The sequence below is a fragment of the Rheinheimera soli genome (assembly GCF_021290985.1).
GTDB classification, from domain to species: Bacteria; Pseudomonadota; Gammaproteobacteria; order Enterobacterales; family Alteromonadaceae; genus Pararheinheimera; species Pararheinheimera soli.
Window position 1 is genome coordinate 1 of sequence record NZ_JAJOYU010000024.1, and the last position, 55,107, is coordinate 55,107.

66 protein-coding genes and 5 tRNA genes (1 of these 71 only partly in view) are annotated in these 55,107 nt (G+C 47.2%); 61 read left to right on the forward strand and 10 right to left on the reverse strand.

Annotated elements, in window-relative coordinates:
• Positions 1–125 precede the first annotated feature (125 nt).
• Complete coding sequence (locus tag LSG37_RS15280; protein ID WP_233080718.1) at positions 126–386, forward strand: RDD family protein; 261 nt, start codon at positions 126–128, stop codon at positions 384–386.
• 36 nt (positions 387–422) lie between these two features.
• On the forward strand, positions 423–704 hold the full coding sequence (locus tag LSG37_RS15285; RefSeq protein ID WP_233080719.1) for a hypothetical protein: 282 nt from the start codon (positions 423–425) through the stop codon (positions 702–704).
• Here LSG37_RS15285 and xerC read toward each other — a convergent pair.
• The 5 genes from xerC to lptM are packed head-to-tail and all read right to left on the reverse strand — an operon-like array spanning position 696 to position 4,572.
• Positions 696–1,619: a tyrosine recombinase XerC gene (gene xerC / locus LSG37_RS15290; protein ID WP_366515565.1), complete on the reverse strand. Its 924-nt coding sequence runs from the start codon at positions 1,617–1,619 to the stop codon at positions 696–698. The two genes, LSG37_RS15285 and xerC, sit on opposite strands and share 9 nt — an antisense overlap.
• Before the next feature lie 3 nt (positions 1,620–1,622).
• Positions 1,623–2,288 carry a DUF484 family protein gene (locus LSG37_RS15295; RefSeq protein WP_233080720.1) on the reverse strand — a complete coding sequence of 222 codons (666 nt, stop codon included), beginning with the start codon at positions 2,286–2,288 and terminating at the stop codon, positions 1,623–1,625.
• Positions 2,285–3,154, reverse strand: a complete 870-nt coding sequence (gene dapF / locus LSG37_RS15300; RefSeq protein ID WP_269836621.1) for a diaminopimelate epimerase — start codon at positions 3,152–3,154, stop codon at positions 2,285–2,287. The genes LSG37_RS15295 and dapF overlap by 4 nt, the downstream gene beginning before the upstream one ends.
• Positions 3,155–4,405 (reverse strand): diaminopimelate decarboxylase, encoded by a 1,251-nt coding sequence (gene lysA, locus LSG37_RS15305; RefSeq protein WP_233080721.1) that lies wholly within the window; start codon positions 4,403–4,405, stop codon positions 3,155–3,157.
• Positions 4,405–4,572 (reverse strand): LPS translocon maturation chaperone LptM, encoded by a 168-nt coding sequence (gene lptM / locus LSG37_RS21430; RefSeq protein WP_366515566.1) that lies wholly within the window; start codon positions 4,570–4,572, stop codon positions 4,405–4,407. Before lptM ends, lysA begins: the two co-directional genes overlap by 1 nt.
• 72 nt (positions 4,573–4,644) lie before the next feature.
• On the opposite strand from lptM, the gene cyaY reads away from it, so the two are divergent.
• The 8 genes from cyaY (at position 4,645) to LSG37_RS15345 (ending at position 10,972) form a co-directional block, all read left to right on the forward strand.
• Entirely contained in the window at positions 4,645–4,977 is a 333-nt protein-coding gene (cyaY, locus tag LSG37_RS15310) for an iron donor protein CyaY (protein ID WP_233080722.1), read from the forward strand.
• A 30-nt stretch (positions 4,978–5,007) separates the two neighbouring features.
• The gene (locus LSG37_RS15315) at positions 5,008–5,679 is read left to right on the forward strand and encodes an alpha/beta hydrolase (RefSeq protein WP_233080723.1); all 672 of its coding nucleotides are present in this window, start codon (positions 5,008–5,010) and stop codon (positions 5,677–5,679) included.
• Between the two features lie 16 nt (positions 5,680–5,695).
• The gene (locus LSG37_RS15320) at positions 5,696–6,475 is read left to right on the forward strand and encodes a DUF2914 domain-containing protein (RefSeq protein WP_233080724.1); all 780 of its coding nucleotides are present in this window, start codon (positions 5,696–5,698) and stop codon (positions 6,473–6,475) included.
• Between the two features lie 85 nt (positions 6,476–6,560).
• Positions 6,561–7,487, forward strand: coding sequence for a hydroxymethylbilane synthase (gene hemC / locus LSG37_RS15325; RefSeq protein WP_233080725.1), 927 nt, complete (start codon positions 6,561–6,563; stop codon positions 7,485–7,487).
• A 5-nt stretch (positions 7,488–7,492) separates the two neighbouring features.
• Positions 7,493–8,263 (forward strand): uroporphyrinogen-III synthase, encoded by a 771-nt coding sequence (locus tag LSG37_RS15330; RefSeq protein ID WP_233080726.1) that lies wholly within the window; start codon positions 7,493–7,495, stop codon positions 8,261–8,263.
• On the forward strand, positions 8,256–9,380 hold the full coding sequence (locus LSG37_RS15335; RefSeq protein ID WP_233080727.1) for a uroporphyrinogen-III C-methyltransferase: 1,125 nt from the start codon (positions 8,256–8,258) through the stop codon (positions 9,378–9,380). The genes LSG37_RS15330 and LSG37_RS15335 overlap by 8 nt, the downstream gene beginning before the upstream one ends.
• On the forward strand, positions 9,377–10,459 hold the full coding sequence (locus LSG37_RS15340; protein ID WP_233080728.1) for a heme biosynthesis HemY N-terminal domain-containing protein: 1,083 nt from the start codon (positions 9,377–9,379) through the stop codon (positions 10,457–10,459). Before LSG37_RS15335 ends, LSG37_RS15340 begins: the two co-directional genes overlap by 4 nt.
• Positions 10,460–10,462: 3 nt before the next feature.
• Positions 10,463–10,972 carry a DNA-deoxyinosine glycosylase gene (locus tag LSG37_RS15345; protein WP_233080729.1) on the forward strand — a complete coding sequence of 170 codons (510 nt, stop codon included), beginning with the start codon at positions 10,463–10,465 and terminating at the stop codon, positions 10,970–10,972.
• On the opposite strand, the gene LSG37_RS15350 is transcribed toward LSG37_RS15345, so the two are convergent.
• Positions 10,961–12,322 carry a TonB family protein gene (locus LSG37_RS15350; protein ID WP_233080730.1) on the reverse strand — a complete coding sequence of 454 codons (1,362 nt, stop codon included), beginning with the start codon at positions 12,320–12,322 and terminating at the stop codon, positions 10,961–10,963. The two genes, LSG37_RS15345 and LSG37_RS15350, sit on opposite strands and share 12 nt — an antisense overlap.
• Positions 12,323–12,393: 71 nt before the next feature.
• A complete protein-coding gene (locus LSG37_RS15355) occupies positions 12,394–12,732 on the reverse strand; it encodes a tRNA-binding protein (protein WP_233080731.1) in 339 nt (112 codons plus the stop codon).
• Between the two features lie 396 nt (positions 12,733–13,128).
• Here LSG37_RS15355 and LSG37_RS15360 point away from each other — a divergent pair, with 396 nt between their 5' ends.
• Positions 13,129–14,517: a pre-peptidase C-terminal domain-containing protein gene (locus LSG37_RS15360; protein ID WP_233080732.1), complete on the forward strand. Its 1,389-nt coding sequence runs from the start codon at positions 13,129–13,131 to the stop codon at positions 14,515–14,517.
• A 95-nt stretch (positions 14,518–14,612) separates the two neighbouring features.
• Here LSG37_RS15360 and LSG37_RS15365 read toward each other — a convergent pair whose 3' ends face one another.
• Positions 14,613–15,032 carry an acyl-CoA thioesterase gene (locus LSG37_RS15365; RefSeq protein WP_233080733.1) on the reverse strand — a complete coding sequence of 140 codons (420 nt, stop codon included), beginning with the start codon at positions 15,030–15,032 and terminating at the stop codon, positions 14,613–14,615.
• Between the two features lie 147 nt (positions 15,033–15,179).
• On the opposite strand from LSG37_RS15365, the gene murB reads away from it, so the two are divergent.
• The 50 genes from murB to rplQ all read left to right on the forward strand — a co-directional run bounded on the left by murB (position 15,180) and on the right by rplQ (position 52,182).
• On the forward strand, positions 15,180–16,172 hold the full coding sequence (murB, locus tag LSG37_RS15370) for a UDP-N-acetylmuramate dehydrogenase (RefSeq protein WP_233080734.1): 993 nt from the start codon (positions 15,180–15,182) through the stop codon (positions 16,170–16,172).
• Positions 16,162–17,166 carry a bifunctional biotin--[acetyl-CoA-carboxylase] ligase/biotin operon repressor BirA gene (birA, locus tag LSG37_RS15375; protein WP_233080735.1) on the forward strand — a complete coding sequence of 335 codons (1,005 nt, stop codon included), beginning with the start codon at positions 16,162–16,164 and terminating at the stop codon, positions 17,164–17,166. The genes murB and birA overlap by 11 nt, the downstream gene beginning before the upstream one ends.
• The gene (locus LSG37_RS15380; RefSeq protein WP_233080736.1) at positions 17,166–17,861 is read left to right on the forward strand and encodes a type III pantothenate kinase; all 696 of its coding nucleotides are present in this window, start codon (positions 17,166–17,168) and stop codon (positions 17,859–17,861) included. The genes birA and LSG37_RS15380 overlap by 1 nt, the downstream gene beginning before the upstream one ends.
• A gap of 106 nt (positions 17,862–17,967) precedes the next feature.
• Positions 17,968–18,043, forward strand: a tRNA-Thr gene (locus tag LSG37_RS15385).
• Positions 18,044–18,053: 10 nt separating this feature from the next.
• A tRNA-Tyr gene (locus LSG37_RS15390) sits at positions 18,054–18,138 on the forward strand.
• 28 nt (positions 18,139–18,166) lie between these two features.
• Positions 18,167–18,241, forward strand: a tRNA-Gly gene (locus tag LSG37_RS15395).
• A 13-nt stretch (positions 18,242–18,254) separates the two neighbouring features.
• Positions 18,255–18,330: transfer RNA gene (locus LSG37_RS15400), tRNA-Thr, on the forward strand.
• A gap of 77 nt (positions 18,331–18,407) precedes the next feature.
• Positions 18,408–19,592, forward strand: coding sequence for an elongation factor Tu (tuf, locus tag LSG37_RS15405; RefSeq protein WP_233080737.1), 1,185 nt, complete (start codon positions 18,408–18,410; stop codon positions 19,590–19,592).
• Between the two features lie 215 nt (positions 19,593–19,807).
• Positions 19,808–19,884, forward strand: a tRNA-Trp gene (locus tag LSG37_RS15410).
• A gap of 82 nt (positions 19,885–19,966) precedes the next feature.
• Positions 19,967–20,341, forward strand: a complete 375-nt coding sequence (gene secE / locus LSG37_RS15415; RefSeq protein ID WP_008899797.1) for a preprotein translocase subunit SecE — start codon at positions 19,967–19,969, stop codon at positions 20,339–20,341.
• 15 nt (positions 20,342–20,356) lie between these two features.
• Positions 20,357–20,884, forward strand: coding sequence for a transcription termination/antitermination protein NusG (gene nusG, locus LSG37_RS15420; RefSeq protein WP_086003576.1), 528 nt, complete (start codon positions 20,357–20,359; stop codon positions 20,882–20,884).
• A 123-nt stretch (positions 20,885–21,007) separates the two neighbouring features.
• A complete protein-coding gene (rplK, locus tag LSG37_RS15425; protein WP_008899795.1) occupies positions 21,008–21,436 on the forward strand; it encodes a 50S ribosomal protein L11 in 429 nt (142 codons plus the stop codon).
• A 3-nt stretch (positions 21,437–21,439) separates the two neighbouring features.
• Entirely contained in the window at positions 21,440–22,141 is a 702-nt protein-coding gene (rplA, locus tag LSG37_RS15430; protein ID WP_008899794.1) for a 50S ribosomal protein L1, read from the forward strand.
• 308 nt (positions 22,142–22,449) lie between these two features.
• Positions 22,450–22,935, forward strand: coding sequence for a 50S ribosomal protein L10 (gene rplJ / locus LSG37_RS15435; protein WP_233010941.1), 486 nt, complete (start codon positions 22,450–22,452; stop codon positions 22,933–22,935).
• A gap of 75 nt (positions 22,936–23,010) precedes the next feature.
• Positions 23,011–23,376, forward strand: coding sequence for a 50S ribosomal protein L7/L12 (gene rplL / locus LSG37_RS15440; RefSeq protein ID WP_008899792.1), 366 nt, complete (start codon positions 23,011–23,013; stop codon positions 23,374–23,376).
• Positions 23,377–23,552: 176 nt separating this feature from the next.
• Complete coding sequence (gene rpoB / locus LSG37_RS15445) at positions 23,553–27,578, forward strand: DNA-directed RNA polymerase subunit beta (protein ID WP_233080738.1); 4,026 nt, start codon at positions 23,553–23,555, stop codon at positions 27,576–27,578.
• 79 nt (positions 27,579–27,657) lie between these two features.
• The gene (gene rpoC / locus LSG37_RS15450) at positions 27,658–31,839 is read left to right on the forward strand and encodes a DNA-directed RNA polymerase subunit beta' (RefSeq protein WP_233080739.1); all 4,182 of its coding nucleotides are present in this window, start codon (positions 27,658–27,660) and stop codon (positions 31,837–31,839) included.
• 150 nt (positions 31,840–31,989) lie between these two features.
• Complete coding sequence (rpsL, locus tag LSG37_RS15455; RefSeq protein ID WP_008899789.1) at positions 31,990–32,367, forward strand: 30S ribosomal protein S12; 378 nt, start codon at positions 31,990–31,992, stop codon at positions 32,365–32,367.
• Positions 32,368–32,449: 82 nt separating this feature from the next.
• On the forward strand, positions 32,450–32,920 hold the full coding sequence (gene rpsG, locus LSG37_RS15460) for a 30S ribosomal protein S7 (RefSeq protein ID WP_008899788.1): 471 nt from the start codon (positions 32,450–32,452) through the stop codon (positions 32,918–32,920).
• A 27-nt stretch (positions 32,921–32,947) separates the two neighbouring features.
• Positions 32,948–35,062 carry an elongation factor G gene (gene fusA / locus LSG37_RS15465; RefSeq protein WP_233080740.1) on the forward strand — a complete coding sequence of 705 codons (2,115 nt, stop codon included), beginning with the start codon at positions 32,948–32,950 and terminating at the stop codon, positions 35,060–35,062.
• 53 nt (positions 35,063–35,115) lie between these two features.
• Complete coding sequence (gene tuf, locus LSG37_RS15470) at positions 35,116–36,300, forward strand: elongation factor Tu (RefSeq protein ID WP_233080737.1); 1,185 nt, start codon at positions 35,116–35,118, stop codon at positions 36,298–36,300.
• 215 nt (positions 36,301–36,515) lie between these two features.
• Positions 36,516–38,255, forward strand: a complete 1,740-nt coding sequence (locus tag LSG37_RS15475) for an acyl-CoA dehydrogenase family protein (RefSeq protein WP_233080741.1) — start codon at positions 36,516–36,518, stop codon at positions 38,253–38,255.
• A gap of 255 nt (positions 38,256–38,510) precedes the next feature.
• Positions 38,511–38,822 carry a 30S ribosomal protein S10 gene (gene rpsJ, locus LSG37_RS15480; RefSeq protein ID WP_008899121.1) on the forward strand — a complete coding sequence of 104 codons (312 nt, stop codon included), beginning with the start codon at positions 38,511–38,513 and terminating at the stop codon, positions 38,820–38,822.
• Positions 38,823–38,851: 29 nt separating this feature from the next.
• Entirely contained in the window at positions 38,852–39,490 is a 639-nt protein-coding gene (gene rplC, locus LSG37_RS15485) for a 50S ribosomal protein L3 (protein ID WP_008899120.1), read from the forward strand.
• Positions 39,491–39,509: 19 nt separating this feature from the next.
• Entirely contained in the window at positions 39,510–40,115 is a 606-nt protein-coding gene (gene rplD, locus LSG37_RS15490) for a 50S ribosomal protein L4 (protein WP_008899119.1), read from the forward strand.
• Positions 40,112–40,414 (forward strand): 50S ribosomal protein L23, encoded by a 303-nt coding sequence (gene rplW, locus LSG37_RS15495; RefSeq protein WP_008899118.1) that lies wholly within the window; start codon positions 40,112–40,114, stop codon positions 40,412–40,414. Before rplD ends, rplW begins: the two co-directional genes overlap by 4 nt.
• Before the next feature lie 16 nt (positions 40,415–40,430).
• Positions 40,431–41,255: a 50S ribosomal protein L2 gene (gene rplB, locus LSG37_RS15500; RefSeq protein WP_008899117.1), complete on the forward strand. Its 825-nt coding sequence runs from the start codon at positions 40,431–40,433 to the stop codon at positions 41,253–41,255.
• Between the two features lie 19 nt (positions 41,256–41,274).
• Positions 41,275–41,553: a 30S ribosomal protein S19 gene (rpsS, locus tag LSG37_RS15505; RefSeq protein ID WP_008899116.1), complete on the forward strand. Its 279-nt coding sequence runs from the start codon at positions 41,275–41,277 to the stop codon at positions 41,551–41,553.
• Between the two features lie 10 nt (positions 41,554–41,563).
• Positions 41,564–41,896: a 50S ribosomal protein L22 gene (gene rplV / locus LSG37_RS15510; protein WP_008899115.1), complete on the forward strand. Its 333-nt coding sequence runs from the start codon at positions 41,564–41,566 to the stop codon at positions 41,894–41,896.
• A 9-nt stretch (positions 41,897–41,905) separates the two neighbouring features.
• Complete coding sequence (rpsC, locus tag LSG37_RS15515; protein ID WP_008899114.1) at positions 41,906–42,619, forward strand: 30S ribosomal protein S3; 714 nt, start codon at positions 41,906–41,908, stop codon at positions 42,617–42,619.
• A 12-nt stretch (positions 42,620–42,631) separates the two neighbouring features.
• Positions 42,632–43,045: a 50S ribosomal protein L16 gene (gene rplP / locus LSG37_RS15520; RefSeq protein WP_008899113.1), complete on the forward strand. Its 414-nt coding sequence runs from the start codon at positions 42,632–42,634 to the stop codon at positions 43,043–43,045.
• Positions 43,045–43,236, forward strand: a complete 192-nt coding sequence (rpmC, locus tag LSG37_RS15525; protein ID WP_008899112.1) for a 50S ribosomal protein L29 — start codon at positions 43,045–43,047, stop codon at positions 43,234–43,236. Before rplP ends, rpmC begins: the two co-directional genes overlap by 1 nt.
• Positions 43,236–43,490, forward strand: a complete 255-nt coding sequence (gene rpsQ, locus LSG37_RS15530) for a 30S ribosomal protein S17 (RefSeq protein ID WP_125061011.1) — start codon at positions 43,236–43,238, stop codon at positions 43,488–43,490. Before rpmC ends, rpsQ begins: the two co-directional genes overlap by 1 nt.
• A 175-nt stretch (positions 43,491–43,665) precedes the next feature.
• Positions 43,666–44,034 (forward strand): 50S ribosomal protein L14, encoded by a 369-nt coding sequence (rplN, locus tag LSG37_RS15535; RefSeq protein WP_127688204.1) that lies wholly within the window; start codon positions 43,666–43,668, stop codon positions 44,032–44,034.
• A 9-nt stretch (positions 44,035–44,043) separates the two neighbouring features.
• Positions 44,044–44,358 (forward strand): 50S ribosomal protein L24, encoded by a 315-nt coding sequence (rplX, locus tag LSG37_RS15540; protein WP_008899109.1) that lies wholly within the window; start codon positions 44,044–44,046, stop codon positions 44,356–44,358.
• Positions 44,359–44,377: 19 nt separating this feature from the next.
• Positions 44,378–44,917, forward strand: coding sequence for a 50S ribosomal protein L5 (rplE, locus tag LSG37_RS15545; RefSeq protein WP_127688206.1), 540 nt, complete (start codon positions 44,378–44,380; stop codon positions 44,915–44,917).
• Positions 44,918–44,928: 11 nt separating this feature from the next.
• The gene (rpsN, locus tag LSG37_RS15550; protein ID WP_127019513.1) at positions 44,929–45,234 is read left to right on the forward strand and encodes a 30S ribosomal protein S14; all 306 of its coding nucleotides are present in this window, start codon (positions 44,929–44,931) and stop codon (positions 45,232–45,234) included.
• Positions 45,235–45,254: 20 nt separating this feature from the next.
• Positions 45,255–45,647, forward strand: a complete 393-nt coding sequence (gene rpsH, locus LSG37_RS15555; RefSeq protein WP_233010929.1) for a 30S ribosomal protein S8 — start codon at positions 45,255–45,257, stop codon at positions 45,645–45,647.
• Positions 45,648–45,659: 12 nt separating this feature from the next.
• Positions 45,660–46,193 carry a 50S ribosomal protein L6 gene (rplF, locus tag LSG37_RS15560; protein ID WP_233080742.1) on the forward strand — a complete coding sequence of 178 codons (534 nt, stop codon included), beginning with the start codon at positions 45,660–45,662 and terminating at the stop codon, positions 46,191–46,193.
• Between the two features lie 9 nt (positions 46,194–46,202).
• Positions 46,203–46,553 (forward strand): 50S ribosomal protein L18, encoded by a 351-nt coding sequence (gene rplR, locus LSG37_RS15565; RefSeq protein ID WP_127688208.1) that lies wholly within the window; start codon positions 46,203–46,205, stop codon positions 46,551–46,553.
• Positions 46,554–46,562: 9 nt separating this feature from the next.
• Complete coding sequence (gene rpsE, locus LSG37_RS15570) at positions 46,563–47,066, forward strand: 30S ribosomal protein S5 (protein ID WP_008899103.1); 504 nt, start codon at positions 46,563–46,565, stop codon at positions 47,064–47,066.
• A 6-nt stretch (positions 47,067–47,072) separates the two neighbouring features.
• Entirely contained in the window at positions 47,073–47,255 is a 183-nt protein-coding gene (rpmD, locus tag LSG37_RS15575) for a 50S ribosomal protein L30 (protein ID WP_008899102.1), read from the forward strand.
• 3 nt (positions 47,256–47,258) lie between these two features.
• Positions 47,259–47,693, forward strand: coding sequence for a 50S ribosomal protein L15 (gene rplO / locus LSG37_RS15580; protein ID WP_127019518.1), 435 nt, complete (start codon positions 47,259–47,261; stop codon positions 47,691–47,693).
• Positions 47,694–47,708: 15 nt separating this feature from the next.
• On the forward strand, positions 47,709–49,037 hold the full coding sequence (secY, locus tag LSG37_RS15585; RefSeq protein WP_125061014.1) for a preprotein translocase subunit SecY: 1,329 nt from the start codon (positions 47,709–47,711) through the stop codon (positions 49,035–49,037).
• A 22-nt stretch (positions 49,038–49,059) separates the two neighbouring features.
• Positions 49,060–49,173: a 50S ribosomal protein L36 gene (rpmJ, locus tag LSG37_RS15590; RefSeq protein WP_082335860.1), complete on the forward strand. Its 114-nt coding sequence runs from the start codon at positions 49,060–49,062 to the stop codon at positions 49,171–49,173.
• 136 nt (positions 49,174–49,309) lie between these two features.
• Positions 49,310–49,666 (forward strand): 30S ribosomal protein S13, encoded by a 357-nt coding sequence (rpsM, locus tag LSG37_RS15595; protein ID WP_040555062.1) that lies wholly within the window; start codon positions 49,310–49,312, stop codon positions 49,664–49,666.
• Positions 49,667–49,679: 13 nt separating this feature from the next.
• Positions 49,680–50,069, forward strand: coding sequence for a 30S ribosomal protein S11 (gene rpsK, locus LSG37_RS15600; RefSeq protein WP_008899098.1), 390 nt, complete (start codon positions 49,680–49,682; stop codon positions 50,067–50,069).
• Between the two features lie 31 nt (positions 50,070–50,100).
• Positions 50,101–50,721: a 30S ribosomal protein S4 gene (gene rpsD / locus LSG37_RS15605; protein WP_008899097.1), complete on the forward strand. Its 621-nt coding sequence runs from the start codon at positions 50,101–50,103 to the stop codon at positions 50,719–50,721.
• 27 nt (positions 50,722–50,748) lie between these two features.
• The gene (locus tag LSG37_RS15610) at positions 50,749–51,738 is read left to right on the forward strand and encodes a DNA-directed RNA polymerase subunit alpha (protein ID WP_008899096.1); all 990 of its coding nucleotides are present in this window, start codon (positions 50,749–50,751) and stop codon (positions 51,736–51,738) included.
• A gap of 39 nt (positions 51,739–51,777) precedes the next feature.
• Positions 51,778–52,182, forward strand: coding sequence for a 50S ribosomal protein L17 (gene rplQ, locus LSG37_RS15615; protein ID WP_008899095.1), 405 nt, complete (start codon positions 51,778–51,780; stop codon positions 52,180–52,182).
• 322 nt (positions 52,183–52,504) lie between these two features.
• On the opposite strand, the gene LSG37_RS15620 is transcribed toward rplQ, so the two are convergent.
• Both LSG37_RS15620 and LSG37_RS15625 read right to left on the reverse strand, forming a co-directional pair.
• A complete protein-coding gene (locus tag LSG37_RS15620; RefSeq protein ID WP_233080743.1) occupies positions 52,505–54,970 on the reverse strand; it encodes an ABC transporter permease in 2,466 nt (821 codons plus the stop codon).
• Between the two features lie 2 nt (positions 54,971–54,972).
• Positions 54,973–55,107 carry the 3' portion of an ABC transporter permease gene (locus LSG37_RS15625; RefSeq protein ID WP_233080744.1) on the reverse strand. It continues 2,352 nt past the right edge of the window, so the window shows 135 of its 2,487 coding nt (coding positions 2,353–2,487); its start codon lies beyond the right edge, outside the window; the stop codon is at positions 54,973–54,975.

Sequence of the window (55,107 nt, forward strand, 5' to 3'; positions counted from 1 at the left end):
TTAAATTAATATCTAATCTTCTGATTTAAAACATTTTATAGTTGTGGCTGATAAATGGCATTCGCTGGGAATAAGCAAAAGCCGACTTAATAAGCTGGCTTGCAGAGAGCTCTAAGGAGATTGAAATGCAGTACGCAGGATTTTGGCGCAGATTTGGCGCTTTCTGGTTAGATGCCTTATTTATGGTACCAGTCATGGCATTAACTGTATGGGGAAATGAACAAGCCAGATTGTTTCAGTTGTATTGGTTGCTACCCGGACTTGCTTTTGGCTTGTGGTTTAATCTGTATTTGGTCAAAAAGTATGGAGGTACACCTGGCAAGCTGCTGCTTGATATCAAAATAACCAAGATTGATGGCAGCGATCTGGGTTACAAGGAAGCATAGTTACGTTATTCAGTACTTTTCATCTTGTCCTTTTTAATGTCTGTTCTGTTAATACCGCCGCTGTTTGATATGACAGATCAACAGTATTTTTCGATGGACTTTCTTACGCGCTCTGTCTATTTGGCCGAGCATTCTTCAGGTGCATATAACCTGACCAGCAACGCGATCCAGATTTGGATTTGGAGTGAGTTTTTGGTGATGCTGACCAATAAAAAACGCCGTGCATTGCATGATTTTATGGCTGGTACTGTGGTGATACGTAAAGTTCACATTGAAGCTGTTGCGTCAGACCGGCAAGAAACCTCTGTGTCAGTCTGAGGTGTTTTTCTTCTTCGCCCTGGGATGCGCATTGTCATACACCTTGGCAAGCTGCTGGAAATCCAGGTGGGTGTAAACCTGAGTGGTATTGAGGTTAGCGTGGCCCAGCAGTTCTTGCACTGCGCGCAGGTCGGAGCTGGATTCGAGCATATGAGTGGCGAAGGAGTGTCGCAGCATATGCGGATGTAAATGCTGGGCTAAACCCTGACGTTCAGACCAGAGTTTGACGCGTTGTTGCACTTGCCTGTTGCTGATACGGTTTTTTTGTTTGCTTAAAAACAATGCCTCTGGATCTGCACCGACGTAAGCGCTTCGTACTTTCAACCAGTCTTTAATAGCGGCCACAGCCATACGACCTATAGGTAAAACTCTTTGTTTATTGCCTTTGCCGCGCACCCGTATTAAAGCTTCGGACCAGTCGATATCCTGCAGGTTGGCGCTGACCAGTTCGTCCAGTCGTAAACCTGATGAATAAAACAATTCCAGAATGGCTTTGTCGCGACAGGCGAGGGCGTCTTCGCTGGTATTAAAATCCAGCAGGTGATTGACTTGATCGACATCGAGGTTTTTTGGCAAAGGTTTGTCGAATTTGGGCACCTGTAAATAAGACGCCGGGTTTTCTTTCAGTTTGCCTTGTTGCACCAGATAACGATAAAAGCTGCGTAACGACGCCACTCTGAGCGCTAGGCTGCGGGCTTTTAGGCTTTTGCGGCACGAGGAAATATGCAATTGCAGCTGGGTTTCGGTCAGCTCGACCCAATGGCTGGCTTGTTCTGCCACCTGACTGGCCACAGCAGAAAGTTGCAATTGGTAGCTGCTGAGGGTTTTGTCGCTGTAACCCCGTTCATGCTTTAAATAAGCCAGGAAAGCCGACAAGTCGGCTTGCCAATGATCCAGTTCAGCAGGCAGTTTCACGGTTCAAATAGCAGTTGGTAAAACGGCCAACACCAGTTTCGCCAGATGGTCTAAAAATAAGGTATCCATGCCGGGCTGGAAATGCTCGTCTGAGTCGCTGCCAAAGGCCAGCAGGAACTGTTGATCTTCGGATAACTTTAACAGTTGTAGTGATACCGAATGAATATGAGGCTCAAACAAAGCGGCCATTTCGTCGCGGTTCATCCGACCAAAATAATAAGCTTTGCCACTTAAACGGCGCTGCAATATCAGCTGTAACTGCGCGACCTGATCGGTTTTTTGCTGCAAATCAACCAAGGCACAACTTTGCACATGCGGCATTTGGGCGGTAAAAGCCTGAAGCGCTGCTAACAAAGCCGTTTGATCGGCGGCTTTTAATAACTGTAAATGCAGATCGTTCAGCGCATAAAAAATCTGTTCGTTCTGGCGGGCTATACCCATCAGACGAGTGATATCGTCTTCTAAAGATCGTATTTTTTCGCGCTGTAACTCCAGCTGACGTTCCACTAAAGACACCACACCCCGTTGCTGGTGCGGTAAACGCAAGCGGCTTACCAGCTCCGGATGTTCAAGAAAAAATTCAGGGTGATCATACAGATAATCAACAATCAGGCTGGCTTCGGCCAGTTCAGGGTTTACCAGTGCTGTATCGAGAGGAAGGTCGCTCATAAGAATAATTGTCCATCAAAAACATGTTCGGCTGGCCCTGTCATTTTGACGGGTTGGCCAGGTCCTTGCCAGCGGATCTGCAAAGAGCCGCCTGGTAAATCTACCCTTACCTGGGTTTGTAATTTTTTCTGCATCTGACCAATAACTGCAGCAGCGCAAGCACCAGTACCGCAAGCCAGAGTTTCGCCTGCGCCCCGTTCCCATACTCTTAATTTGACATGAGAAGGGGACAGTACCTGCATAAAACCTATATTGGCGCGCTCAGGGAAACGTTCGTGATTCTCAAAAACCGGCCCCCACTGATGCACTGGAGCCGTCTGAATATCATCGACCAGTATCACCGCATGCGGATTGCCCATCGACACCACACCACATAAAGTGGTGGCGTCTTCACTGTGCAAAATATAGTTCAGCTCTTGCTTTTGTGCTTTAAAAGGCACTTTGGCCGGATCAAATTGCGGCACGCCCATATTGACCGTGACCTGACCATCCTGCTCTATATACAAAGTGATTTTGCCGGATTTGGTGCTGACAGAAATTTTGTATTTATTCGTCAGGCCTTTATGCCGGACAAACTTGGCAAAACAGCGCGCGCCATTGCCACATTGTTCAACTTCAGAACCGTCGGCATTAAAAATACGGTAATGAAAATCCAGATCAGGATCGTAAGGCGGTTCCACCATCAGCAACTGGTCAAAACCTACCCCAAAGTTGCGGTCGGCCAGCTTTTTAATTTGTTCTTTGGTCAAAAACACATTTTGGCTGACGGCGTCTATCACCATAAAGTCATTACCCAAACCGTGCATTTTTGAGAAATGCACTAAGGTTTGGTGAGGACGATCTTTAAATTTGTTGTCTGGGATCATTCAGGGTACCAACTGTTCACCGTGCCACAGGTCCTGCCATTGTTCACGCTGGCGGACTAAATAGCTGCGGTCACCATCCACCAGCACTTCTGCGGCTCTGGGTCTGCTGTTGTAGTTGGAACTCATGGTAAAGCCATAAGCGCCTGCTGAGCGCACCACCAGTAAATCACCTGGCTCCACTGCTAAAGCTCGGTCTTTACCAAGGAAATCACCAGTTTCACAGACCGGACCTACCACATCGTAAGTGACGGCCGCAATTTCAGGCTTTTGTTTTACCGGGATAATAGCTTGCCATGCGCTGTACAGTGCCGGGCGAATCAAGTCGTTCATAGCGGCATCAACAATAGCAAAATGCTTTTCCTGCCCCGGTTTTAAGTATTCCACTTTGCTCAGCAGTACACCGGCGTTGGCCATAATGGCGCGGCCTGGTTCAAAAATAATGGAGAGCTGTGGATAAGCCTCCAGCTTTTCTACTACTTTGGCAGCATATTCAGCAGGATGTGGTGGAGTTTCACCATCGTAAGGCACACCTAAACCACCACCTATATCGATATGGCTCAGCTTGATGCCCACAGTGGCTAACTTGTCGATCAGCGCCAGTAATTTATCTAAGGCATCTAAAAACGGCTGAGTTTCAGTCAGCTGTGAGCCGATATGACAATCCACACCACAAACTTTTAAATGCGAAGCGGCATCCGCTTGCTGATACATGGCCACAGCGTCGTTAATATCTATACCAAACTTATTGGCTTTTAAACCGGTAGAAATATAAGGATGGGTTTTGGCGTCAATATCCGGGTTCACCCGAATAGAAATAGGCGCAATAATATTCAGGCGGCTGGCGACTTGCTGAATGCGTTCCAGCTCGGGAATAGATTCCACGTTAAAACACTTGATACCGGTTTGCAGTGCAAACTCAATTTCAGTGACGGATTTACCTACACCAGAGAACACCACTTTTTTCGCATCGCCACCAGCCTGCAATACTCGGCGTAATTCACCTTCAGACACAATATCAAAACCACTGCCAAGGCGGGCCAGCAGGTTTAACAGCGCTATATTGCTGTTGGCTTTAACGGCGTAACAAACCAATAAATCACGGCTTGGCGCTGCTTCAGCAAAAGCTTTGTAATGGCGCTCAATAGTAGCGCGGGAATAGACATAAGTTGGCGTGCCAAATTCTGCGGCAATATCGGCTAATGCAACACCTTCGGCAAATAAGTTCTGATCCTGATAATTAAAGTAATCCACTACTGTTCCTTTGATACTACTGGCTGATCGGCTGGCGCTGGTTGTTCTACTGGCGCCTTATTGGGTTGTGGGGTTTGAGGCAATGTTAAAGGACCTTTTTGGCCACAGGCCAGTAACCATTGGCTGAGCAACAGGATGCACACCAGTCTTTGTCGCTTTGTATTCATGGTTTTTATTTCATTAATTATTTTGCGCTCTATAATCGCATCCTTAACAGCAAAAGCAAACAGGTGAAACCGATGAATGACGTAGAATATGACGAACTGACCGATCAGGTGCTACTTGCGGTGGAAGATGCAATAGAAGCATTGGACCTGGATTTGGATTATGAGTCGAACGGTGGCTTGTTAAGTATCAGCTTTGTCGACGGCAGCAAGGTGATTATTAATAAACAACCTCCACTGCATCAGCTGTGGGTAGCGACTAAATTTAACGGCCACCATTTTGAATTAAAAGACGGTGTCTGGATTGATAACAGAACAGGTTCTGAGTTCTGGGCATTAATTTCCGATGCCTTTAGTAAACAGTCTGGCCAAAACGTAGTACTTGCCGATAACTCCACAATGAGATAGCGGGAAAAAATAAAGGAATAGAGAAATACAATGGCGTTACTTCCTTTTGTAGATGTAAAACCCGCAGCTCAGGCCGATGCCGCTGTGATCTGGTTGCATGGTTTAGGTGATTCGGGTGATGGTTTTGCCCCTATAGTGCCGGAATTACGTTTGCCAAAAAGCTCTGGCATACGGTTTTTATTCCCTCACGCCCCTGTGCGCCCTATTACTATTAACGGCGGCATGCAAATGCGCGGTTGGTACGACATTAAAACCTGGGATTTAAACGACAGAGCAGACGAAACTGGTGTGCGTGAATCTGCTGCTGCGGTAACCGCTTTAATCGACAAACTGATAGAGCAGGGCATTGCGGCGAATCGAATTTTATTGGCAGGTTTTAGTCAGGGTGGTGTTATTGCGCTACATTTATTACCCCGCTTGCCTTATAAACTGGCTGGTGTAATGGCACTTTCTACTTATATGGCCGTACCTGGCAAGTTGAAAGAAGAAATGACCACCGCCAATAAAAGCACAGCTGTGTTGGTCAATCATGGCACTCATGATGAAGTGGTGCCTTATAGCGCAGGTCAAGCGGCTTTTAATGCGCTGAAATTTGCCGGCTTTAATGTCAATTGGGCTGAATACCGAATGGGTCATAGTGTGTGCCCACAACAGATTGCCGATATCAGTCGTTTTATTCAGCAGCAATTGCCAGCACTTTAAAAATGGAACAGTCAAAGTGACAACAGCAAAGGAAAAACTGGTCGTTCGGGTAAGCCTGGGCGCTGCAGCACCGGCATCAGGCGATTTGCCTGAGGCGACCACAGAGCAACAGTGGCACTGGCGTCGTATTATCGGTGCTGCTCTGACGCTTGGTGCTGCAACTCTGTTGTTGTATGGCTGGTTACATTTGGACTCAACCGATGTTGAGCTGACAGCTGCCACAGCTCCTGTTGTTGTTACCTCTGGATCTATTGAAGCTGCGACTCCTGAGCTGGTGCTGGAAGCGGTGCCACAAAACCCTGAACCAGAACCTGTGCCGGTTAAAACTGAAACTGCTGAAACAGTGGTCGCGGATAGTGCAACAAAACCAGCAGAAGTTGCTGCAGTGGAACATATCAATACTGTAGCACAGCCAGTGGTCGCTGAAACTGCTGTGGTCGAACTGGAAACAGATGCGCCCTTATTTATAGCCGATTCTGGTGTGTTAAGGCTGGCTTTGCTGACCAACGAAACCCCTTCAGCTAAGGCACGTAGTTTAGGTGAGCAGATTGACGCCACAGCTGTGCCACAGCTTGCTTTGTATTCTGAAATCAAAGGTTTAAATGGCCAGACTATTGAACATTTATGGTATTACGAAGGCAAACTGATGACCCGGATTAAACTGCCGGTCAAGCTGGATTACTGGCGTACCTACAGCAGAAAAGAATTCGATGCGAGTCAAAAAGGCGAATGGCGGGTTGAAATCCTTGATCCACAACAAAATCTGCTGTTTAGCCATCACTTTCACTACCATTAGCGACTATACTAGGCGGCATTTTCTAGCAGTCCAGCCGTTATCGTCATTTCGCTGCTGCTGTTTTCCGCTGCTTTAAGGAGTACCTATGAACCTTGTCCGCATTGCCACCCGAAAAAGTGCTTTAGCTTTATGGCAAGCCAATTTTGTCAAAGCTGAACTGGAAGCCGCCCACCCGGGTTTACAGGTTGAGCTGGTACCTATGTCGACTCAGGGCGATAAAATTTTGGATACTCCTTTAGCCAAAATTGGTGGTAAAGGTTTGTTTGTTAAAGAGCTGGAAACCGCCATGCTGGAAGGTCGCGCTGATATTGCAGTGCACAGTATGAAAGATGTGCCTGTCGATTTCCCTGAAGGTTTGATGCTGCATACTATTTGCCAGCGTGAAGACCCACGTGATGCTTTTGTCTCCAATACCTATCAGCAACTGGCCGATTTACCCCAAGGGGCTGTGGTGGGGACCTCAAGTTTGCGTCGTCAGTGTCAAATCAAAGCCATCAGGCCGGATTTAAAAATCAAAGACTTACGTGGCAACGTGAACACACGTCTGGCAAAATTGGACGCTGGTGAGTTTGATGCCATTATTCTGGCTTCGGCTGGTTTAATACGTTTAGGTTTTGAAGAACGTATTGCCAGCTTCCTGGACGTTGGTACCAGTTTACCGGCCAATGGTCAGGGCGCTGTAGGTATTGAATGCCGTAGTGATGATTTGGTGGTGCAACAACTGCTGGCGCCGTTGGAACATCAGGAAACCCGCATTTGTGTGTTGGCCGAACGGGCGATGAACCGCAAGCTGCAGGGCGGGTGTCAGGTACCTATTGGTGCTTTTGCTGTACTTCAGCAGAATGAACTTTGGCTGCGTGGTTTGGTCGGACAGCTGGATGGTTCTGAAATTTTACGTTCAGAAATCAAAGGGGACGCTACAAAGGCTGAGCAGTTAGGGACTCAACTGGCTGAACAACTACTGGCATTAGGCGCGGATCGCATTTTAGATGCGGTCTACCGTCAGGCCTGATTGGCGTGACGATTCCACTGCTGGATCCACTAAGCCCGGTACTGATCACCAGACCAGCGGGCAAGGCGGATCAGTTGCTGGCCAGTTTAGATGAACTGGCCATTCCGTATTTATACCAACCCTTGATCACCACTCAGTTAGTGCCGTTAAAACCCAAAGCAGGCACTATGCTGGAGCAAGCTGATCAGGTTATTTTTGTCAGCGTTAGTGCGGTTAGCTGCCTGCAGCAACAATATGATTGTAAGAAAATCACTGCACCTTTAATAGCTGTCGGCACCACCACAGCCACAGTGTTGGAAAAATGCAGTGGGCGCTCTGTTATAGTCCCTGCGGATCAACGCAGTGAAGGCTTGTTGGCTTTACCGCAGTTGCAGGATGTAGCTGGTAAACGTATTGTCATAGTACGGGGGAACGCCGGCCGTGAGCTGATTAAAAAAGGTTTAATGGAACGGGGTGCCCATATTCAGTATGTGCAAAGTTATCGCAGAGTACCTTTGCTGTTGGATGGACAAAGCTTGTCAGACCAGTGGCATCAGCAACATATTCAATGTATTGTGGTCACCAGCAACGAAATTTTACAGCTTATTTTTGAGTTATTGCCCAAAGAGCAACATAGCTGGTTACAGCAACAGTTATGGATAATGGTCAGCCCGCGGATGAAAGAAGCCGCTACAGAACTTGGGATCGATGGATCCCGTATTTATTTGTCAGCCAGTGCCAATGATCAGGCGTTACTGGAGGCTATTTGCCAGTTAAGAGGAACTTGTCATGACTGATACGCCGGTGGCTGTTACCGCCTCTGAATCGCCACTCCCAAATGAAACGGTTAAAAAAGAACCGATAAAAAATGAAATGCCAAAAAGTGAAAGCTCAAGGCCTGCTAAAACGGGCCGGGCTGTCGCCTGGTTTTCTTTATTACTAAATATAGCGCTGGTTGGCGTTATAGCCGCTGCTGTCTGGTGGTTATGGCCACAATGGACAACAGTGCAGCAACAACAGTTGCAACTTCAACAGCAGCAACAGCAACAAACTGAACAAGGTAAGCTGCAGCTTCAGCAATTGACCGATCAGGTACAACAGCAACTGGCTTTGGTCGCGGACCAACAAAAACAACAGCAAAGCCTGGATCTGCAGCAACAACAGGCCCTGCTTCAGTTGCAACTTGAGAGCAAAAAACAATTAAGCAATGGCCGTACCTGGCAGTTGTGGCAAATTCAGCAGCTGTTGCAATTGGCCGGACAAAAAATCTGGTTAGAGCAAGATATGCCGGCAGCATTACGTTTATTGCAAGGTGCCGAACAACAATTGGCCTTACTGCAGGACAGCAGCATGCAGCCGTTGCGTCAGGCAATTCAGACTGATTTAGCTGAACTGCAAAAAAACACAGTGCCGGACTTAGCCAAAATTCAGCTGGCCTTAACCAGCTTACGTAAAACTGTGAACGATTTACCGCTGCGCCAAAGTGAACGGGTATTGGATGAAACACCAGTTGTAGCTATCGCGGCAGAGGCTGACTGGCAATCCACCCTGATCCAACACTGGAATTCGTTCTGGAGTTCATTAGTGCATGTGCGTCCGACTCAGCCAGAAGATTTGTCTGTGTTAACGGCAGGTCAGCAACTGAGTTTACGTAACACCTTACAACAGCAGTTGTTACTGGCAGAGCTGGCCGCTATGAAATATCAGCCAGAGCTGTATCAGGCTGCATTGCAGCAGGCTATGGATACCTTACAGCGTTATTTTGCAGCTGTAGATCCACAAGTCAGTTCTGCATCTGAACAGCTGGTACAACTGGCGGGTTTAGCTGTGGCTTTTCCTGCTCCTGCTGCATTGGAATCAACAGCTGTGCTTGATCAAGTGATGCGTCAAAGCATGGTGGAGAGCAGTCAATGATCCGTTTGCTGATAGTGGTTTTACTGCTGGCCGCTGCCATGTGGGTGGGACCCTGGCTAACGCAGAATCCGGGTTACCTGATGCTGGTGCTGGGTCCATGGACAGTGGAAATGACGCTGATAGGTTTTGCCATTGTTTTGCTGTTGAGCTTGAGTTTGTTGTGGCTGAGTTTACGCATTTTACGGCCCTTGTTAGGTTTTCGTAACTGGACCTTAAACCCCTTTCGTGGTCGTCAGCAACGCAAAGCCCGTTTAGCTTTTGAGCAAGCTGCTTTGGCTTTAGCGGCTGGCCGTTTTCAGGAGGCTGAGCAGTATTTTGATCGCTCTGACGCTATGCCTGAATTCACTATACTGCGCCAGAGTATGGCTTGTTACGCTGCGTTGCAGGCCGGACATGCGACCAAAGCTATGCAACTGGCTGAGCAACTGGATGCAACCCAGGCTCAGAGTTGTTATGTCAAAGCAGATTTATTGCTGCGCCAGAATCAGGCTAAAGCTGCGCTGGAGTTATTGCAGCCTCATATGCTGTTGCCTGCTGATGCACCTTTATTAGCGCCTCTGTATTTTCAGGCGCTGTTAGCTGCAGGCCATAATATTGAAGTCTTCCATACAGTGCTTAAAGCCATAGAACAAAAGTGGTTTACCAAGGTGCAGTGGCAAGCGCAGCGTTATCAGATTTATCCACAGGCCATCCGTAATCTGGCGGCGCAGGGCGTGTTTGACGAAAGCAGTGATTATTGGCTGGCCTTGCCGTCGAAAGAGCGTAAGTCTATGGCCGCTGTAGTGGGCCGCGTTTGGGCTAAAGTTAAAGCGGGTCAGGTAGAGCAGGCTGAAAAGCTGCTGGTTGATAACTTGGCTTATAGTGACTTGCCATTGGTATGGCCTGTGCTGAGACAAATTCCGTTAAAACGTCATGTGGTATTGCTGCGTAAACAGCTGCAGCACTGGTTACGTGATCACAAAGAAGATGCTGTGCTTTATGCAACGCTTGCCTATTGTGCCGAGCAAGACGGCGAACCTATACAAGCCGAAATGGCTTGGCAAAAGGCATTACAGTTTCAGCCTGGTTTGAAAACTTGACGTATGTCATCTGAGCTATTAACAGGCCTTGCACCAGTTCTTGGTGCCAGGCCTCGTATCTTGTTGCTCGGCAGTATGCCAGGCGCAGCTTCTCTTCTTGAACAACGTTATTACGCCCATCCGCGCAATTTATTCTGGCCTTTTATGCAGCAGCTATTTGCTATTCCGGTTGAGCTTGGCTATCAGCAGCGTTGTCAGTTACTTACAGCACAAGGTATTGCCTTGTGGGATGTGATTGCACACTGCGAAAGACAAGGCAGTCTGGATAGTGCCATTAAAAAAAACAGCGTGATTTGTAATGCGATACCGCAATTGCTGGAAACAGAACCTGAAATTTTAAAGATTTGTTTTAATGGTGCCAAAGCAGCAGAAGAGTTTAAACGGCATCTGCTGCCACTGGTGAAGCATCGTACTGATATAGATTATTTTCAGTTGCCGTCCAGCAGCCCCGCTCATGCCAGTCAAGGCAAAGAGCAAAAGCTGGTGGTATGGGCTAAAGCTTTATTGGAATAAGACTTCTAATTCTGGTGTAGCTAAGAAACCAGCGGCTTTAGCTTTGTCAAAAACGGCTTTTGCTTCATCAGTTTTCTTTTCTGTAAGCAGTTCAATGGCTTGCCAGCCTAAAGCAACAGGATCCTTCTGTTCCTGTAAATAGTTCATCCAGCCTTTGTCAAATAGAGCCCTTGCCTGCTGGGCTTCCAGCAGACCATTGCGGGCGGCTTGATCCAACCAGAATTCATCTGTCCATTCTTTAGGATGCTTACGGATAAGCTTGAGATACATTTTATCTTTGGCGTGCAACGGTGCTTTACCCGTAGTGTGGTTCAGATCCCAGGGCGCAATTTTGTAATCGCCCGCTTTGCTGATAAAACTTAGGGTATCGCCTTGGGTAAAAGGTACTTCACCCGAAAGTACAGTCAACTGCTCAAGTTTTTTCTGCTGATTTACCTTGAGCAGTGCAGTGCCGCTAAAAGCTTGCATAGGAACTGCTCTAGCTTTTTCTACTTTGAAATCTGAGAGTTGAGGTAACTCTTGCGTGCTAAGGTTCAGATCCACAGCACCACTGGACGACTGATCTAAATAATTCAGTAAAATTGCATTAGTGTATTGAGAGTAAGCTACACCAGCTCTTGCCGCAGGCCATGAATCCTTGATCAAGGACTGCATTAGCTTTTTGCGCCATTGTTCTTGGCCGTCAACCGCCAGACTGTAATCCAGAGTAATTCTGCGTATGGATTTACCTGATGATGGTTGATAACGCCATTGACGTAATGCTTGCTCAGATACTTCATCAAAAACTCCGGCAGGGAAACTGTGCTGGGTTTTTGCGTAGACCACTTCACCTTGTTCATCGATCAAAAATCGCACTAAGGCGAATCCCTGAGTGCCTTTTCGTGCAGCACTGACTGGATATTTGGGTTCAATCCGTTCAATGACTTCAGGTTGAGTGTTGTGGTCAAACAAAGCTGATGCGGATTTTCGTTGTTCCAGCATTGTGGCATAAGAGGGCACCAGTTTATTTTTCCACAAGGCCAGCTCTTGATGTGCACGCTGTTTTTGTTCTGTATTGAGTTCAGTATCCAGAATGTCTAAGCCACTTTTTGCATTCGGGTGGTCCAATTCAGCAGCAATCAGAAAGTAAAGATAGGCGAGCGATAAATCCTGCTCCATGCCTTGACCTTTCATGGCCATGACCGCGAGATTAAAAGCCGCAAGTTCATTACCTAAAGGCACTAAGCGTTCAAACTCAGCTTTTGCCTGCTGATACTGTTGTTGTTGATACAACTGCCCGGCCTGATAAAAATCGGCCTGAACTAAAAATGATGTCAGCAAGGCTGAGCTGAGTAAAAGTTGTTTTAACATCCGTTGTTCCTGACTACTCTATAAAGCTGTACTAAATGTTATCCACAAAAGGTTGCAAGGTAAACATTTTGTTAAGCCATTTTGCTGCCATTCGATACTGCTTGTTCCGGCACTGCCAAAACCACGGCACCATCAGGCCGATAAAAGCCTGTGATCAGGCATTCAGAGCGAAAAGGGCCTATTTGTTTGGTGGGGAAGTTCACCACCCCAATCACTTGTTTGCCCAGCAACTGTTCTTTGTTGTACAAGGCTGTGATTTGAGCACTGGATTGTTTCACGCCGATGTCAGGGCCAAAATCTACTTTGAGTTTGTAAGCAGGTTTTCGTGCTTCTGGAAAATCTGTCGCTTCAATCACAGTACCTACCCGAAGTTCAACCAGAGCAAACTCTTCCCAACTGATTAATTCCATAGCTATCACTCTTTTATTAAACAATCACTTAGCTTTGCACACCCCGGGCAGTGTTGTCATGAGTTTTGCGCCCAAGAGCCAACCCTGTGAAAGGAACTTAACAAGAGTATAAAATTTCGCCTTGACAGAAAAAGCAAATGCATAAATATTAAATGACATCGCTTATTTAGTTTTGACCTTTTATGACTTCAATCCACGCCTGCTCAATCACATTTGCCCGGACAGCAGCTCCGGCAAATCTGCATGCGTGCTCCACTGATTACCACTTATCCGAGTGGTTCGACGAATAAATATCCGCAATTAATCTGACCGAATTTTATATGCAGCTTTGCGGCTGCCTGTAAAACCATGGCCTTTGGCCGTTTTAAAATCATAAAAAGAAGCAGGAAAATAAAAATGAAAGCACCTCTCTTAGGCGTGTTGGCGTTGCTATTCAGCAGCCACAGCTTCGCCTGTTTGCAACAAGAAAGCGAAAACAATAATACCGAAAGCGCAGCCGATGGAGCTTTATGCAGTGGCACTGCAGTAGCCGCCAGCATAGGTAGTAGTTCGGATGTAGACTGGTATTATTTTGACACTACGGCAACCGGAGATATCAGCGTCAGTTTAAGTCATGGCTCTGGCAAAGACTTTGACTGGTTTCTGTATCGCAGCTCCGGCAGTTATATTATGTCGGGTCAAAGCAGTGCTAATCCGGAAAGCGGCACTTACACCGCATCTCCGGCAGGGCGGCATTACATCAAAGTGACCCGTTATAGCGGTACCGGCACTTATCAGCTGACCGCAAACTTTGTCGGTAGCACGGGCGGCGGTGGTGGTGAAAATCCTCCTCCAACAGGAGGCTGTAACTATGGAGCCCGGCCGTCAAAGCCGAGTAATTTAACCAGTTATATCACAGGCTCGGCCACTGACACTTGTGTCACTTTATCCAATCCGGCCTTGTTGCTGATGGGCGGTGGCGCAGATGTGGACAATGCTTTTAGCTTAAGAGTTGGGCCACATATTCAGGGCGGCAATATTGTAGTGCTGCGCACTGCGGGTACCAATGCGTACAACAGCTATCTGCAGGGCTTAACCAATGCTGCTTCTGTCGAAACTATTATTGTGGATACAGTGACCAAAGCCAATATGGATTATGTGGATTGGGCTATTCGTTCTGCTGAATTTGTTTGGCTGGCGGGTGGTGATCAGTCTGCTTATCTGAATGCCTGGCAAGGTACCAAGGTGCAGGCTGCTATTCAGCATGTGTATGACAAAGGCGGTGTAGTAGGTGGTACTTCAGCAGGTGACCATGTGCTAAGTCAGCATATTTATGATCCGGATGGTGTAGCTGGTGCTATCAGCGCTGAAGCAGTGACAAATTTCTGCCATGCAACCATTAATATCAGTACAGGTTTCCTGAACTTCCCCGCCATGCAAGGCGTGATCAACGATACCCATTTCCGTCAACGCGATCGGATGGGACGCTCTATGGTGTTTCAGGCCAAAGTGGGCGCAGCCAGTCGTGTAGTGGCGATTTCAGAAGCGACGTCCTTGTTTGTAAACAGCGCGGGTCAGGGCATAGTGGATGGCACTAATGAAGTTTATATCCTGAGATCAGATGCTCAAACTCAGTATGCTCAAACCAGCTGTGGTTTACCTGTGAAGGTGAATAACCTGATGCGGTATAAACTGGTGAGCGGCGATCAGTACAACCTGATCAATAACACTACTTCTATAGTGCCAACCCGAATCAGCCTTGATGGCAGTAAAGCGAGTTTCTACACACCAACCAGTCCATATTAGGGGTAGCAGTAAAGCGAGTCTCTATACATGCAGCAGTCCGTACTAACGGACAAGTTGGTGTAATCAAAAAGCCAAAGGACTGGCTTTACTCCTGCTTAGATATCGATTTGGTTTGCCAGTCGAGGCTCCAGACGCTGCTTTAAATCGCCCTCAATCACTACAGCACGACCGGTTTTTTTATCCAGACAGACAAAAGTGATATTGGCGTCGGCCACTAAAATGTCAGTGCCATCCAACCAGATTTTCTGGTGAATGACAGAGCTTTTGGTATTAATAGCGCTGAATTCGGTATCAATACGTAGTTGCTGGCCCATGGTGGCCTGAGCTCTGTAGTTGATATTGATATTGACGATCACCCAAGCCAGACCTATGGCTTCGAAATGCTCGATATCGCCATGTTGTTCCAGATAACCCCAGCGGGCTTCTTCCAGAAATTCTAAATAACGGGCGTTATTGACGTGCTGGTAACCATCCAGGTGATAACCCCGGACTTTGATATAAGTGTGATGTAGCATAAAACCCTCTGGTTGGACCTGTTTGGGCCATAATGCCATAAATTTTGTTTGGGGTTAATGAGGTTTTTCCTGCACAAGACTGAGATTTTTTTGGTCTGCTGCGCTGGAACCAGTAGAATAAGCGCACTTTGGTTATTTGGTGCTTTTATGCGTCTGTTACAGCAGCTCTCTGCTAAACCCTATTCCACTTTTGCATTGGATACACGGCTTGCCGAATTGGTTGAGCTGGAGTCTTTGGCTGAATTAATGGCCTATCAGCCTGCAGTTACTCCCATGTTATTAGGTGAGGGCAGCAATAGCATTTTCCTGACCGATCAAAGTCAGACTGTTTTACGTTATTTATCCAAAAGCCGGACTCTGCTGTCAGAAGACGAAAAACATGTACAACTGCATATAGAAGCAGGAGATAACTGGCATCAACTGGTCAGTTGGACTGTAGCTCAGGGCTGGTGGGGGCTAGAAAACCTGTCGTTAATACCAGGAAGCGTAGGCGCAGCTCCGGTGCAAAACATCGGTGCTTATGGTGCTGAATTGGCTGATTGTTGCGATTATGTCGATTTTTTTCACTGGCAAAGCCGTAAGGTACAGCGTTTAAGCAAAAGCAATTGTGGTTTTGGCTACCGTGACAGCATTTTTAAAACGGCTCTTGCCGGTCAGGGCCTGATAGTCGCTGTGGGGTTGACGCTGAAAAAACAAGGCAAGCCAAAATTAGGCTACAAAGGCCTAGAGCATTTAAATCAGCACAGCAGTGTTGCTGAAGTAGCAGATGCCGTAATTGCGGTGCGTCAGTCCAAATTACCTGACCCAGCGGTCTTGCCAAACTGTGGCAGCTTTTTTAAAAACCCCATAGTGAGCCAGTCTGAATTTGAAGCTATTCAAAGTCGTTATTCTGCAATGCCTTTTTATCCGCAGGCTGACGGTCAGGTGAAATTGGCAGCTGGCTGGCTGATTGAACAAACCGGGTTAAAAGGTCAGCGTATTGGCTATGTCGGCTGTTATGAAAAACAAGCGCTGGTGCTGGTGAATTTTGGCCGGGGCACAGCCGCAGATTTACAACAGATGATTAGCTTAATACAGCAAAAAGTTGCAGCACAGTTTGCTGTTCAGCTGGAACCTGAGGTGCGCTTACTTGGCCAGTGAACTTCGCAAAACCTTACCTCATAGCCTGATAGTGCAACGTCAACTGGTGCATTATCTGGCCGATGGCGCTTTATGTTCTGGTCAGTGGTTGGGTGAACAGTTAGGTATTAGCCGCACTGCCGTCGCCAAACACTTAGAACAATTGCAGCACTATGGCCTGGATTTATACAAAATAAAAGGCAAAGGCTATCGCCTGGCGCAACCTGTGCAATTGCTTGATGCGGCACTGATTAAGCAGCTACAGCTGCAGCAAGCGCCGGTTTGGGTGCAGTCAGTGACTGATTCCACCAACAGCCAGCTGATGCAAAAACTCAAAGACGGGGTAGTGCCGGAAAAAGGTGCTGTGCTGGTGGCTGAAGCTCAAACCGCTGGCCGTGGCCGACGGGGTAAACAGTGGTTTTCGCCTTTTGGCTGCAATTTATATTTTTCAATGTACTGGCAACTTGAACAAGGTATCCAGGCCGCTATGGGTTTAAGTTTAGTGGTAGGTTTAGCCGTTGCCAAAGTGCTGCAACAGCAGTGGCAATTGCCGGTGCGGCTGAAATGGCCAAATGACTTGTATATAGAGCATAAAAAACTCGGTGGTATTTTAGTCGAGCTGGCCGGGCAAACTCATGCTCAGTGTGATGTCGTCATAGGCTTAGGTTTAAATATCCGTATGCCGGATCACACAGATAAAGCTGTAGACCAGCCCTGGGCTGATTTAACTTCGGCTTTGGGTCGGCCGATAGACCGTAATTTATTGGTGGCTTTGTTGCAGCATCAGCTGGTGATGGAATTGCAGCAATTTAGTCAGTATGGTTTTGCTGGCTATGTACAAGCGTTTAATCAGCTCGACCAATTTGCCGGTGAGCAAGTGACTTTATCCAGCGGTAGTCAAACCATCACTGGTCTTTGCGCTGGTGTCGATGCGCAGGGGGGGCTGGTGCTGGATATCAATGGCCAGAAGCAAAGCTTTTATGGTGGTGAACTTAGCTTAAGAAAGGCCCTTTGATGGAATTATTACTGGATATAGGCAATAGCCGCAGCAAAGCCCGTTTACATGATGCTGGTCTGCTTACGGAAATTCAGCTGGAAAACATCAGTTCTGAGCAGTGGCCACTCATCAACGCTGTGTATTGCGCCAGTGTTGCAGCAGACAGCCGTGTACTGGCAATACGTGATCAAATTCCACCTGCCATTCCTTTTATCCACATCCGCAGTGAGGCTCAGGCATTTGGGGTGACCAACAGTTATCAGCAGCCACATTTATTGGGCGTCGACCGTTGGTTGGCGTTAGTTGCAGCAGCAGAGTTATACCCCAATACCGATCTGTTAATAGCAGACGCTGGCACAGCTTTAACTATAGATTGGTTAAATGCTTCTGGTGTGCATCAGGGCGGCTGGATTTTGGCTGGGCAAAAACTGCAGCAAGAAGCTGTGTTAAGCAAAACGGCCAAAGTATTTTCGGCGGAGTTAGAAACAGAACAATTATGCCCGGCAACCGACACCGCCACAGCTTTGTATCAGGGTGCTATTGCCGCTTTAGTGGGGGCTATTCGTCAGGCATGGGCAATTAAGCCAACACAGCTGATTATTTTAACGGGTGGCGATGCATTACTTCTGCAAAAATACCTGACCGATCTGCCTGTTCGGCTCGAACCTCAATTGATCTTTCAGGGATTAGCCCGTTATATTCAGCCGAATTGACCGTTTTGTGTACTTATTGAGCATTCAGGCCGGAATTTATAAGTTTTTTTTTATTTCCTGTTGCGTGGGGTGGGGCATTCCACTAGAATTCGCACCCACTGACGTAGCCGCTTTAGCTCAGTTGGTAGAGCAACTGACTTGTAATCAGTAGGTCATCCGTTCGACTCGGATAAGCGGCACCATTAGTATAGTGGAGGGGTTCCCGAGTGGCCAAAGGGATCAGACTGTAAATCTGCCGGCACTGCCTTCGAAGGTTCGAATCCTTCCCCCTCCACCATTTTCAGTACAATAGCTACGAGTAGGCCGCGGGCATCGTATAATGGCTATTACCTCAGCCTTCCAAGCTGATGATGCGGGTTCGATTCCCGCTGCCCGCTCCAAACAGATCACGTTGCTGATATAGCTCAGGCGGTAGAGCGCATCCTTGGTAAGGATGAGGTCCCCAGTTCGATTCTGGGTATCAGCACCATCTTAAAAGCCTCTCTTGTTATACAATCAAAAAACACTTATTTCATACAACCACCGTTTGTTAAAAAGGGTCTATTTATGGCTAAGGCTAAATTCGAACGTAATAAACCGCACGTTAACGTAGGCACCATCGGTCACGTTGACCACGGTAAAACTACTTTAACTGCTGCTATCACTAACGTACTGGCCAAGCACTACGGTGGTCAGGCATTCGCTTTCGATCAAATCGACAAAGCGCCAGAAGAGAAAGCTCGTGGTATCACGATCAACACGTCTCACGTTGAATACGATACACCAACTCGTCACTACGCCCACGTAGACTGCCCAGGTCACGCTGACTATGTTAAAAACATGATCACTGGTGCTGCTCAGATGGACGGCGCAATCCTGGTTGTTGCTGCAACTGACGGCCCAATGCCACAGACGCGTGAGCACATCCTGTTATCTCGTCAGGTAGGCGTACCTTTCATCGTTGTATTCATGAACAAATGTGACATGGTAGATGATGAAGAGCTGTTAGAGCTGGTGGAGATGGAAGTTCGTGAACTTCTGTCAGACTACGATTTCCCAGGTGATGACCTGCCGGTAATCCGTGGTTCAGCTTTAAAAGGTCTGGAAGGCGATGCAACGTGGGAACCAAAAATCCTTGAGCTGGCAGCAGCTTTAGATTCTTACATCCCAGAGCCAGTACGTGCGATTGATAAGCCATTCATCATGCCAATCGAAGACGTATTCTCAATTGCTGGTCGTGGTACTGTAGTAACAGGCCGTGTAGAGCAAGGTATCGTTAAAGTAGGCGAGTCAGTAGAAATCGTTGGTCTGAAAGACACAGTGACGACTACTTGTACTGGTGTAGAAATGTTCCGTAAACTGTTAGACGAAGGTCGTGCAGGCGAGAACATCGGCGCACTGTTACGTGGTACTAAACGTGAAGACGTAGAACGTGGTCAAGTATTAGCAAAACCAGGTTCAATCAAGCCACACACCAAGTTCGAAGGTGAAGTGTACGTATTATCGAAAGAAGAAGGTGGTCGTCATACTCCATTCTTCAAAGGTTACCGTCCACAGTTCTACTTCCGTACTACAGACGTAACTGGTTCAGTAGAACTGCCAGAAGGCGTAGAGATGGTAATGCCAGGCGACAACCTGAAGTTTGTTGTAGAGCTTATCAACCCAATCGCGATGGACGAAGGTTTACGCTTCGCCATCCGTGAAGGTGGCCGCACAGTAGGTGCTGGTGTAGTATCTAAAGTACTGGCGTAATAGTCAGAACTTGAAAAGGGCTCCAAAGGGGCCCTTTTTTATATTGCTTTGTTAGCTTTAGCCGGAAAATTAACAACAACAGGCTTGAATTCTGCACAGCTAACTCTGATTAAATAGTTTCAAGTCGGATCCTTATCTTGTTTTAGTCGTCTAAGACAGTATAATGAGCGGCTATTTTTGCGGGACTGCTCTGAGCGGTTGGCGCAATTTTCTGTAGGGGCGTAGTTCCAATTGGTAGAACAGCGGTCTCCAAAACCGATGGTTGGGGGTTCGAATCCCTCCGCCCCTGCCACTTATATTAGGCGCTAAGGTGTTTTGCACGTTAGTCGAAGTAGTAGCTTGTACCAACAAGCCATGGGAAAGTGAGTTAAAGCATGAATGCAACGAGTGAAACCCCAAAAGGCGGCTTAGATTTAGTGAAATGGCTGGGCGTCTTAGTTCTGCTGACCCTGATGGTCGCAGCGAACTATATATATGAGTTTTCTGCAGTTGAAAAAGCTGCAAGCATAGTGGTTTTAGTCGGCTTGGCGGCTTTTATCGCAGCCAAGACCAGCAAGGGCTCTGCATTTATTGAGTTTGCGAAAGAAGCCAGAACTGAAGTTCGCAAAGTTGTATGGCCAACCCGTCAGGAAACAATGCAAACCACTATTATCGTAATGGTTGCGACCTTGATTGTTGCATTATTACTATGGGGCTTAGATTCAATTTTATTAAGCCTTGTATCATTTATCACAGGTCTGGGGATCTAAGTTATGTCAGGAAAAATGCGTTGGTATGTAGTTCAGGCTTTTTCGGGTTTTGAACAGCGCGTAGCGACTTCATTGCGTGAGCATATCAAGATCCAGCAAATGGAAGACAAGTTTGGCGAAGTGCTGGTTCCAACTGAAGAAGTTGTTGAAATGCGCGCTGGTCAGAAACGTAAGTCTGAACGCAAATTTTTCCCTGGCTACGTATTAGTGCAGATGGAAATGTGTGAAGAAGCATGGCACTTAGTCAAAAGCGTGCCACGTGTATTAGGTTTTATCGGTGGTACTTCAGACCGCCCTGCGCCTATCAGCCAGAAAGAAGCTGACACTATTCTGAACCGTCTGCAGGACAACGCTGATAAGCCGAAGCCTAAGACTCTGTTCGAAGCGGGTGAAGTGGTACGTGTGACTGAAGGTCCATTTGCTGACTTTAACGGCGTAGTAGAAGAAGTAGATTACGAGAAAAGCCGCGTGAAGGTGTCCGTGTTGATTTTCGGTCGTTCTACTCCTGTCGAACTGGAATTTGGCCAGGTCGAAAAAGCCTAAGCAGAAATAGTTTGTAACGGGCCGCTGATTAAAATATAATCGCGGCCTTTTTTAACGTCAGGGGAGCCGTTTGAGTAAGTGTCCTCGCACTTACGAGGCGAATACCCTAAATTGAGGTGAAACATGGCAAAGAAAGTCACGGCACTTGTAAAATTACAAGTTAAAGCTGGTATGGCAAACCCGTCGCCACCAGTTGGTCCAGCATTGGGTCAACACGGTGTGAACATCATGGAATTCTGTAAAGGCTTCAACGCCCGTACAGAGTCACTGGAAAAAGGCATGCCTATTCCAGTAGTGATCACTGTATACAGCGACCGCTCATTTACATTTGAAACCCGCACCCCACCTGCTTCTTTCTTATTACTGAAAGCTGCTGGTTTAAAAGGTGGTTCAGGCCGTCCTAATACCCAGAAAGTGGGTAAAGTGACTGTTGCTCAGCTGGAAGAGATCGTTAAGATCAAACGTGCTGATTTAACAGCGGGTACTGACGAAGCAGCACTGAGCACTATTGCTGGTACTGCCCGTTCAATGGGCTTAGTGGTGGAGGGTTAATCAATGGCTAAATTATCAAAGCGTGCTAAATTAATCCGTTCAAAAGTAGATTCTACTCGTGAATACGCGATCAATGACGCAGTTGCGTTATTAAAAGAATTAACAGCTGGCAAGTTCGTTGAATCAGTTGATGTTGCTATCAACCTGGGTATCGACGCACGTAAGTCAGATCAAAACGTTCGTGGCGCTACTGTGTTACCACACGGTACCGGCCGCACTGTACGTGTTGCTGTGTTCACTCAGGGTGCTAACGCTGAAGCTGCTAAAGCTGCAGGCGCTGACATCGTGGGTATGGAAGACTTAGCTGAATTAGTTAAGAAAGGCGAGATGAACTTTGATGTTGTTATCGCTTCTCCAGACGCAATGCGTGTTGTTGGTATGTTAGGTCAGATCTTAGGCCCACGTGGTTTAATGCCTAACCCTAAAACTGGCACAGTGACTCCAAACGTTGCTGAAGCAGTGAAAAACGCTAAAGCTGGTCAGGTTCGTTACCGTAACGACAAGAATGGTATCATCCATTCTACAGTGGGTAAGGTTAACTTCGACACTGACAAACTGAAAGAGAACATCGAGTCTCTGTTAGTTGCTTTAAAGCGTGCTAAGCCATCTGTAGCAAAAGGCGTTTTCATCAAGAAAGTGACCATTTCTACTACTCACGGCGCAGGTATCGTTTTAGATCAGGCTTCTTTAGACGCCAAAATCTAATTCAGTCCTCTGAAATAGCTGCTTTACAGGAGCGCGTGGTTATTTTATAATCTCGCGCTCAAAAATTCGGGTAGAAGCCGGGCTTTGTTTACAAAGTTTTCGGCTTCCGTCCAAGACCGTAGGTGCCGCAAATTTTTTTAAAAGGCGTGGCTTAAAAGCACAACCTACGCAGACGGTGTTAGCCCCAGAAAGATTCCTATCAATCTGGCTCTCACCGTAAATCGCGCGTTAAACAGTATTTTTTTACTGATTAACGTTGTGTAGGCAACCAGACAATACCGTCTGGAAGAACCAGGAGTTAAGAGCCAATGGCTATTAAGCTTGATGACAAAAAAGCGATCGTTGCTGAAGTTCAGGAAGCTGCCATAGGTGCTTTATCTGCGGTAGTTGCAGACGCTCGCGGTGTTACTGTAGGCAAAATCACTGATCTGCGTAAGCAGGCCCGTGAAGCTGGCGTATGGATGAAAGTTGTCCGTAACACGCTGGTACGCCGTGCAGTAGCTGGCACCGAGTTCGAGTGTTTAAGCAACGCGTTCGTTGGCCCAACACTGATTGCATTCTCTAAAGAGCACCCAGGTGCTGCAGCGCGTATCTTCAAAGATTTCGCGAAAGAAAATGCTAAGTTTGAGCTGAAAGGCGCAGCCTTCAATGGCGCCACAGTAAGCATTGACGTTTTAGCATCGTTGCCAACATACAACGAAGCTATTGCACGTTTAATGAGCACTATGAAAGAAGCAGCAGCCGGCAAATTGGTACGTACCATCGCCGCAGTTCGCGACCAAAAACAAGCCTAAACGACGTAATTTTACGTTTTGTTTGGAATTAAAGTTTAATACGGGATACGTCCCCTTAATTTAGGAATCTGAGCAATGTCAGTTACTAAAGATCAAATCTTAGATGCTATCGCTGCAATGTCTGTAATGGAAGTTGTTGAATTAGTTAGCGCTATGGAAGAAAAGTTCGGCGTTTCTGCTGCTGCTGCTGTTGCAGTTGCTGCTGGTCCAGCTGCTGCTGTTGAAGAACAAACAGAATTCAACGTAATTCTGGCAGCTGTTGGCGCTAACAAAGTATCAGTAATCAAAGCTGTTCGCGGCGCTACTGGTTTAGGCCTGAAAGAAGCTAAAGATTTAGTTGAAGCTGCTCCAGCTGCAATTAAAGAAGCAGTTTCTAAAGCCGAAGCTGAAGCTCTGAAGAAAGAGTTAGAAGAAGCTGGTGCTACTGTTGAAGTTAAATAATCTAGATTTTTCTAGATTATACGCCTGATTTCAGGCTAGGCTGGTGGTGAAATAACCACCGGCCTTTTTGCGCTGTGGGACATTGATTTTCCCCACCCTAATGTTGCCATGTCGGTAACATTCAAGCCGCCCCTAGAGGGTAGGTAGGGTAAAAAATCAGCTAGCTGAGGAACCCCATGACTTACTCTTATTCTGAAAAGAAACGTATCCGTAAGGACTTCGGCAAACGTCCACAAGTGCTGGATGTGCCATATCTGTTGTCGATTCAAATTGAATCGTTCAGCAAATTTATCGAACCTGATCCAGAAGGTGGATACGGCTTAGAAGCTGCATTCCGTTCTGTATTCCCAATTAAAAGCTACTCAGGTAGTGCCGAGCTGCAATATGTCAGCTACCGCATTGGCGAGCCGGTTTTTGACGTCAAAGAGTGCCAAATTCGTGGTGTGACTTACTCAGCTCCGCTGCGTGTCAAACTGCGCATGGTTTTATTTGATAAAGAAGTACCAGGTACAATCAAAGATATCCGTGAACAAGAAGTCTATATGGGTGAAATCCCATTGATGACTGAAAACGGTACCTTTGTTATCAATGGTACTGAACGTGTTATCGTTTCTCAGCTGCACCGTAGCCCGGGTGTATTCTTTGACCACGACCGTGGCAAGACTCACTCCTCAGGCAAGGTTTTATACAATGCTCGCGTGATCCCTTACCGTGGTTCATGGTTAGACTTTGAGTTCGATGCCAAAGATAACCTGTTCGTGCGTATCGATCGCCGCCGCAAATTGCCAGCCACTATTTTGTTACGTGCGCTGAGCTTAAGTACTGAAGAAATTTTAAGTACTTTCTTCGAAAGCACCCGTTTTGAAATTAAAGACGGCAAACTGTTGATGGAAGTGGTCGCAAACCGCTTACGTGGTGAAACAGCTGCTTTTGATATCAAAGACAACGATGGCGAAGTGATCGTAGAAGCTGGTCGTCGTATTACTGCCCGTCATGTGCGTCAGTTAGAAAAAACTGGCATGACACTGATGGAAGTACCACATGAATATGTAGTAGGCCGCGTTTTATCAAAAAATTACGCTGACCGTTCAACCGGAGAGATTATTGCCGAGGCGAACGCAGAGCTCACACTGGAGCTGTTAGCAAAACTAGCAAAAGCGGGCTACGAAAGTTTCGAAACTCTTTACATTAACGATTTGGACCAAGGTTCTTATATTTCTGAAACCATCCGGATCGATCCAAGCAGCAACCGCATGGAAGCATTGGTAGAAATCTACCGTATGATGCGTCCAGGCGAGCCACCAACGCGTGAAGCTGCTGAAACTTTATTTGAAAACCTGTTCTTCTCTGAAGACCGTTACGACTTATCTACTGTAGGTCGTATGAAGTTCAACCGTCGTGTTGACTTCGAAGAAGGTAAAGGCGTAGGCGTTTTATCCAAAGACGATATCCTGGCTGTAATGAAGGTCTTAATCGACATTCGTAACGGTAAAGGCGAAGTGGACGATATCGACCACTTAGGTAACAGACGTATCCGTTCTGTTGGTGAAATGGCTGAAAACCAATTCCGTGTTGGTTTAGTTCGTGTGGAACGTGCAGTAAAAGAACGCCTGTCTTTAGGTGATCTGGACGCTGTGATGCCACAGGATCTGATCAACGCTAAGCCTATTTCTGCTGCGGTGAAAGAGTTCTTTGGTTCAAGCCAGCTGTCTCAGTTTATGGACCAGAACAACCCATTGTCAGAAGTAACGCACAAACGTCGTATTTCTGCGTTAGGCCCGGGCGGTTTGACCCGTGAGCGCGCAGGCTTCGAAGTACGTGACGTTCACCCAACACACTACGGTCGTGTTTGTCCAATCGAGACGCCAGAAGGTCCAAACATCGGTTTGATCAACTCGCTGTCTATGTTTGCTCAGACCAACGAATACGGTTTCCTCGAAACACCTTACCGTCGTATTGAAGATGGTATTGTGACTGACGAAGTCGATTTCTTATCTGCGATTGAAGAAGGTAACTTTGTTATCGCTCAGGCGAACGCCGAGTTAAGCGCAGAAAACCGTCTGGTTGAAGATTTAGTACCGTGCCGTTACAAAAACGAATTCACCTTAATGCCGGCCGACAAGGTTCAGTATATGGACGTTGCACCACAGCAGATCGTATCTGTTGCTGCTGCTCTGATCCCGTTCCTGGAACACGATGACGCCAACCGTGCATTAATGGGTTCAAACATGCAACGTCAGGCCGTTCCTACCTTACGTGCTGATAAGCCGTTAGTAGGTACTGGTGTAGAACGTGTTGTAGCCAAAGACTCTGGTGTAACTGTAGTGGCGAAACGTGGTGGTACTGTTGACTATGTCGACGCCAGCCGTATCGTAATTAAAGTACACGAAGAAGAAATGGTAGCCGGTGAAGCCGGTATCGACATCTACAACCTGACTAAATACACCCGTTCTAACCAGAACACCTGTATCAACCAGCGTCCATGTGTAAACCATGGTGAGCCGATTGAACGTGGTGATGTACTGGCCGATGGTCCGTCTACGGACTTAGGCGAACTGGCTTTAGGTCAAAACTTACGCGTGGCATTCATGCCGTGGAACGGTTACAACTTCGAAGATTCGATCTTGTTATCCGAGCGTTTAGTACAGGAAGATCGCTTAACCACTATTCACATTCAGGAACTGAGCTGTATCGCTCGTGATACCAAGTTAGGGCCTGAAGAAATCACTGCCGATATTCCAAACGTAGGTGAGTCTGCTTTATCTAAGCTGGACGAAGCCGGTATCGTTTACATCGGTGCTGAAGTGAAAGGCGGCGACATTCTGGTTGGTAAGGTGACACCTAAAGGTGAAAGCCAGCTGACTCCGGAAGAAAAACTGTTACGCGCTATCTTCGGTGAAAAAGCTTCTGACGTAAAAGACAGCTCATTACGTGTGCCTAACTCTGTCACTGGTACAGTGATCGACGTTCAGGTCTTCACTCGTGATGGCGTTGAAAAAGACAAACGTGCTCGTGAAATCGAAGAAATGGAAGTCAAACAGGCTAAGAAAGACCTGAATGAAGAATTCCGTATCCTTGAAGAAGGTATCTTCTCACGTGCCCGCAACCTGGTTGAAAGCACAGGCGTTGACCGCACTAAGCTGAACGGCTTACGTGGTGATGCTCTGTTAGGCTACAGCCTGGCTGATGAAGATAAGCAAAACGATCTGGAACAATTAGCGGCTCAGTACGAAGAAATCCGTATTGAATACGATAAGAAATTCGAAGCCAAACGTCGCAAGATTGTTCAGGGTGACGATTTAGCTCCTGGCGTTCTGAAGATTGTTAAAGTGTACTTAGCTGTGAAACGTCGTATCCAGCCTGGTGACAAGATGGCCGGTCGTCACGGTAACAAGGGTGTTGTTTCTACCATTGTTCCAGTTGAAGACATGCCATATGACGAAAAAGGTCAGCCGGTTGATATCGTATTGAACCCGCTGGGTGTACCGTCTCGTATGAACATCGGTCAGATCCTTGAAACTCACTTAGGCTTAGCGGCCCGTGGTATCGGTGACAAGATTGACGGCATGATCAAAGACCAGAAAGAAGTTGCGGAAATCCGTGCCTTCCTGAAAAAGGTCTACGAGCTGGGTGAGTCACGTCAAAACGTTGATATCGCTAGCTTCACAGATGACGAAGTGCGTCGTTTAGCAGAAAACCTGCGTAAAGGTTTACCTGTAGCTACTCCAGTGTTTGATGGCGCCAAAGAAAGCGAAATCAAAGAGCTGTTGACTTTAGGTGACTTACCGACCAGCGGTCAGATCACATTGTACGATGGTCGTACCGGCAATACCTTCGAACGTAAGGTTACTGTTGGCTACATGTACATGCTGAAACTGAACCACTTGGTAGACGACAAGATGCACGCCCGTTCTACTGGTTCGTACAGTCTGGTTACTCAACAACCATTGGGCGGTAAAGCTCAGTTTGGTGGTCAGCGTTTCGGTGAGATGGAAGTGTGGGCTCTGGAAGCATACGGCGCAGCATACACGCTGCAAGAGATGTTAACAGTCAAGTCTGATGACGTGAATGGCCGTACCAAGATGTATAAAAACATCGTGGATGGCGACCACCGCATGGAACCAGGCATGCCAGAATCTTTCAACGTATTGATGAAAGAGATCCGTTCACTCGGTATCAACATCGAATTGGAAGAGGAATAACCCCGGTTAGGAAAACTAATCGAATTGTCCGGGGCGGTACTCCGCCCCTTGCTGGTTAACCTCTTACAGGAGAGCAAAGGTGAAAGACTTATTAAAGTTTCTGAAACAACAAACTAAAACTGAAGAGTTCGATGTGATTCGTATCGGCCTTTCTTCACCAGACATGATCCGTTCATGGTCTTTTGGTGAAGTGAAAAAGCCTGAGACGATCAACTACCGTACCTTCAAGCCAGAGCGCGATGGTTTGTTTTGTGCACGGATTTTTGGCCCGGTAAAAGACTATGAGTGTCTGTGTGGTAAATACAAACGCTTAAAGCACCGTGGTGTGATCTGTGAAAAATGTGGTGTTGAAGTCACTCTGACTAAAGTACGTCGTGAGCGTATGGGTCACATTGAACTGGCCAGCCCAACAGCCCACATTTGGTTCCTGAAATCACTGCCAAGCCGTATCGGTTTGCTGTTAGATATGACGTTACGTGATATCGAACGTGTATTGTATTTTGAATCTTATGTTGTGACCGAACCAGGCATGACTTCTTTAGAGCGTCGTCAGATGCTGACTGAAGAAGAATATCTGGACGTGCTGGAAGAGCACGGCGACGAGTTTGAAGCCAAAATGGGTGCAGAAGCAATTCTGGACATTTTACGTGGCATTGAACTTGCGACGGAAATCAAACAAATGCGTGAAGAGTTGCCAACCATCAACTCAGAGACAAAGCGCAAGAAAATCAGCAAACGTCTGAAACTGATGGAAGCATTCCACACTTCTGGTAACAAACCAGAGTGGATGATCATGACAGTACTGCCAGTACTGCCACCAGATCTGCGTCCTTTAGTTCCATTAGATGGTGGCCGTTTTGCTACTTCTGATCTGAACGATTTATACCGCCGTGTGATCAACCGTAACAACCGTCTGAAGCGTCTGTTAGACCTGTCAGCTCCTGATATCATAGTACGTAACGAAAAGCGTATGTTGCAGGAAGCTGTAGATGCGTTGTTAGACAACGGTCGTCGCGGTCGCGCTATCACGGGTTCGAACAAACGTCCTCTGAAATCTTTGGCCGATATGATCAAAGGTAAACAAGGTCGTTTCCGTCAGAACTTGTTAGGTAAGCGTGTTGACTACTCAGGCCGTTCTGTAATCACAGTAGGTCCTACTTTACGTCTGCATCAGTGCGGTTTACCAAAGAAAATGGCTTTAGAGTTATTCAAGCCTTTCATCTACGGTAAGTTAGAAGCCCGCGGTTTAGCCACTACTATTAAAGCGGCTAAAAAAATGGTTGAACGTGAAGAAGGTGCTGTATGGGACGTTCTGGACGATGTGATCCGTGAACACCCGGTGCTGTTAAACCGTGCTCCTACACTTCACCGTTTAGGTATTCAGGCATTCGAACCTGTACTGATCGAAGGTAAGGCTATCCAGTTACACCCATTGGTGTGTGCTGCATACAACGCCGACTTCGACGGTGACCAGATGGCCGTTCACGTGCCTCTGACCATTGAAGCTCAGTTAGAAGCCCGTGCGCTGATGATGTCGACGAACAACGTTCTGTCGCCAGCTAACGGTGAACCAATCATCGTTCCTTCACAGGACGTTGTATTGGGTCTGTATTACATGACGCGTGATGCGGTAAACGCCAAAGGCGAAGGCATGATCTTCAAACATGCCAAGGAAGCTGAAAAAGCATTCCGTGCCGGTGTTGCCAGCTTACACGCCCGTGTCAAAGTACGTATCACTGAAGTAACTATTGCCGAAGACGGCACCCGTTCTTCAGTAACAGCAGTACGCGACACTACAGTAGGCCGTGCCATTCTGTACTCCATCATGCCTGAGGGCTTAGCCTTTGATTCAATCAACCAGGCTATGGGTAAGAAACAGATTTCACGTTTACTGAACGGCTCTTACCGTCGTATTGGTCTGAAAAATACCGTTATTTTAGCGGATCAGATCATGTACACAGGTTTCCATTACGCCATGTTGTCTGGTGTGTCTGTTGGTATTGACGATATGGTCATCCCGGCAGCCAAGGTTGATATCATTTCTGCTGCAGAAGCTGAAGTAGCAGAGATCCAGGACCAGTTCCAACAAGGTTTAGTAACGGCCGGTGAAAAGTACAACAAAGTCATCGACATTTGGTCAACTGCCAACGAAGCCTTATCTAAGGCGATGATGGACAACTTATCGAAAGAGTCTGTTGTGGATCGCGATGGCAACACAGTCACTCAACCGTCATTTAACTCTGTTTATATGATGGCCGACTCTGGCGCACGGGGCTCTCCAGCTCAGATCCGTCAGTTAGCCGGTATGCGTGGTCTGATGGCTAAACCAGATGGTTCAATCATCGAAACGCCAATTACAGCGAACTTCCGTGAAGGTCTGAGCGTACTTCAGTACTTCATCTCTACTCACGGTGCTCGTAAAGGTTTGGCGGATACAGCGTTAAAAACAGCAAACTCCGGTTACCTGACCCGTCGTCTGGTTGACGTTGCACAGGATTTAGTCGTGACTGAATCTGACTGTGGCTCAACAGAAGGCATCATGATGAAGCCACTGATTGAAGGTGGTGACGTCGTAGAAGGTCTGCGTGAGCGCGTATTAGGTCGTGTTGTGATCGGCGACGTGGTAGTTCCTGCAACTGGCGAAGTGCTGGTTGAAGACGGCACCATGTTAGACGAGAAGCTGTGTGATGCGATTGAAAAACACTCGATTGACGAAGTCTATGTTCGTTCTGTAATTACCTGTCAGACCAACTTTGGTGTTTGTGCCAAGTGTTACGGTCGTGATTTGGCCCGTGGCCACATCATCAACGCTGGTGAAGCTGTAGGCGTTATCGCCGCTCAGTCCATCGGTGAGCCAGGTACACAGTTAACGATGCGTACATTCCACATCGGTGGTGCTGCATCACGGTCATCAGCTGAGAACAGCGTACAGGTGAAGAACTCAGGTATCCTGAAGCTACACAATGCGAAGTTCGTACGTAACAGTGACAACAAAATTGTTATCACTTCACGTTCAGCCGAAGTCACAGTGTTCGACGACATGGGTCGTGAGAAAGAGCGTTACAAGCTGCCATACGGTTCTATTTTAGCCACAGACGACAATGCAAAAATCGTTTCTGGCCAAATCGTTGCAAGCTGGGATCCGCACTCTCACCCAATTATCGTAGAACGTGGTGCCAAGGTATCGCACAGCGATATCGATGATACCAACACTGAAGTTCAGCAAGACGACCTGACTGGTTTAACCCGTACTGTGGTGAAAGACCTGTCCAAGGCCAATGCGAAAGAACCTAAGTTAATTTTAGAAATGGACGACGGTGCATTACAGGAAATCCGCTTACCGAGCTTCACCACTATTGAAGTGACTGATGGTTCGAACGTAAAAGCCGGTGCTGTATTAGCTCGTATTCCACAAGAAAGCTCGAAAACACGCGACATCACGGGTGGTCTGCCACGCGTTGCCGACTTGTTCGAAGCCCGTAAGCCAAAAGATCCTGCCATCCTGGCGGAAATCTCAGGTGTTATTAGCTTCGGTAAAGAAACCAAAGGCAAACGTCGTCTGATCATTACACCAGAGCAAGGTGATTCTCATGAAGAGATGATCCCGAAATGGCGTCAGGTGAACGTGTTCGAAGGTGAACGTATCGAGAAAGGTGAAGTGATCTCTGAAGGTCCAGAGTCACCACACGATATTCTGCGCTTACGTGGTATCCACCATGTAGCCAGTTACATCGTGAACGAAGTACAGGATGTATACCGTCTGCAAGGCGTTAAAATTAACGACAAGCACATCGAAACTATTATTCGCCAAATGCTGCGTAAATGTTTAATCATTCACCCAGGCAGCAGCGAGTTCTTAGAAGGTGAAATGGCGGAAGTGTCACGCGTTAATATTGCAAACGCTGAACTGGAAGCCGCAGGTAAGATCCCTGCGAAGTACGAACGGTCGTTGTTAGGTATTACCAAAGCATCACTGTCAACGGACTCTTTCATTTCTGCGGCGTCGTTCCAGGAAACAACGCGCGTATTAACAGAAGCTGCAGTCGGCGGAAAATTCGACGAGCTGCGTGGCCTGAAAGAAAACGTAATTGTCGGCCGTTTGATCCCGGCAGGTACTGGTTTTGCGTATCACCAAAACCGTATCCGTCAGCGTCAACGTGTCGCCAATGGCGAAGTCGCTGAACCGGCGATGAGTGCAGAAAGTGCTGAACAAGCTCTGACTGATGCTCTGAATATGGACTTGTCTGGCAACGACGAATAGGTCGAAGCCGCAGATTGGGATGGTCGCCAGCAAATGACCATCCCTTTTTGTTCCTTGACAGGTCAAAGGTTGACCAGTAGAATTCCGCAGCCCCAAATTTGGGTGCGGAATTTTCACGTTTATAGGTAGTTATTTAACCAGGAGTATTTAATGGCAACAATCAACCAGCTAGTGCGTAAGCCGCGCAGCCAGGTGGTCTCTAAGAGCACCGTGCCGGCGCTCGAAGCTTGCCCACAGAAGCGTGGTGTTTGTACCCGCGTATACACCACCACACCTAAGAAGCCTAACTCTGCATTACGTAAAGTATGCCGTGTTCGTTTAACTAACGGATTCGAAGTTACTTCTTACATCGGCGGTGAAGGCCACAACTTACAGGAACACAGTGTTGTTCTGATCCGTGGCGGCCGGGTAAAAGACCTTCCAGGTGTGCGTTATCACACCGTACGCGGCACTTTAGACTGTGCAGGCGTTAAAGATCGTAAGCAAGGCCGTTCTAAATACGGCGCCAAGCGGCCGAAGAACAAATAACTTAACTCCGTTAAGTAAGGCCAAACTAAGTAACTTTTTTCATTAAAAGTTTTGGAATCCCCTGAAGCAATCGGAGTTTCGAATGCCAAGAAGACGCGTCATAGGTCAACGTAAAATCCTTCCAGATCCTAAGTTCGGAAGTGAATTACTTGCCAAGTTCGTAAACGTCGTAATGATCGACGGTAAAAAATCTACAGCTGAATCAATTGTATACGGCGCATTAGACATCGCTGCGACAAAATCTAAAAAACCAGAGCTGGATCTGTTCGAAGTTGCATTAGACAACATTCGTCCTACTGTTGAAGTTAAATCACGCCGTGTGGGTGGTTCTACTTACCAGGTTCCATGTGAAGTTCGTCAGGTTCGTCGTAACGCTTTAGCTATGCGTTGGTTGGTTGAAGCTGCCCGTAAACGTGGTGAGAAATCAATGGCCCAGCGTTTAGCTGGTGAAATGCTGGATGCCGTTGAGAATAAAGGTTCTGCTGTTAAGAAACGTGAAGACGTTCACCGTATGGCTGAAGCGAACAAAGCTTTCGCGCATTTCCGCTGGTAAGACAGACCTTTTTAAGAGGATTCGATTGTGGCACGTACAACTCCTATTGAGCTTTACCGGAACATTGGTATTTGTGCTCACGTTGACGCGGGTAAAACCACGACAACTGAACGAGTTTTGTTCTATACCGGCTTGTCTCACAAGATCGGTGAAGTTCATGACGGCGCCGCCACGATGGATTGGATGGAACAGGAGCAGGAACGTGGTATCACTATCACGTCCGCTGCTACTACGACCTTTTGGCGTGGTATGCAGGGCCAGTTCCCTCAACATCGTGTAAACATCATCGATACACCGGGGCACGTTGACTTCACTATTGAAGTAGAACGTTCCCTTCGTGTTCTGGATGGTGCTGTTGTTGTACTGTGTGGTTCTTCAGGCGTTCAGCCTCAGACCGAAACAGTATGGCGTCAGGCAAATAAATACGAAGTTCCACGTTTGATCTTTGTTAACAAGATGGACCGCACTGGCGCTAACTTCCTACGTGTTGTGAAGCAAGCCCGTGACCGTCTGAATCACACCATAGTGCCTATTCAGTTACCTATTGGTTCTGAAGAGAACTTCCGTGGCGTGGTTGACTTGTTAAAAATGAAAGCAATCAACTGGAACGAAGCTGACCAGGGTATGACCTTCACGTACGAAGAGATCCCTGCGGAAATGCTTGCTGAGTGTGAAGAGTGGCGTGCAAACATGGTAGAAGCAGCAGCTGAAGCCAATGAAGAGCTAATGGAACGTTATTTGGAAGGCGGTGAGCTGACTGAAGACGAAATCCGTTCGGCCTTGCGTCAACGTACTCTTTCTAACGAAGTGGTTCTTGTGCTTTGTGGTTCTGCATTCAAAAACAAAGGCGTTCAGGCAATGCTTGATGCTGTGATTGAATACTTACCATCACCTACTGAAGTGAAAGCGATCAAAGGTATTAACGAAGATGAGTCAGAAGGCTTACGCCATGCTGATGACGATGCGCCATTTGCGGCACTTGCGTTCAAAATCGCAACTGACCCTTTTGTTGGCACATTGACCTTCTTCCGTTGCTACTCTGGTGTGATTAACTCTGGTGACAGCGTTTATAACCCGGTAAAACACAAGAAAGAGCGTATTGGTCGTATCGTTCAGATGCACGCCAATGACCGTCAGGAAATCAAAGAAGTTCGTGCTGGTGATATTGCTGCCGGTATAGGTTTTAAAGATGTGACTACAGGTGACACTTTATGTGACCCTGACCACATCATTACGCTGGAACGTATGGAATTCCCGGAGCCGGTAATTTCTGTTGCAGTGGAACCAAAAACCAAAGCTGACCAGGAACGTATGGGTGTCGCTCTGAGCAAACTTGCTGCAGAAGATCCATCTTTCCGTGTTCACACCGACGAAGAAACCAGCCAGACTATTATTTCTGGTATGGGTGAGCTGCACTTGGAAATCATCGTGGATCGTATGAAACGCGAATTCAAAGTGGAAGCTAACGTTGGTAAACCTCAGGTCGCTTATCGCGAAACTATTCGCGCCAGCACTGAAGTTGAAGGTAAATTTGTTCGTCAATCTGGTGGTCGCGGTCAATTTGGTCATTGCTGGCTGAAAATCGAACCTCAGGAAGAAGGCAAAGGCTATGAGTTCGTTAACGCTGTCGTGGGTGGTGTGATTCCAAAGGAATACATTCCTGCTATCGACAAAGGCATTATCGAACAAATGAAAAACGGTATCCTTGCTGGTTACCCTGTCATTGACGTGAAAGTTACCGTATTCGATGGTTCGTACCACGATGTGGACTCAAACGAAATGGCGTTCAAAGTTGCCGCCTCTATGGGCTTCAGAAAAGGCGCACTGCAAGCTAAGCCAGTGATCCTTGAACCCGTCATGAAAGTTGAAGTGGTAACACCGGAAGACTTCATGGGTGACATCGTTGGTGACTTAAACCGTCGTCGCGGTATCATCAACGGTATGGAAGATGCTCCTGGTGGTATCAAGATCGTTGACGCTCAGGTTCCTTTGTCCGAAATGTTTGGTTATGCAACCAGCATGCGTTCATTGACCCAGGGCCGTGCTTCCTATTCAATGGAACCATTGAAGTACATGGAAGCACCAAACAACGTGACTGAAGCAATTATTGCAGCTCGTAGTAGTACTGGTAGTAACGATTAATCACTTAATTTGGTCCACTTTAAGTTGGATCTATTTAACAGAAGGTAATTAAAATGGCTAAGGCTAAATTCGAACGTAATAAACCGCACGTTAACGTAGGCACCATCGGTCACGTTGACCACGGTAAAACTACTTTAACTGCTGCTATCACTAACGTACTTGCTAAGCACTACGGTGGTCAGGCATTCGCTTTCGATCAAATCGACAAAGCGCCAGAAGAGAAAGCTCGTGGTATCACGATCAACACGTCTCACGTTGAATACGATACACCAACTCGTCACTACGCCCACGTAGACTGCCCAGGTCACGCTGACTATGTTAAAAACATGATCACTGGTGCTGCTCAGATGGACGGCGCAATCCTGGTAGTAGCTGCAACTGACGGCCCAATGCCACAGACGCGTGAGCACATCCTGTTATCTCGTCAGGTAGGTGTACCTTTCATCGTTGTATTCATGAACAAATGTGACATGGTAGATGATGAAGAGCTGTTAGAGCTGGTGGAGATGGAAGTTCGTGAACTTCTGTCAGACTACGATTTCCCAGGTGATGACCTGCCGGTAATCCGTGGTTCAGCTTTAAAAGGTCTGGAAGGCGATGCAACGTGGGAACCAAAAATCCTTGAGCTGGCAGCAGCTTTAGATTCTTACATCCCAGAGCCAGTACGTGCGATTGATAAGCCATTCATCATGCCAATCGAAGACGTATTCTCAATTGCTGGTCGTGGTACTGTAGTAACAGGCCGTGTAGAGCAAGGTATCGTTAAAGTAGGCGAGTCAGTAGAAATCGTTGGTCTGAAAGACACAGTGACGACTACTTGTACTGGTGTAGAAATGTTCCGTAAACTGTTAGACGAAGGTCGTGCAGGCGAGAACATCGGCGCACTGTTACGTGGTACTAAACGTGAAGACGTAGAACGTGGTCAAGTATTAGCAAAACCAGGTTCAATCAAGCCACACACCAAGTTCGAAGGTGAAGTGTACGTATTATCGAAAGAAGAAGGTGGTCGTCATACTCCATTCTTCAAAGGTTACCGTCCACAGTTCTACTTCCGTACTACAGACGTAACTGGTTCAGTAGAACTGCCAGAAGGCGTAGAGATGGTAATGCCAGGCGACAACCTGAAGTTTGTTGTAGAGCTTATCAACCCAATCGCGATGGACGAAGGTTTACGCTTCGCCATCCGTGAAGGTGGCCGCACAGTAGGTGCTGGTGTAGTATCTAAAGTACTGGCGTAATAGTCAGAACTTTTAAAAAAGGCCCTTCGGGGCCTTTTTTTATATTCATTTTTCCTACATTTTGCCTGAAATCCGTATAGCGCTGCTGCTGTCATACCTTTAGTACAAAGAAGATCCGGATCTCTGCCAGTAATTCAAACGTTTGTTTGAATTTGCCTGATGAACATGCTAGAACTAACTCATCCGACCATTAGGGTTTTTCAAGGAGAGTTATTGTGAGTCACTACCAGGCCCCGCTGGCCGACATGTCCTTTCAACTATTTGATGTCTGGCAAGTTCAACAGTTTTGGCAACAACAAACTGAGTTAGCTGAACTGATTGATGCCGATACTGCTGCTGCCATTTTAGAAGAAGCTGCAAAAATTACTGCCGAAAAAATCGCACCTTTAGCCGCAGCTGCAGACGAGCAAGGTGTGTCTTGTGTTTCTGGTGAAGTAACAACTCCATCTCATTATAAAGAGTGCTATCAGTTGCTGTGTGAAGGCGGCTGGACTGGTTTGTCCGGCGATCCTGAATACGGTGGCATGGGGATGCCTAAAAGCTTGTCTGGTTTATATGACGAGATGATGTGCAGCGCCGATATAGCCTTCTCTCTATACCCGGGCCTAACATCAGGTGCTTGTGTAGCTTTATTGCAACATGCTGATGAGGCAACCAAAGCTTTGTATCTGCCGAAGTTATACAGCGGCGAATGGTCTGGCACTATGTGCCTGACAGAATCTCATGCTGGTTCTGACTTAGGAATTATGCGCAGTAAAGCCGAACCTACGGGCGATGGCATTTATCGTATCAGTGGCGAAAAAATCTTTATTACAGCAGGTGAGCACGACCTGACAGATAACATCATCCATCTGGTACTGGCTAAGTTACCGGATGCTCCTGCTGGTAGCCGCGGTATTTCTCTGTTCTTAGTCCCTAAGTTTAAAGTCGATGCCAGTGGCAACTTGGGCGAGCGTAACAGTCTGATTTGTAGTTCAGTTGAACACAAGATGGGCATTCATGGTTCAGCCACTTGTGTGATGAACTTTGATGGTGCCGAAGGCTACCTGATAGGCGAGCCACATAAAGGTCTGGCTTGTATGTTCACTATGATGAACTACGAACGTCTTGCTATGGGCAGTCAGGGCTTAGGTGCTGCAGAGCGCGCTTACCAGAATGCACTGGCTTATGCCAATGACCGTTTACAAGGTAGAACAGTAACTAAAGATGGCAATAAAGCCGATCCTATCATTGGTCACCCTGATGTCAAACGTATGCTGCTGAATATCAGTAGTATTAATGAAGCGGGCAGGGCCTTTAGTGTTTATGTCGGGCATCTATTGGATCAGGCCAAGTTTGGTAAGGATGCTAAAGCGCAAGCCCGAGCGAATTTACTGACTCCTGTTACTAAAGCTTTTATGACGGACAGAGGACTGGATGCTTGTGTTACAGCCCAACAGGTATTTGGTGGTCATGGTTATATCCGCGAATGGGGTATGGAGCAGTTAGTGCGTGATGTGCGTATTGCGCAAATCTATGAAGGGACCAATGGCATTCAGGCCGCCGACTTTATGTTACGTAAAGTAGCATCGGATCAAGGTACTGTAGTGTTAGATCTGATACGTGAGTTAACCGCAGGATTATCAGGTTCGGCAACAAAACAAATTGCTTCAGCGGCAGAGCGTTTCAAGTCAGCAACCCAATCATTATTAGAGCGGGGAAAAACCCAACCTGAATTATTGTCTTGGGTAGCCAATGACTATCTGGATTTAACCGGATATCTGCTTTACGCCTTTATGTGGGATAAGATGGAAGCTGCGTTAGATGCCGCAAAACACAGTGAAGATTTTATCCAGTCCAAACAACTTAAAGCTAAGTTTTACTACAGCAGAGTTTTACCTCGTATTGAAAGCCTGTTCAGCCTGATTGAACAGTTCCCTTCAGAGCTATCCTCAGCAGAACCAAAGCTGTTCTGATCGTCTTCTGATCATAAAGTACACCCCTGCTGTTTAATTATTCAGCAGGGGTTGTCTTTCTCAATCAGTTGAGTATAATGCGCGGCCAGCCATAATTTTGGCAGGCGGTTAACCAGCAATTGAATTGGTTAACGACAACAGTGCTCCCGATTGGGGAGCAAACGTTACATTGGTGCAGGGGCATTCTTCCATTTATTGATGGGTCAGAAAGCTTCTGTTTTATTTTGCTCTTTTTGCTCTTTGAGGCTTTGGTTTATGAGTAATCAAAGGATTCGCATCCGTCTGAAAGCGTTCGATCACCGTTTGATCGATCAGTCAACTATGGAAATCGTTGACACAGCTAAGCGTACGGGCGCGCAGGTTCGTGGTCCTATCCCACTTCCGACTCGCCAGGAACGTTTCACTGTATTGATTTCTCCTCACGTGAATAAAGATGCACGTGACCAGTACGAAATCCGTACCCACAAGCGTTTAATCGACATCGTTGAACCAACAGAAAAGACTGTTGATGCTCTGATGCGTTTAGATCTGCCTGCTGGCGTTGACGTTCAAATCAGCCTGGGCTAATCAGACAGGTTTTTAGAGAGGTTTAGGATATGGCTATCGGTCTAATCGGTCGTAAAGTGGGCATGACTCGCATCTTCACTGAAGATGGCGTATCAATCCCAGTAACCGTAATCGAAGCAACACCAAACCGCGTTACTGCCATTAAAACGCAAGACGTTCATGGCTATAGCGCATTGCAAGTGACTGCTGGCACAGTGAAGGCTTCTCGCCTGAACAAACCAGACGCTGGTCAGTTTGCAAAAGCTGGTGTTGAAGCTGGTCGTGGTCTGTGGGAATTCCGCCTGCAAGATAACGAAGGTGCTGACATCACTGTTGGTAGCGAGATTACTGTTGAAGTTTTCGCAGAGACGAAAAAAGTTGATGTCGTCGGTACATCAAAAGGTAAAGGTTTTGCCGGTACTGTAAAGCGCTGGAATTTCCGTACTCAGGATATGACTCACGGTAACTCTTTATCTCACCGTGCACCAGGTTCGATTGGTCAAAACCAATCACCAGGTAAAGTATTCAAAGGTAAAAAAATGGCCGGACACATGGGTGCCGAGCGTGTAACAGTCCAGTCTCTGGAAGTTGTACGTGTAGACGCAGCACGCAACATCCTGTTAGTGAAGGGCGCTGTCCCTGGTGCTATCGGTGGTGATGTGATTGTTAAACCTGCTGTCAAAGGCTAACGTCTGGAGGAGATGAGTGATGGAATTAGCATTAAGAGACGCTAAAGGCGTTCTTGAAGTTTCCGAAGCTACCTTTGGACGTGAGTTCAACGAAGCATTGGTACACCAGGTAGTAGTTGCGTATGCAGCTGGTGCCCGTCAAGGTACACGTGCTCAACTGACACGTTCAGAAGTACGCGGTGGCGGTAAGAAGCCATGGCGCCAGAAGGGTACAGGTCGTGCCCGTGCTGGTACAATCCGTAGCCCAATATGGCGTGGCGGTGGTGTGACGTTTGCGGCTAAGCCACAAGATCACAGCCAAAAAGTAAACAGAAAGATGTATCGTGGCGCGATCATGAGCATTTTGTCTGAATTAGTTCGTCAAGAACGTTTAATCGTAGTTGAAAACTTTGTTGTTGAAACTCCGAAAACGAAAGAACTAACAGCTAAGTTAAAAGCGATGGAACTGAAAGACGTTTTAATCGTGACTGACGAAGTTGACGAAAACCTGTTCTTATCTGCACGCAACCTGTACAAGGTTGACGTACGTGATGTTCACGGTATCGACCCAGTCAGCTTAATCGCCTTCGACAAAGTTGTAATGACTGCTGCTGCAGTTAAACAAATCGAGGAGATGCTAGCATGATCCGTGAAGAACGTTTACTGAAAGTGATTCTGGCTCCGCACGTGTCTGAAAAGAGCACCATTGCGGCAGAAACCAACAACACTATCGTGTTCAAAGTAGCTACTACTGCTACTAAAGCTGACATCAAAGCTGCTGTTCAAAAATTATTTGAAGTAGAAGTTGTTGGTGTTCGCACTGTTAACGTTAAGGGTAAGACTAAGCGCACTGGTATGCGTACAGGTCAACGTAGCGATTGGAAAAAAGCTTACGTTACTCTTAAGGAAGGCAGCGAACTTGATTTTGTTGGCGGCGCTGAGTAATTAGAGGAGTTAGGAAATGGCACTTGTAAAGTGTAAACCTACGTCACCTGGTCGTCGTCACGTCTTAAAAGTCGTGAACCCTGACCTGCACAAAGGCAAGCCTTACGCTCCTTTGTTAGAGAAGAATACTAAAACTGGTGGTCGTAACAACCACGGTCGTATTACTACTCGCCATATCGGTGGTGGTCATAAGCAACACTACCGTCTGGTTGATTTCAAACGTAATAAAGATGGTATCCCTGCTAAAGTTGAGCGCCTGGAATACGATCCAAACCGTACTGCTAACATCGCTTTGGTGTTGTATGCAGACGGCGAGCGTCGTTACATCCTGGCACCAAAAGGCTTAAAAGCGGGTGATACAGTACAGTCAGGCTTAGATTCACCAATTAAATCTGGTAATACTATGCCACTGCGCAACATCCCAGTGGGCCAAATCGTCCACAACGTCGAATTGAAGCCTGGTAAAGGCGGCCAATTAATGCGTTCAGCTGGTGCATTTGCCCAGATCCTGGCGCGTGACGGCGCGTACGTTACTCTGCGTTTACGCAGTGGTGAAATGCGCAAAGTTCTGGCTGACTGCCGTGCAACTATCGGCGAGATCGGCAACGCCGAACACATGCTGCGTCAATACGGTAAAGCCGGTGCGATGCGTTGGCGCGGTGTCCGCCCAACAGTGCGTGGTGTGGTAATGAACCCGGTTGACCACCCTCACGGTGGTGGTGAAGGTAAAACTTCAGGTGGACGTCACCCTGTTACTCCATGGGGCGTTCCGACCAAAGGTTACAAAACCCGTTCGAACAAGCGTACTGACAAGTTCATTGTCCGTCGTCGTGACAAATAATTTAATGTGAGGAATTGCCATGCCACGTTCTCTCAAGAAAGGTCCATTTATCGACCTTCACTTGTTGAAGAAGGTAGAGAAAGCGTTGGAAAGCGGTGAAAAGAAACCAATTAAGACTTGGAGCCGTCGTTCAATGATCATTCCACAAATGATCGGTTTGACCATCGCTGTCCATAATGGTCGTCAGCATGTACCAGTACTTGTCTCAGAAGAGATGGTCGGTCACAAGTTAGGTGAGTTCTCACCTACTCGTACTTACCGTGGTCACGCAGCCGACAAAAAGGCCAAGAAGCGCTAAGGGGTAAATAATGGAAGCATTAGCTAAACACAAATTTGCCCGTTCTTCTGCACAGAAAGCTCGTTTGGTCGCTGACCAAATCCGTGGTCTGTCAGTTGATAAGGCGTTGAATGTTTTAACTTACAGCCCTAAAAAAGCGGCTGACTTAGTTAAAAAGGTTCTTTTATCAGCCATTGCGAACGCAGAACACAACGAAGGTGCCGATATCGACACTTTAAAAGTGAAAACTGTGTTTGTTGACGAAGGTCCGTCAATGAAGCGGATTAAGCCACGTGCCAAAGGCCGTGCTGACCGTATCGTCAAGCGTACCAGCCACATTACTGTGGTTGTAGCTGATAACTAGGAGTGAGAAATGGGACAGAAAGTACATCCTACTGGTATTCGCCTAGGTATCACTAAGCCTTGGAGCTCAACCTGGTACGCGAATACAAAAGACTTCCCGGACTTCCTGGTTGGTGACTTTAAAGTTCGTCAGTATCTGACAAAAGAACTGAAAGCCGCTTCAGTAAGCCGGATCGATATTGAACGTCCTGCGAAAAGCATCCGTGTGACTATTCACACTGCTCGTCCAGGCGTGATCATCGGTAAAAAAGGTGAAGACGTTGAGAAACTGCGCAAAGCCGTAGCGACTATCGCTGGTGTGCCTGCTCAGATCAATATTTCTGAAATCCGTAAGCCGGAATTAGATGCCAAATTAGTTGCTGACTCAATCAGCAGCCAGCTGGAACGCCGTGTAATGTTCCGTCGCGCTATGAAGCGTGCGGTACAGAACGCAATGCGTTTAGGCGCTAAAGGTATCAAAGTTCAGGTCAGTGGCCGTTTAGGCGGTGCTGAGATTGCTCGTGATGAATGGTATCGTGAAGGCCGTGTGCCACTGCACACTCTGCGTGCTGACATCGATTACTCAACATCAGAAGCTTTAACTACTTACGGTATCATTGGTGTGAAAGTTTGGATTTTCAAAGGCGAGATCTTAGGAGCTATGCCATTGAACAACAACGCGAACGCCAACAACGACAAACAGCCTAAGGCGCCGAAAAAACCGGCTCCTCGCAAGGCTAAGTAGGAGTATTGAGCGATGTTGCAACCAAAACGTACTAAATTTCGTAAAGTGCACAAAGGACGTAACCGTGGCTTAGCGCTGGTAGGCGATAAAGTCAGCTTCGGTACTTATGCACTTAAAGCAGTTGAACGTGGTCAAATGACTTCACGTCAAATCGAATCTGCACGTCGTGCCATGACTCGTGCCGTTAAACGTGTTGGTAAAATCTGGATCCGCGTGTTCCCGGACAAACCAATGACGGAAAAACCACTCGAAGTTCGTATGGGTAGTGGTAAAGGTAGCGTGGAATATTGGGTTTGCCAGATTAAACCTGGCAAAGTCCTGTATGAAATGGACGGTGTGTCGGAAGAACTGGCACGTCATGCGTTTACGCTGGCAGCTGCCAAGCTTCCATTTAAGACAACCTTTGTAACGCGGACGGTATTGTAATGAAAGCAAGCGAACTGAAAGTAAAAAGCGTTGAAGAGTTAAACGCTGAATTACTGGGCTTATTACGTGAGCAGTTCAACCTGCGCATGCAAGCAGCTACAGGTCAGCTGGCTCAGACTCATTTGTTAAAGCAAGTGCGTCGCGATATCGCGCGTGTTAAGACTATCTTAACCGAGAAGGCAGGTGCCTAATGAGCGAAAAAAACACCCGTACCCTGCAAGGTAAAGTGATCAGCAACAAAATGGACAAGTCTATTACTGTTGCTATCGAACGTCACGTGAAGCACCCAATCTATGGGAAATTCATTACACGTACTACCAAACTGCACGTACATGACGAAGCAAACCAGTGTAAAGAAGGTGACATCGTGACTATTCGCGAATGTCGTCCTCTGTCCAAGACTAAGTCATGGACTCTGGTTTCCGTTGTCGAATCTGCATCTTAATGATTAAGATGTAAGCGAAAACGGCCCTTCGGGGCCGTTTTTTTCTCGTTCGACTAAAGGCTACCATTTGTACAAAAGTGCTGTTATAATCACGCGCCCTTTTGTTGGGGGTAGTTTATAGTCGAAAGCAGCGTAACCCGAGAGGGTTATAGTAGTGGAATAGCGGAGCACTAAGATGATCCAGATGCAATCTATGCTGGAAGTCGCAGACAACAGCGGCGCGCGCAGCGTAATGTGTATTAAGGTCTTAGGTGGTTCGCATCGCCGTTATGCAGCAATTGGTGACGTTATCAAGATCACCGTTAAGGAAGCAATTCCTCGCGGTAAGGTCAAAAAAGGTGACGTTCTGAATGCTGTGGTGGTGCGTACACGCAAAGGCGTACGCCGTCAGGACGGGTCAGTAATCCGTTTTGATCGCAATGCAGCAGTGTTGTTAAACAACAAGCTGGAACCGATCGGTACACGTATTTTTGGACCGGTAACGCGCGAACTTCGTGGCGATAAGTTCATGAAGATCGTTTCCCTGGCCCCAGAAGTACTGTAAGGAGTCACAATGGCTAATAAAATCCGTCGTGATGATGAGGTTGTTGTTCTTACTGGTAAGGACAAAGGCAAAACTGGCAAGGTTCTGAAAGTGTTAGTTGCTGAAGACCGTGTGTATGTTTCTGGCATTAATTTTGTCAAGAAACACCAGAAGCCAATCCCAGCGTTGAACACCCCAGGTGGAATCGTTGAGAAAGAAGCCTCAATTCACGTTTCAAATGTAGCGATCTTCAATCCAAAAACTGGAAAGGCTGATCGTGTAGGTTTCCGTTTTGAAGATGGCAAGAAAGTTCGCTTCTTCAAATCGAATAACGAAGTAATTTAATTGCTATTGGAGTAATACGATGGCGAAACTGCATGAAATTTATAAAGACACCGTAGTTCCAGAACTGTTTAAACAGTTCGGCTACACGAGCGTCATGCAAGTCCCTCGGATTGTTAAAATCACACTGAACATGGGTGTGGGTGAAGCAGTAGCTGATAAGAAGATCCTTGATAACGCAGTAGCAGATTTAACTGCTATCTCTGGCCAAAAGCCATTGGTTACCAAGGCTCGTAAATCAGTAGCTGGTTTCAAAATCCGTGAAGGCTACCCTATTGGTGCAAAAGTTACACTGCGTGGCGAACGTATGTGGGATTTCTTAGAGCGTTTAGTATCTATTGCTATTCCTCGTATCCGCGATTTCCGCGGTGTGAATCCTAAGTCGTTTGACGGCCGTGGTAACTACAGCATGGGCGTTCGTGAGCAAATCATATTCCCTGAAATCGATTACGATAAAGTAGATGCGGTACGTGGTTTAGATATCACTATCACTACTACGGCTCGTACTGATGATGAAGGGCGTGCATTACTTGCCGCGTTTAACTTCCCATTCAAGAAATAAGGTGTAGGGTCATGGCAAAACAATCAATGAAAGCGCGCGAAGCAAAGCGTGCAGTACTGGTAGCCAAATACGCTGAGCAACGTCATGCACTGAGAGATCTGATTGCAAATCCGACGACTTCTGACGAAGACCGTTGGGCAGCAGTTCTGAAGTTGCAGTCGTTACCGCGTGATTCAAGCCCTTCGCGTCAACGTAATCGTTGTCGTGTAACAGGTCGTCCTCACGGTTATCTTCGTAAATTCGGCATGAGCCGGATCAAGGTACGTGAAGCAGCGATGCGCGGTGAAATTCCTGGCCTTCGTAAGGCTAGCTGGTAAGAATCACGGGAGTAACAGCTATGAGCATGCAAGATCCAGTAGCGGATATGTTTACTCGCATCCGCAACGGCCAAGCTGCCAAAAAGTTTGCGGTTAAGATGCCATCTTCAAAAATGAAGGTTGCCATCGCGAAAGTATTAAAAGACGAAGGTTACATCGAAGATTTCGTTGTATCTGCTGATGTTAAGGCAGAGTTGGAAGTTACATTAAAGTATTTCCAGGGCAAATCAGTAATTGAAACTATCGATCGTGTTAGCCGTCCAGGTCTGCGTATCTATAAGAAACGCGGCGAATTACCAAAAGTAATGGGTGGTTTAGGTGTAGCTATTATATCTACGTCTAAAGGGCTAATGACTGACCGTGCCGCGCGCAAGGTTGGAATCGGTGGTGAAATCATCGGCTATGTAGCGTAACGGAGGGTAACTATGTCTCGTGTTGCTAAGGCCCCCGTCACGGTTCCTGCAGGTGTAACAATTACACTGAATGGCCAAAACCTGACAGTAAAGGGTAAAAATGGCGAGTTAACGTTGAACGTTAACCCTGCAGTCGAAGTTGTTATTGAAGGTAACGTACTGCGTACGACTCCTCGTGACGGCATCGCAAACGCTGACGCACAAGCGGGTACCGCTCGCGCGTTGATCAACAATTTAGTGACTGGCGTAACCGAAGGTTACACTCAGAAGCTGGAATTGGTTGGTGTTGGTTACCGTGCAAAAGCAGAAGGCAAGGTGTTAAACCTGAGCTTAGGCTTTTCTCACCCGGTTGCTTTCGAGGTGCCAGCTGGTATCACGATCGAAACCCCTTCTCAAACAGAAGTGTTGGTGAAAGGTTCTGACAAGCAATTAGTTGGTCAAGTTGCTGCAAACATCCGCGCGTACCGTAAACCAGAGCCTTATAAAGGCAAAGGTGTTCGCTACGCTAACGAAAACGTGCGTCGTAAAGAAGCGAAGAAAAAGTAGGGTAGGACGATGGATAAGAAACTTGCTCGTCTGCGCCGCGCTAAACGCGTTCGCAGAACAATTATCGAACAAGGTGCGAACCGCCTGGTTGTACATCGTACACCACGTCACATTTACGCCCAGCTTATCGCACCAAATGCTGAAGTGATTGTTGCTGCTTCCACTGTTGAAGCTTCAATCCGTGAATCATTGAAGTACACCGGCAATATCGACGCTGCTAAAGCTGTAGGTAAAGCGATTGCTGAACGTGCAGTGGCTAAAGGCGTCAGTAAATGTGCTTTTGACCGTAGCGGTTTCCAGTATCACGGTCGTGTACAGGCATTAGCTGATGCGGCGCGTGAAGCCGGTCTTCAATTCTAGGAGTAGATCATGGCTAACGTAGAAGCTAAACAACAATCTGATTTACAAGAGAAGCTGGTTGCTGTTAACCGTGTTTCCAAAGTTGTTAAAGGTGGCCGGATTTTCTCCTTCACCGCTTTAACAGTAGTTGGTGACGGTAATGGTCGTATCGGTTTCGGTTACGGTAAAGCGCGCGAAGTACCAGCTGCTATTCAAAAAGCAATGGAAAAAGCTCGTCGTAACATGACTCAAGTTGAGTTAAACGGTAACACTCTTCACCACCCGGTAAAAGGTATCCACGCTGGTTCCAACGTGTATATGCAGCCGGCGTCTGAAGGTACTGGTATTATCGCCGGTGGTGCAATGCGCGCAGTGTTAGAAGTAGCAGGTGTACAGAACGTTCTGTCTAAATGCTACGGCTCAACCAACCCAATCAACGTAGTTCGCGCTACTATCAACGCCCTGTCAGCGATCAAATCGCCTGCTCAGGTTGCTGCGAAGCGTGGCTTACGCGTTGACGACATTCTGGGGTAATTCGCCATGTCTAAAAAGACTGTAACAGTAACCCAAATTAAGTCAGGCATCGGTCGTTTACCGAAGCATAAAGCGACTTTAGTTGGTTTAGGCTTACGCCGTATCGGTCACACTGTAACACTGGAAGATACACCTTCAGTGCGCGGTATGATCAACACTGTGTATTACATGGTTAAAGTGGAGGAGTAATAAATGTTTTTAAATACGTTATCTCCTGCACCAGGTGCTAAAAAAGAGAAACGCCGTTTAGGTCGTGGTATCGGTTCTGGCTTAGGCAAGACTGGTGGCCGTGGTCACAAAGGTTTGAAATCTCGCTCAGGCGGTAAAGTACGTCCAGGTTTTGAAGGCGGTCAAATGCCTCTGAAACAACGTCTGCCTAAGTTCGGTTTTACATCACGTAAAGGCTTAGTATCTGCTGAAGTTCGTTTACACGAGCTGACAGCCGTAGCTGGTGATGTAGCTGATTTAGCAAGCCTGATGGAAGCTAATATCATCTCTCGTATCGTTAAGTTCGCTAAAGTTGTGTTATCAGGCGAGATCACTCGTCCAATAACAGTTAAAGGCTTAAGCGTGACTAAAGGTGCGCGTGCTGCGATTGAAGCCGCTGGCGGCAAAGTCGAAGAATAATAAGGATAGTACGCGATGGCAAAACCAGGTTCGGATACAAAAAGTGCAAAAGGCGGCTTCAGTGAGCTGAAATCCCGTCTGTTGTTCGTACTTTTGGCCATAATCGTTTTCCGATTAGGCTCATTTGTGCCAATTCCTGGAATTGACGCCGCCGTGCTGGCTCAATTATTCGAGCAACAAAAAGGCACCATCGTTGAAATGTTTAACATGTTCAGCGGTGGCGCCCTTGAGCGTGCATCTGTATTTGCACTTGGCATTATGCCTTACATTTCTGCTTCTATTATTGTTCAGCTGTTAACCGTGGTTCATCCCACGCTGGCTGAATTGAAGAAGGAAGGCGAGGCCGGCAAGCGTAAAATCAATCAGTATACACGTTACGGTACCTTAGGATTGGCAATAGTCCAGGCGATCGGTATTTCTACCGGTTTGCCAAATCTGATGCCGGGTTTAGTAGTAAACCCAGGTATTGGTTTTACAATCACTGCTGTGATCAGTTTAGTCACCGGTACCATGTTTTTAATGTGGTTAGGTGAGCAAATTACTGAACGTGGCATTGGTAATGGTATTTCGTTGCTGATTTTCACCGGTATTGTTGCTGGCTTCCCGTCTGCCATTGGCCAGACGATTGAGCAGGCACGTCAAGGCGATTTGCACTTTTTGCTTTTATTAGCGATTGGAGCCATTGTTGTTGCGGTTACCTGGTTCGTAGTTTTCTTCGAGCGTGGTCAACGTCGCATTGTGGTTAATTACGCCAAACGCCAACAAGGCCGTCAGGTATTTGCTGCCCAAAGCAGTCACTTACCTCTGAAGGTCAACATGGCTGGTGTAATACCACCAATCTTTGCTTCAAGCATAATCCTGTTCCCTGGTACAATTGCCAGTTGGTTTGGGTCAGGCGAAGGTATGGTTGCTAACTTCCTGCAGGAAGTGGCATTAACCTTATCTCCGGGTCAGCCGCTGTATATGGTTTTATATGCTGCTGCGATCATCTTTTTCTGTTTCTTCTATACTGCGTTGGTGTTTAACCCACGTGATACAGCAGATAACCTGAAAAAGTCTGGTGCCTTCATCCCTGGTATTCGTCCTGGTGAGCAGACATCTAAATACATTGATAAAGTAATGACACGTTTAACCTTAGCTGGCGCGGCGTATATCACCTTTATCTGTTTGGTTCCTGAGTTCATGATGGTTGCATGGAATGTGCAATTTTACTTCGGCGGTACATCTTTACTGATTATCGTAGTGGTTATTATGGACTTTATGGCACAGGTACAAACCCATCTGATGTCTCATCAGTATGAGTCGGTACTTAAAAAGGCAAATCTTAAGGGCTACGGCCGTTAAGGTAATTTTGCGGAGTTAAGTCATGAAAGTACGAGCTTCCGTTAAGAAGATCTGCCGTAACTGCAAAGTTATCAAGCGCAACAATGTTGTGCGTGTAATTTGTGTAGAGCCTAAGCACAAGCAACGTCAAGGCTAACAGCAGAAAAAAATTATAGGTCAGGGCTAGACTTTTTTGTCTAGCCCCGACTTATTGTTGCAATATGGCCGCCGTTTGAGTATCCTTACGGGCTTTTCAAATCGGCACCCTTTTAATCTTTTATAGGAGAACGTTAGTGGCCCGTATCGCTGGCATTAACATCCCCGATAATAAACATGCTGTCATCTCTTTGACGTATGTTTTTGGTATCGGTAAAACCCGCTCTAAAGCTATTTTAGCTGCAGTGGGAATTGAAGAAACTCGCAAAATCTCTTCTTTGTCTGACGCAGAGCTTGACTCTCTTCGTGACGAAGTAGGTAAGTACACTGTTGAAGGTGACTTACGTCGTGAGATTACATTAAACATTAAACGTTTGATGGACCTGGGTTGTTACCGTGGTTTACGCCACCGTCGTAGTCTGCCTGTTCGTGGTCAGCGCACTAAAACTAATGCGCGTACCCGCAAGGGCCCACGCAAAGCTATTAAGAAATAGGACGGGGTAAAACATGGCTAAAGCACCAGTTCGTACTCGTAAAAGAGTAAAAAAGCAAGTTTCTGACGGTATGGCTCATATCCATGCCTCTTTCAACAACACCATCGTCACGATCACTGATCGCCAGGGTAATGCTCTTTGCTGGGCAACTGCTGGTGGTTCTGGTTTCCGTGGTTCGCGTAAGTCTACGCCGTTCGCTGCACAGGTTGCTGCTGAGCGTGCTGGTACTGCCGCGTTAGAATATGGTCTGAAGAACCTTGAAGTGTTTGTAAACGGTCCAGGCCCAGGCCGCGAATCAGCGATTCGTGCTCTGAACGCAGCTGGCTACCGCATTACAAATATCACCGACGTGACGCCAATTCCACACAATGGTTGCCGTCCACCGAAAAAACGTCGCGTGTAACAAGCGCTTCTAGGATTATTGGAGAAAGAAGATGGCAAGATATTTGGGTCCTAAGCTCAAGTTAAGTCGTCGCGAAGGAACAGATTTGTTCCTGAAAAGCGGCGTTAGAGCAATTGATTCAAAGTGTAATTTAACTACTGCTCCTGGTCAGCACGGCGCTCGTCGCGGTCGTTTATCAGACTACGGTTTACAATTACGCGAAAAACAAAAAGTACGTCGTATTTATGGCGTATTAGAGAAGCAGTTCCGTAACTATTACAAAGAAGCTGCTCGTTTGAAAGGTAACACTGGCGAAAACTTACTTCAGTTACTTGAAGGCCGTTTAGACAACGTGGTTTATCGCATGGGTTTAGCTAGCACGCGTGCAGAAGCACGTCAGTTAGTTAGCCACAAAGCTATTATGATTAATGGCGCTGTGGTAAACATCCCATCTTACGCTGTGTCACCTGATCAAGTCATCGCTGTTCGTGAGAAAGCGAAGAAGCAAGCACGTATCGTTGCTGCTTTAGAGATTTCTGAACAACGCGAAAAACCAACTTGGATCGAAGTCGATACCAAGAAAATGGAAGGCGTTTTCAAACGTGTTCCAGAGCGTTCAGACTTGTCTGCAGACATCAACGAACAGTTAATCGTCGAGCTTTACTCTAAGTAGTAGGGCGTTTTCTTAAGAGAGGATAAAATGCAGGGTTCTGTCACCGAATTCCTTAAGCCGAGATTAGTTGGTATCGAAAAAATCAACCCAACTCGTGCCAAAGTTACTTTGGAACCACTTGAGCGCGGTTTCGGGCATACCTTGGGCAACGCGTTGCGTCGTATTTTACTTTCGTCTATGCCAGGTTGTGCAGTGACTGAAGTAGAGATCGACGGCGTTCTTCATGAGTACAGCGCCAAAGAAGGTGTTCAGGAAGATATCATTGATATTTTACTGAACCTGAAAGGTTTAGCCGTCCGCTTGGAAGACAAAGACGAAGTCACTCTGACTTTAACTAAGAAAGGTGCTGGCCCTGTAACTGCTGGTGATATCCAGCGTGGTGACGGTGTAGTGATCGTTAACCCAGAGCACGTAATATGCAACCTGACCGGCGAAACTGAATTCAGTATGCGTCTGAAAGTTGAACGTGGTCGTGGTTATGTTCCTGCTTCGGCCCGCGTATCCTCAGAGGATGACGAACGTCCAATTGGTCGTCTGTTACTGGACGCATCTTTCAGCCCGGTAGAGCGTATAGCCTACTCAGTTGAAGCTGCTCGTGTAGAACAGCGTACTGACCTGGACAAACTAGTTATCGACATGGAAACCAATGGCACAGTAGAGCCAGAGGAAGCAATTCGTCGTGCTGCGACTATTTTAGCTGAACAGCTGGAATTCTTCGTAGAATTACGCGACAAGAGCGAGCCAGAAAAACGTGAAGAGAAGCCGGAGTTTGATCCGATTCTGTTACGTCCAGTTGATGATTTAGAATTAACAGTTCGTTCTGCTAACTGCTTAAAAGCAGAGCAGATACAGTACATCGGTGATCTGGTACAACGTACTGAGGTTGAGTTGCTGAAAACGCCAAACCTTGGTAAAAAGTCGCTTACCGAAATCAAAGACGTGTTGGCTTCACGCGGTTTATCCTTAGGCATGCGCCTGGAAAACTGGCCGCCAGCAAGTTTGGTAAATAAAGACTAACCAGATTCCAGTTCCTGGTTTAGTAAGAAGGAATAGATCATGCGCCATCGTAAGAGTGGTCGTCAGTTAAACCGGAACAGCAGTCACCGTACTGCAATGTTCCGCAACATGGCTAGCTCGTTGGTGAAGCACGAAATCATCAAAACGACTCTGCCAAAAGCAAAAGAGTTACGTCGCGTAATCGAACCTCTGATTACACTGGCGAAAAATGATAGCGTTGCAAACCGCCGTTTAGCTTTTGCTCGTACACGTGATAAAGAAGTAGTTGGTTTGTTATTTAACGTGTTAGGTCCACGTTATAACGCCCGTCCAGGTGGTTACACTCGTATTCTGAAGTGTGGCTTCCGTGCTGGCGACAACGCACCAATGGCTTACATCGAGTTAGTAGACCGTCCAGAAGTGGCCGGCGCTGCATTACCAGCTGAAGAAACAGCAGCTGAGTAAGTAAGACTCCAAATAAAAAGGCCAGCGCAAGCTGGCCTTTTTTTGTCTGAATTTAGTGGCTGATATAAATGCATCCTTAAATGAGGGCCAATTTATTCTTGCTAAAAAGAGTACATATCGTGTTTGTTTGTCAATCGCCTTCGGTTAGTCTTGCCATTGCCTGTTTCTGAAAACCTGAGTGAGTAGCGGGTCAATAGGCGCATTCCCAGTTAAGATGTGAAAGGCACCATTATTTATAATCTTAGTGGTCTCACATTGTATATGTGCGCCAGAAAACAGTTTCCTTCAGAATTCCTACTACCTTTTGCATCAAACTTGTCTTTTAACTAATAGCTGTACCACGTAAAGCATGCACTACAGGTCGGCTCAATAGGGAACGCACGCAGCCGAGCACAATCAGTGTTGTTAACAGCAACACCGTTAGCAGCGCTATTGAGGCATTCAGTGGTGCTATCTGTAACTGTTGTGCAAAACTAAAAGACCAACCCAACTGCAAGCTCAGTTGCAAACTGCTGTAAGCAAGGATTAATAACAGCACAGCCCAAAGTAGTGGTTTCAAACTATCAACCAACGTCAGCTGCAGCAGATGCTGTGGTCGCGCACCCAGCGATTGGCGTACTGCCAGTTCATATTGGCGCAGCTGAATTTGTGTGCGGATCACCGCAAAAATACCCAGGCCAGCTAATGCCAGAGCCAGTAACGACAATGCAGCTGTGACGATGGTCGCCACTTTTGCATCCTGGGTATGTTCGGCGAAAATCTCCGCACTGGTATGGAAACGGAAAACTTTCAGTTGCGGATGCACTTGCGCCAGAGCCTGATTCACCAGATCACGGCTGAGGCTTTTGCCATCCGCCAGCCTGACCAGTAAATGTGGAAATGCAGGAGGTGTCGCTGGGGTGTAGACAGCCGCACTATCGGATTGACCGGGCAGCGTCAGATCGCTGACCACTCCAATGATCCGACTCGGCGTTGTTGCTCCTCGCAGGTACAGCACTTTGTCGATCAGTGAGCCGTCTGTCGCAAAATCGGCGGCAAGTCGATGGGCCAGGCTGGAGCTTATCACGACCACATTGTCCTGATTCAGCACTTGTTGAGGGCTAAACATCTCGCCACTTTGCAGTTGAAGCCCCAGCGCCTTCAGATACTCTGCGTCGCCGCTAAAACGATAGCTAGGATAAAGCCTCGTTGCATCGGCTTGCTGGCTAACCGATGACATGGCAAATCCGGCCTGCCAAAAGGAGATCGGCGGGTAACCACCCACGCCGACAAGCCTGGCGTTGCTTTGTTGTTTGACCACTTCGGCGGCTTGCACAAACAGTTGCCGACGTTCTTCATTTTGTGAGCTTGTCAGTAATGCTCCCTGCGTCAGGGCCACCTGATAAGTGTGTAAATCAAGCCCGGACGGCTGGCGTAGTTTGGCAAGCGCCTGCACAAAAATCTGGCTGCAGTAAATCAGCGTGACTAAACAAAACAGAGTTTGTGACATCAACAGCAGTTGGCGTGTACGTCCCGACACTTGCACAGTAGCGCCTTTGCCACTTTGTTGCAGGCTCTGCTGCAACTGGCGGTAATTCAGCTGCCGGGTGAGCCAGGCAGAAAGTGTCAGGCAAAGCACGACCAACAGAGCGATCGCAAAGAGTACACTCAAAGCTCCACTGCCAAGCTCCTGCAAACGGGGTAACGGACCGGCGTAACCTGCTTGGAGACTTTGATAACAAGCCTCTGCCACACCAAGACATAACAACAATGCCGGAATGGCTAATAGTGAAAACTCGGTCAGATATTGGCGAAACAGATGGGCTGGACGTGCACCCAGCGCAATCCGGATAGTCAAGGATCGTTGTTGTGCCATCGCGCGGCCGAGTACCAGATTGGCTATATTGGCGATGGCAATAGCGCAAAGCAGCATGCTGCCTGCCAATAAACTCAGGCTAAGACCAGCTGCGTCCCCCAGAATACGGCTACGCACAGGCTCCAAACGCCAGCGCACTGAACTGTTTTTCAAAAACGCATTGCTCTGGTTGGCTGCAGTAAATTCCGGCGCAGCCCATTGTTCAAAACTATGGGCTAATTGTGCTGGATTGCTGCCAAGTTTAAGCTTTAGCAGCAGATGCATTTGATTGCTGTTAAAACTCCAGTTTGGCGTGCCCATATCATGAAAATCGTAACTGAGCCAAAGATCAGTCGACCAACCAGGCGCTGCCAGTACTGGCTCGACAAAATGTGCTGCCAACACACCAACCACAGTAAATGACACGCCGCGAAATTGCAGTGTTTTGCCAAGCACCGCAGGGTCGCCGGCAAAATGCTGCTGCCAAACCTGATAGCTCAGAACCGTCACTGGTACCTGGCTATCGAGTCCTTCCGCCGGACTCAGATGGCGGCCCAGCGCCAGCGGTGCGTCAAACATCGGCAAAAATTCCGGCGTGACATAACCCAGATTAAAGGAAGGGTTGCCGGGCAGATTTTGTGCCACATCAATACTGATATTGTGCAGCGCTTTGCTATCTGTTTCTGGCCAGTTTTGCCGGTAGATATCCAATTGTGCTTGCGCCGGCAGCCACTCCTTCGACACCTGCTTGTCTTGTTGCCACTGGCTGCCGCGCACTAATTGCAAACGTTCGGCATCGGGGTAGGGCAGAGGTGCCATAAATAGCTGATAATTCAGATTAAAAGTGGCCACTAAAGCGCCCAGCGTCAGGCCGAGTGTCAGAATAATGGTCAGGGCGTAAAGCTGCTGCTGGCGCAACAGTAACAGCGCAGTGTGGAACCAGTGTTGCAACATGCTTAATTTCCCTCCTGAGCTGAGCGGATTAACTGGTTTGCTGACTGTTGTAAACACTTTCGCAGCGGCAGTAACAAAGCACACAGCGACAAGCAAAGCAAACAACCGGTGCTGATCAGCAATAGTTCCAACAGATA

Excerpts from the sequence above, each read along its gene's own strand:
- LSG37_RS15280 (WP_233080718.1), top strand. The coding sequence starts at position 126 with ATGCAGTACGCAGGATTTTGGCGCAGATTTGGCGCTTTCTGGTTAGAT.
- LSG37_RS15285 (WP_233080719.1), top strand. The coding sequence starts at position 423 with ATGTCTGTTCTGTTAATACCGCCGCTGTTTGATATGACAGATCAACAG.
- LSG37_RS15295 (WP_233080720.1), bottom strand. The coding sequence starts at position 2,288 with ATGAGCGACCTTCCTCTCGATACAGCACTGGTAAACCCTGAACTGGCC.
- dapF (WP_269836621.1), bottom strand. The coding sequence starts at position 3,154 with ATGATCCCAGACAACAAATTTAAAGATCGTCCTCACCAAACCTTAGTG.
- lptM (WP_366515566.1), bottom strand. The coding sequence starts at position 4,572 with ATGAATACAAAGCGACAAAGACTGGTGTGCATCCTGTTGCTCAGCCAA.
- cyaY (WP_233080722.1), top strand. The coding sequence starts at position 4,645 with ATGAATGACGTAGAATATGACGAACTGACCGATCAGGTGCTACTTGCG.
- LSG37_RS15315 (WP_233080723.1), top strand. The coding sequence starts at position 5,008 with ATGGCGTTACTTCCTTTTGTAGATGTAAAACCCGCAGCTCAGGCCGAT.
- hemC (WP_233080725.1), top strand. The coding sequence starts at position 6,561 with ATGAACCTTGTCCGCATTGCCACCCGAAAAAGTGCTTTAGCTTTATGG.
- LSG37_RS15335 (WP_233080727.1), top strand. The coding sequence starts at position 8,256 with ATGACTGATACGCCGGTGGCTGTTACCGCCTCTGAATCGCCACTCCCA.
- LSG37_RS15340 (WP_233080728.1), top strand. The coding sequence starts at position 9,377 with ATGATCCGTTTGCTGATAGTGGTTTTACTGCTGGCCGCTGCCATGTGG.
- LSG37_RS15345 (WP_233080729.1), top strand. The coding sequence starts at position 10,463 with ATGTCATCTGAGCTATTAACAGGCCTTGCACCAGTTCTTGGTGCCAGG.
- LSG37_RS15350 (WP_233080730.1), bottom strand. The coding sequence starts at position 12,322 with ATGTTAAAACAACTTTTACTCAGCTCAGCCTTGCTGACATCATTTTTA.
- LSG37_RS15355 (WP_233080731.1), bottom strand. The coding sequence starts at position 12,732 with ATGGAATTAATCAGTTGGGAAGAGTTTGCTCTGGTTGAACTTCGGGTA.
- LSG37_RS15360 (WP_233080732.1), top strand. The coding sequence starts at position 13,129 with ATGAAAGCACCTCTCTTAGGCGTGTTGGCGTTGCTATTCAGCAGCCAC.
- LSG37_RS15365 (WP_233080733.1), bottom strand. The coding sequence starts at position 15,032 with ATGCTACATCACACTTATATCAAAGTCCGGGGTTATCACCTGGATGGT.
- murB (WP_233080734.1), top strand. The coding sequence starts at position 15,180 with ATGCGTCTGTTACAGCAGCTCTCTGCTAAACCCTATTCCACTTTTGCA.
- LSG37_RS15380 (WP_233080736.1), top strand. The coding sequence starts at position 17,166 with ATGGAATTATTACTGGATATAGGCAATAGCCGCAGCAAAGCCCGTTTA.
- tuf (WP_233080737.1), top strand. The coding sequence starts at position 18,408 with ATGGCTAAGGCTAAATTCGAACGTAATAAACCGCACGTTAACGTAGGC.
- secE (WP_008899797.1), top strand. The coding sequence starts at position 19,967 with ATGAATGCAACGAGTGAAACCCCAAAAGGCGGCTTAGATTTAGTGAAA.
- nusG (WP_086003576.1), top strand. The coding sequence starts at position 20,357 with ATGCGTTGGTATGTAGTTCAGGCTTTTTCGGGTTTTGAACAGCGCGTA.
- rplK (WP_008899795.1), top strand. The coding sequence starts at position 21,008 with ATGGCAAAGAAAGTCACGGCACTTGTAAAATTACAAGTTAAAGCTGGT.
- rplA (WP_008899794.1), top strand. The coding sequence starts at position 21,440 with ATGGCTAAATTATCAAAGCGTGCTAAATTAATCCGTTCAAAAGTAGAT.
- rplJ (WP_233010941.1), top strand. The coding sequence starts at position 22,450 with ATGGCTATTAAGCTTGATGACAAAAAAGCGATCGTTGCTGAAGTTCAG.
- rplL (WP_008899792.1), top strand. The coding sequence starts at position 23,011 with ATGTCAGTTACTAAAGATCAAATCTTAGATGCTATCGCTGCAATGTCT.
- rpoB (WP_233080738.1), top strand. The coding sequence starts at position 23,553 with ATGACTTACTCTTATTCTGAAAAGAAACGTATCCGTAAGGACTTCGGC.
- rpsL (WP_008899789.1), top strand. The coding sequence starts at position 31,990 with ATGGCAACAATCAACCAGCTAGTGCGTAAGCCGCGCAGCCAGGTGGTC.
- rpsG (WP_008899788.1), top strand. The coding sequence starts at position 32,450 with ATGCCAAGAAGACGCGTCATAGGTCAACGTAAAATCCTTCCAGATCCT.
- tuf (WP_233080737.1), top strand. The coding sequence starts at position 35,116 with ATGGCTAAGGCTAAATTCGAACGTAATAAACCGCACGTTAACGTAGGC.
- rpsJ (WP_008899121.1), top strand. The coding sequence starts at position 38,511 with ATGAGTAATCAAAGGATTCGCATCCGTCTGAAAGCGTTCGATCACCGT.
- rplC (WP_008899120.1), top strand. The coding sequence starts at position 38,852 with ATGGCTATCGGTCTAATCGGTCGTAAAGTGGGCATGACTCGCATCTTC.
- rplD (WP_008899119.1), top strand. The coding sequence starts at position 39,510 with ATGGAATTAGCATTAAGAGACGCTAAAGGCGTTCTTGAAGTTTCCGAA.
- rplW (WP_008899118.1), top strand. The coding sequence starts at position 40,112 with ATGATCCGTGAAGAACGTTTACTGAAAGTGATTCTGGCTCCGCACGTG.
- rplB (WP_008899117.1), top strand. The coding sequence starts at position 40,431 with ATGGCACTTGTAAAGTGTAAACCTACGTCACCTGGTCGTCGTCACGTC.
- rpsS (WP_008899116.1), top strand. The coding sequence starts at position 41,275 with ATGCCACGTTCTCTCAAGAAAGGTCCATTTATCGACCTTCACTTGTTG.
- rplV (WP_008899115.1), top strand. The coding sequence starts at position 41,564 with ATGGAAGCATTAGCTAAACACAAATTTGCCCGTTCTTCTGCACAGAAA.
- rpsC (WP_008899114.1), top strand. The coding sequence starts at position 41,906 with ATGGGACAGAAAGTACATCCTACTGGTATTCGCCTAGGTATCACTAAG.
- rplP (WP_008899113.1), top strand. The coding sequence starts at position 42,632 with ATGTTGCAACCAAAACGTACTAAATTTCGTAAAGTGCACAAAGGACGT.
- rpmC (WP_008899112.1), top strand. The coding sequence starts at position 43,045 with ATGAAAGCAAGCGAACTGAAAGTAAAAAGCGTTGAAGAGTTAAACGCT.
- rpsQ (WP_125061011.1), top strand. The coding sequence starts at position 43,236 with ATGAGCGAAAAAAACACCCGTACCCTGCAAGGTAAAGTGATCAGCAAC.
- rplN (WP_127688204.1), top strand. The coding sequence starts at position 43,666 with ATGATCCAGATGCAATCTATGCTGGAAGTCGCAGACAACAGCGGCGCG.
- rplX (WP_008899109.1), top strand. The coding sequence starts at position 44,044 with ATGGCTAATAAAATCCGTCGTGATGATGAGGTTGTTGTTCTTACTGGT.
- rplE (WP_127688206.1), top strand. The coding sequence starts at position 44,378 with ATGGCGAAACTGCATGAAATTTATAAAGACACCGTAGTTCCAGAACTG.
- rpsN (WP_127019513.1), top strand. The coding sequence starts at position 44,929 with ATGGCAAAACAATCAATGAAAGCGCGCGAAGCAAAGCGTGCAGTACTG.
- rpsH (WP_233010929.1), top strand. The coding sequence starts at position 45,255 with ATGAGCATGCAAGATCCAGTAGCGGATATGTTTACTCGCATCCGCAAC.
- rplF (WP_233080742.1), top strand. The coding sequence starts at position 45,660 with ATGTCTCGTGTTGCTAAGGCCCCCGTCACGGTTCCTGCAGGTGTAACA.
- rplR (WP_127688208.1), top strand. The coding sequence starts at position 46,203 with ATGGATAAGAAACTTGCTCGTCTGCGCCGCGCTAAACGCGTTCGCAGA.
- rpsE (WP_008899103.1), top strand. The coding sequence starts at position 46,563 with ATGGCTAACGTAGAAGCTAAACAACAATCTGATTTACAAGAGAAGCTG.
- rpmD (WP_008899102.1), top strand. The coding sequence starts at position 47,073 with ATGTCTAAAAAGACTGTAACAGTAACCCAAATTAAGTCAGGCATCGGT.
- rplO (WP_127019518.1), top strand. The coding sequence starts at position 47,259 with ATGTTTTTAAATACGTTATCTCCTGCACCAGGTGCTAAAAAAGAGAAA.
- secY (WP_125061014.1), top strand. The coding sequence starts at position 47,709 with ATGGCAAAACCAGGTTCGGATACAAAAAGTGCAAAAGGCGGCTTCAGT.
- rpmJ (WP_082335860.1), top strand. The coding sequence starts at position 49,060 with ATGAAAGTACGAGCTTCCGTTAAGAAGATCTGCCGTAACTGCAAAGTT.
- rpsK (WP_008899098.1), top strand. The coding sequence starts at position 49,680 with ATGGCTAAAGCACCAGTTCGTACTCGTAAAAGAGTAAAAAAGCAAGTT.
- rpsD (WP_008899097.1), top strand. The coding sequence starts at position 50,101 with ATGGCAAGATATTTGGGTCCTAAGCTCAAGTTAAGTCGTCGCGAAGGA.
- LSG37_RS15610 (WP_008899096.1), top strand. The coding sequence starts at position 50,749 with ATGCAGGGTTCTGTCACCGAATTCCTTAAGCCGAGATTAGTTGGTATC.
- rplQ (WP_008899095.1), top strand. The coding sequence starts at position 51,778 with ATGCGCCATCGTAAGAGTGGTCGTCAGTTAAACCGGAACAGCAGTCAC.
- LSG37_RS15620 (WP_233080743.1), bottom strand. The coding sequence starts at position 54,970 with ATGTTGCAACACTGGTTCCACACTGCGCTGTTACTGTTGCGCCAGCAG.